Genomic DNA, 57,671 nt, shown 5'->3' with positions numbered 1-57,671 from the left:
CAGCTAGCCGAATTGGCTTTGGCGATTTTGGATCAAACGCCTCATGATTTGAGATTGCTGATTGAAGATTTGAGATTGGGGTTTGAGGGAAATTATCCAGAATTGGTGGGCCCTAACGAGTTAAGTAACGAACCCAAATCTAAAATCCAACATCCCAAATCCGACAGGAGTTCGTATCTTTTACTTTTAGCGCGAAGTTTGCGACAGCTAGGGCAGTGGGAAGCGGCGGTTCATTCTTTGGAGTTGGCTCAATCTCAAAGCGAGCCGAAGTACGACCCCCGACTTTACATCGATATTTTGACGGAATTGCAAGCGGTTTATTTCGAGCAGGGAGAGTATCTTAAAGCGTTTCGGATTAAAAAAACCCAGCGTTCGATCGAATATCAATACGGGTTTAGAGCTTTTATCGGAGCCAGCCAATTGCAGCAGCAGCGCCAAGCGGTCAATCCTTCAGGCCCCTCAGCTCAAAACCAAGCTGCCATCGCAGCGTCCATGACAGCTTACTCGCGCCAAACAGATATCAATAGCTTGCTAGAAAGAATTAGCAGGGACGACCATAAATTAACTATTATTCACGGGCCCAGCGGAGTCGGGAAAAGTTCTCTAGTCAATGCCGGCTTAGTACCAGCTTTGAAAAATATTACTCCGGGCGCGCGCGATACATTGCCCGTAGTAGTCAAAGTTTACACCGACTGGCTGGTGGAGTTAGAAAATGCTTTGAACAGCGCACTGTACGACAAACAAGCCGAAGAGGAAAGTAAATTAATCTCGAAAGGACTACACGGAATCCACAAAAAAAGTTGCTCGGTTATTCCTGCTCGCAGCTCGGAAGTCTCTTCTTTTATTATAGATCAGTTGCGCGAAAATGCCACAAATAATTTGTTAACTGTGCTGATTTTCGATCAATTTGAAGAGTTTTTCTTTGTTTCGACTTCAGTGGAACAAAGACAAGTTTTTTATAATTTTTTGGGCGTGTTTTTGAATTTGCCTTATGTCAAGATAATTCTGTGCTTGCGGGAAGATTACTTACACTACTTACTAGATTGCGATCGCTTCCCAAATCTTGACGCTATTAACAATAATATTCTCGACAAAAGTATCCGCTACCAACTGCGGAGTTTTTCTATCAAAGACGCGCGGGCTGTCATCGGACACTTAACAGAACGGGCGGAATTTTATTTAGAGCCGGCACTGATCGATGCCTTCGTAGAAGATTTAGCAGACGAACTTCAAGAAGTGCGACCGATCGAATTGCAGGTAGTAGGAGCGCAACTGCAAGAAGAAGGTATTACCAGTCTAGCACAATACCAGCAATTGGGGGACAATCCCAAAGCGGAATTAGTGAAACGATCGCTCGAAAGAGTCATCTCTGACTGTGGCCTGGTTAACGAAGACGCAGCTTGGAAAATCTTGTTTTCCCTGACAGATGAAAGAGGCGTTCGCCTGATAAAAACCAAACACGAACTCTCGTTAGTTACAGGTTCGCAGCCAGCAGATGCCCGCGAAACCGAATTATCGGCGATCGGCAAAAACAGAATTTCTCTACAGCGACAGTTCGCAAAAGACCCAGAAAGCCGACCAAAGAAAACCGACAACCTCGACTTGATTTTAGACATTTTAGTTGGTCACGGTTTGCTATTTCTGCTACGGGAAGCGCCCGAAGACCGCTATCAATTGGTACACGACTATTTAGTGCGGCCGATCCGCCAAAGATTCGGCTTAGAAGCCAGACTGCACAAAGCAGAAGCAGACAAAAAAATGAGTCAAGCACAGCTCTACCAAGCCAATACTTTTCTCAAACAACTGCTGGGATTAGCAGTGATCGGCGTCATGCTGCTAACCAGTTCCACCATCGCCGCCGTCAACTTTTGGTGGCGGGCTGTGGGTCAAAAACAGCTAGCTGTCGCTCAAACTCAGCGAGCCGAAATCAGTACCCTGACAGCAGCTTCGGAAGCACTGTATTTCTCAAACAACAAATTTGACGCCATGATGGAAAGTTTGAGAGCTGGCAAAAAATGGAGACAGCTCGAACATTCCCAACAAATGTATACTCTCAAAGACACCGAAATTCTGATTTCAGCCGCCCTCCAGCAGGCAGTTTATGGAGTCAAAGAACGCAACCGCTTAGAGGGACACGGCGATGTAGTTTGGGGTCTTAGTTTCAGTCCAGACGGCGAAACAATAGCTTCTTCCAGTGTAGATAAAACTGTCAAACTTTGGCGGCGCGATGGCAGTTTGCTGGCAACTTTCAAAGGCCACACTAACAGCGTCTCCTGTGTCGCGTTCAGTCCCGACAACAAAACCATAGCCTCGGCAAGTTTAGATAAAACTGTAAAAATTTGGCAAACTGACGGCAGTTTGCTGGCAACTTTCAAAGGGCATACTAATAGCGTTACCAGCGTTGCTTTTAGCCCTGACGGTCAAACGATCGCCAGTGGCTCTACAGATAAAACTATCAAACTTTGGAAAACCGACGGCACGCTGCTGAGAACGATCGAACAATTTGCTCCCGTAAATTGGCTAAGCTTCAGCCGCGACGGCAAAATAATTGCTGTGGCGAGCCATGACGGTACTGTGAAACTGTGGAGTTCTGACGGCAGGTTAATCGCTAATTTGTGGCACAGCGAAAACAGACAACCCTCGAAAATTTACACCGTCAGTTTCTCCCCCGATGGTGAAACGATCGCCAGTGCGGGTGAAGATAAAACGGTGAAAATCTGGAGCATCGCTGCACTAAAGCACCCAGCAACAGAAAATTCAACACAAGCAAAAAAAGGTGAACTGCTAGCAACTTTGCGGGGACACAGCAAGTGGGTATTTGGTGTCAGTTTCTCCCCCGACGGTCAAACACTTGCTTCTGGAAGTGCAGACGGGACTGTCAAACTCTGGAGTCTTGCTGGTGTTGGCGACAAACGCCCCACCGATGCTAGCAACATTAAACCAGAGAGTCGCTTACTGAGAACTTTTGAGGGACACGCCGATCGAGTTACTCAGGTGAGTTTTAGCCCGGAAGGCAAAACCTTGGCTTCGGCAAGTTTTGACAAAACTGTCAGGCTGTGGCGACTCGATGACGTGCCGCTCAAAACTCTCGACGGACACCAAAACCGGGTGCAGGGCGTTACTTTTAGCCCCGACGGCCAAAGGCTGGCCTCTGCTTCTACGGACAAAACTATCAAACTCTGGAGCCGCACGGGAGTTTTGCTAGAAACCTTGGAAGGACACACTCAGAGAGTCGCCAGCGTCAGTTTCAGCCCCGACGGCCAGCTACTTGCTTCTGGGAGTTACGACAAAACGGTGAAAGTTTGGAGTTTGACAGAAGATGGCATGAATAATATTCTCCCTTGTCCTTCGGCTCCGCTATTCCCGTGTTCGCCTTCTGTGCTGTTCACTCTCGACGGCCACGCCGACAGCGTGATGAGCGTGAGTTTTAGCCCCGACAGCGAGATTCTGGCTTCGGGGAGCAAGGATAAGACTGTAAAACTCTGGACTAAAAACGGCAGGCTGATTAAGACTTTGACGGGACACACAGGCTGGGTGACTGGGGTGACTTTCAGTCCCGACGGCTCGATGCTGGCTTCTGCAAGCGATGATGGTACTCTCAAACTCTGGAATCGAGACGGTCGTTTGCTAAGAACTTTTGAAGGAGCTCACAACAGTTTTGTGTTGGGGGTTGCTTTTAGCCCTGATGGCAAAATGCTGGCTTCGGCTGGTTACGACAATTCGGTGAAATTGTGGAAGGTAGACGGGACTTTGGTGGCGACGCTGCTGAAGGGTTCTAGCGACAGCGTGACTAGCGTGGGTTTTAGCCCGGATGGTTTGTTGGTTGCTTCGGGCAGTTACGATCATAAGGTGAAGCTTTGGAGTCGCAGCGGGACTTTGCTGAAAACTTTGACGGGTCACAAGGATAGCGTGATGAGCGTGAGTTTTAGCCCGGATGGGAAGGTTCTGGCTTCTGCGAGCAAGGATAATCGGGTGATTTTGTGGAATTTAGATCTTGACGATTTGCTGGTGAGGGGCTGTGACTGGGTGGGCGATTATCTGAGAACTAATCCTAATGTGAGCGATCGCGATCGGCATCTCTGTGACGGGGTTGCGGCAAAACCAAATCGATTTTAGATTTTAGATTTTAGATTGGGGGATTCAGTGGATTTTCGATTTTCGATGTTACTCACCCCCTTGAGGAGCTCGATCGCTAATTTCTCCCACTTCCCCCTCTCCCCCTCCCCCTTTCTCAAAAACTATTTTTTCCTTCCCCTTGGTCTCGGCTTCCTGTAAAGTAAATAATTGTAAAGAAATATGAGTTTTCTCTTATCCTCTGGTTAAGACCGCCAGCTAGCATTCACAATTAAGACCCGGATTATAAGTTCCTATGTCACAGCTTTTCCCGCGAAAATTTCTAGCCTCTGTTGCCGCATTTTGTCTGGCTTTGTCCGTGTGGGCGATCGCACCAGTAGCCCACGCTTTCAATAATCCCGATTTATTGCCGTCAACTCAGACGCCGATCATTGACTTAGCTAAAGCCCTTACGGATATTGAAGAACAAAGTTTGGCAAAAAATTTAAAAGCCTTTGAAGCCGAAACCGGCTGGAAACTGCGAGTGCTGACTCAGTACGATCGCACGCCCGGTTTGGCTGTCAAAAGCTATTGGGGGCTAGATGACAAGAGTGTGTTATTAGTTGCTGACCCCCGAGGGGGCAATTTGCTCAATTTTAATGTGGGCGACTCGCTGTATCCGCTGCTGCCGCGCACTTTTTGGGTGGAACTGCAAACCCGCTACGGTAATCAATTTTTTGTGCGGGACAATGGCGAAGATCGAGCGATTATTGAATCTTTGGAGTCTATAGAAGGCTGTTTGCGTCAGGGCGGATGCCGCGTGGTTCCCGGTTTGCCGAGGGAACAGTGGGTTCTGACGTTAATTACGTCGGTGGTTGGCGGGGTCATCTGCGGGTTTGCCGCTCAGCCTCGGAAGCCGGGACAGGTTGTGGCTTGGCAGTGGGCGCTGATTTTTTCGCCGCTGTGGGGCATTCTGTTTTTTGCTTTCGGACTGGGGCCGGTGGTGACTCGGACTTCTGACTGGTTGCCTGTGGTTCGGAATGTGTCCGGTTTTGCGATCGGAGCTTTGGTGGCATTCCTGACTCCGGTGTTGGGCAAATCTTCTTCGTCGTCGGAAACTTAGTCGTCAGTTGGCAGTTGTCAGATTTTACTCAACAGTCAACGAATGACTAAAAGCTGGTAAGCTGATACCTGACAACTCACAGGCGACAGCTATCCAACAAATGGAATGGCACGTAAGCGATGCCCAGAGTCTGGGATTAATCGATAACGAAATTGGCGACCACGGTTTTTCAGCGGCGGAGTACGAAATAGTCCGCCGCGTGATTTATGCGACTGCTGATTTTGAGTACAAGTCTTTAATTAGTTTTTCCGATCAGGCTTTGCAGGCTGGGGCGGCAGCTTTGGCTGCTCGGACTACGATCGTGGTAGATGTGCCGATGGTGCAGGTGGGCATTACGCCCCTAATTCAAAATACCTTTGCGAATCCGGTTTACTGTTCGATGGAGGCTTTGACGCGCCCCCAAAAGGAAAGGACGCGGGCGGCTTGGGGGATTGAAACTTTGGCAAGACGCTATCCTGAAGGGATTTTTGTGGTGGGCCAGGCTCAAACTTCTTTGTCGGCGATCGTAGATTTGATTGAATCTGAGGAAATTCGGCCGGCTTTGGTGATTGGGACGCCTTCTGGGTTTGTAGGGGTGGACGTGGCGAAGTCGCGGCTGCATGATTCAATGATTCCTCACATTCGGATTGAGGGCCGCAAGGGTTCTGCGGTGGTGGCTGTGGCTATTGTTAACGGGCTGGTGGATTTGGCTTGGCAAGCTTACGGCCAAGAGGGGAACAGTTGATCGATAAGTTAATTGTCATGAGTCATGGGATTTTAGATTTTAGATCCCGCTTTCAGCACCCTCTACTTTCACAATAGGTTTTTTCGGAATTTTGTGAACAAATTAAGTTACTTTTTATAACGCGGGATTCTGTGAACCATCATAGATAGTCCTGGACGCATGAGAGTCCAGAAACCGGGTTTGATGGACGAAAATACACGGGTTGCAGCCAGAGATTCGGTAAAAAACCCGGTTTCTTTGTCGGAGTTCGTAAGTTTTGATAGAGTAGAATTCTCTAGCAAATTTAGGAAATGAGTCGATTGCAAATTCGCGAAGATGACCTCAGAGGTAGAAAGATTGCTGACTTTCTGTGCGAACATCTCGAAAATATGAATGAGATTACACCACCTGAAAGCATTCATGCTCTTGATTTAGAAGCATTGCGATCGCCCGATATTACTTTCTGGACGGCTTGGGAGGGTGATGAATTACTCGGATGCGGAGCACTGAAAGAACTAGATTCAAGAAGTGGTGAAGTCAAATCAATGCGTACCGCCAAGACTCACCGCCGTAAAGGTATCGCCTCGAAGATTCTTGAACACATCATCAAAGAAGCCGAACGGCGTGCTTACGATTGCCTGAATTTGGAAACAGGGGCTTTGCCTGAGTTCGCCCCGGCACGAGCCTTGTATATACGGTATGGGTTCAAGTACCGAGGCCCCTTCGCTGAATACATTGATGACCCGAATAGCGTGTTTATGACAAAAAAGCTCGCTTGATCTGCTTCTCGAAATTGGTATATTTCTTGAAAATCTCGCAATGACGCTTAACTATTATTAGACATCTCCAAAAATTAAGTTTTTGCCCGGCTTTAACTTGCGATCGCTCTTAAATTTGTCGCTACTATTCATCTTAATAATCAGCGGACGATCGCCTTTTTACATCTCTGCTTTGATTAGTGCGATCGCGGTCTTTTTTTCTGCCTTTTTTAATTTGCTGGCTCACCTCGACAAACAAATCTCTGCGTAAATAAGGATAGTCGCTCACCCACACGTCACGGCTGGGAATATAAATATCTGAAACTTTGGCAATTCTGCCTAAATCTTCTTGATTTGACATAATTAACATTAAAGCAGCTTGGCCGGGGACAATTCCTTGGTGATCTTTTCGCAAGGGAGCTCTAAGTGTAGTAGTAAATCCGGTTTTGTCACCAACTTCTAAGTTGATGCGCGGTTCTAGGTTGTCAACTATTACGAGTTGTCCTTTTTGATTGACTGTTTCTTCTTGACTGGTGATTTCATCTGTAATATATATATCCAAAACTCGTCCTTGCCAAAAACCGCAGTATTGATATTTGCGGCATTCGGCATTTCGCAAACTTGCCCACAAAATTGGTCCCCACAGCCAGTACAAACCAGCTATCAATCCGATGATTAAAACTAGCGGCCCGACATCGGAACCGACGAAGTTGTAAACTACCAGGAGGAAAACTACGGTGACTGCAGAGATTAACATTCGCCTCAAAAAATCGGGCGGTTTTCCCCAGATATATTTGTATTGCGCTCCCGTGGCGACGGCGGGAATTAGTTCTTGAAATGTTTCACGGGTTAAGGGAATTAGCATAGGAAGTTCGGCAACGAGCAATGTACGGGATGCAACGGCTGTCTGTTCGGAAGCGGATTAGATTAAGGGATTTAACAGATTTAACGGATTGATGTTGAAGTCAAAAATCACAAGTTAGAAGTCAAAAGTTAGAAGTTAGATTAATTCCACCTTACTAATGACTAATGACTAATGATTAATGACTACAAGATTTTTTCCAGGCCGTAAACGAGCGATCGCAATTCAAGGACTTTGCGTATAGACAGCAAGACTCCTGGCATATAACAAGCGCGATCGCTCGTATCGTGTCGTAAAGTATAAACTTGACCGGCGCCGCCAAAAATTACCTCTTGGTGGGCAATTAAACCGGGTAAACGGATGCTGTGAATGCGAATCCCTTCATCCGCCACTGAACCTCGCGCTCCGGCTAATTTTTCGGTTTCCTCAACTTCTGGCGGATTGAAAGTTTTTCCCATTTCTGCTAGCATTTGGGCAGTTTGAATTGCCGTACCGCTGGGGGCGTCGGCTTTTTGATTGTGGTGCAGCTCGATAATCTCTACGTGTTCAAAATACTGAGATGCCGTGACGGCGGCTTGTTGGAGCAAAACCATGCCGATCGAGAAATTGGGTACGATCAAACAGCCGATGCTGGCTTTCTCAGCAAATTCAGCTAATTTTTGAATTTGCTCGCTGCTCAAGCCAGTAGTGCCGACTACCGGGCGAATGCCGTAAGCTATCGCCGATCGCACGTTTTCATAAACCGACTTCGGGTGCGTAAAATCTACCATCACCCCTAACTGCTTTTCCTGAGCTGCTAATACCAGCATTCCTTGCAAGTCGTCAGTGATGGGAACTTCTAACGGGCCGCATCCGGCTAATTCCCCGGCATCGGCGTTGAGGCACTCAGGAGAGCGGTCTACAGCCCCAAATAAGGTCATGTCACTAGCATGGGCGATCGCCTTAATTACTTCGCGGCCCATTTTGCCTGCGGCACCGTTAACAATCACCGGAATCGGAAGTTGATTCGCCATAATCTCAAAAATATCCTGAAAGTTCGATCGACTAAATTTTAACGCTTGTACGAATTTGGGGAAACAAGGAATGAAAGACAGGAGTTGTCGGCAAATCTTCAAAAACCCGGTTCCCATTCGAGAAATACTTTGCCAAATCGAGTAATTAGCTTAAAGAAACTCGGTTGTGGCACAAGTTCTGAAAAAATTACATTCAATCTCATATTAAGCTCAATTCTGTAAGAACAGACTTGTGCAAAGCTAATTTGCACCGACATATTTTTTCTGTGACTGCCAAATTCTCTCGAAATCTTCGATATGTCATGTCTGTCGCAACTGGTCTCAACCTGAGTTATCAAAACCGACGGGTCAGGATTTTGCCTGCAATGCTTGCGGGCGCGACTGTAACTCTGCTGAATATGGGAGTTCGGCAGTTGGGAGGCCTGCAGAGCTTGGAATTGGCGAGTTTTGACTCGTTAGTGCGCTTGCAGCCAGATTCCGGGCCCGATCCGCGACTGCTGGTAGTGGGAATTTCTGAGGCCGATATTCAAGCTTTGGGGAGATTTCCGATTTCCGACGGTGCGATCGCTCAAACCTTGGCAAAACTGCAAAAGTATCAGCCAAAAGTCATCGGTTTGGATTTGTACCGGGATTTGCCTCAAGCGCCGGGACACGAAGAATTGCTGGCCGCGCTGAAAGCACCGAATGTGGTGGCGATCTATAAATTGAACGATTCAGAAAGTCCGGGAGTGCCTGCGCCCCCGGGGATACCGCCCGATCGGCTCGGTTTTAACGACTTCGTGCTCGATCCTGATGGCGTTGTGCGTCGCAATTTGCTTTCAGTCTCCAACAAAGCACAGAAGAATACTGCTTTCTCTTTTTCTGTGCAAGTGGCTTTGTTGTATCTCAAAGACAGAGTGCAGCCGGAAAATAGCCGTGTTCATCCCCACCAAATCAACTGGGGAAAGGCAGAATTTCTGCCTTTAACTGCTAACAGCGGGGGCTATGCAAATCTCGACGCCAAAGGCTACCAAATTCTGCTCAAATACCGGTCTGGGAAAGAGGTGGCGCGACAAGTCAGTATCCGGCAGGTATTGAAGGGAGAAATTGACCCAAGCTGGGTTAAGGACAAGATTGTGTTGATCGGGACGACGGCACCGAGTAGCAGAGACGTGTTTCTGACGCCCTACAGCCCGGTTAAAAAGCAAAGTCCGAAAATGCCGGGGGTGCTGCTGCACGCGCAAATGCTCAGCCAAATATTGAGTGCGGTTTTGGATGGGCGATCGCTCTTTTGGGTGTGGCCGGAATGGGCGGAAATTTTGTGGAACGGTGCTTGGGCGATGGTTGGCGGAGTTTTGGCTTGGCGGATTCAGCATCCTGCAAGGGCGGGATTGGCTGGGGGTGCGGGATTGATGGGACTGTTGGGGATTAGTTATGGGATTTTTAGTGGGGGTGGGTGGGTACCGTTAGTGTCGCCGACTTTGGGTTTGGTGGTGACTGGTGTGGGTGTCAGTGCTTACAGGAAGCTTTACGATGCTTTTCACGATTCTCTAACGGGTTTGCCCAACCGGGATTTGTTCGTGGATTGCCTGGGGCGGGCGATCGCCAATACTAGGGGCCGCCGCAGCTATCTGTTTGCGGTGCTGTTTCTGGATTTAGACAGGTTTAAGGTGATTAATGATTCTTTGGGTCATTTGGTGGGGGATGAACTGCTGATGGCTGTGGTGCTGCGGTTGAGGGCGATTATTGGCTCTGGAGATACTGTGGCGCGGGTGGGGGGCGACGATTTTGCGATTTTGGTGAGGAATATTGATGTTGACAGTGCTGTGGATTTGGCCGATCGAATTCACCAAGCTTTAATTGTGCCTTTTGAGTTGAAGGGGCAGGAGGTGTTTGTGACTGCGAGCATCGGGATTGCCCTGGGGGGCGAACCCGCTGCTACTGTCAGCGAACAGCCGGAACACTTGCTGCGGGACGCCCACACGGCTATGTACCGGGCGAAGGCTTTGGGAACGGGAAGGTATCAGGTGTTTAATGCTTCGATGCACGATTTGGCGGTGGAGAGGTTGCAGTTGGAGACGGATTTGCGGATGGCCCTCAAGCGTCAGGAGTTTTTGCTGCATTACCAGCCGTTTGTATCTTTGGCAAGCGGGAGGATTATTGGGTTTGAGGCTTTGGTACGCTGGCAGCACCCGCTGCGGGGTTTGATTCCACCGATGAAGTTTATTCCGGTGGCTGAGGAAACGGGGGCAATTGTGCCGCTGGGTGAGTGGGTGTTGGAGGAGGCTTGCCGGCAGTTGGGGCTTTGGGAGGGAATGTTTGATTTTGATCAACCTTTGATTATGAGTGTAAATTTGTCGGGAAAGCAGTTTGCCCAGCCGGATTTGGTCGATCGTATTCAGGTGATTTTGGAAACAACGGGTTTGAGTGCCGAGAGTTTGAAGTTGGAGATTACTGAGAGTGTGGTGATGGATGATGTGGAGTCGGCAATCGCAGTTTTGAAGCAGATGAAAGCGTTAAATGTCAAGTTGGGAATTGATGATTTTGGCACTGGTTATTCGTCGTTGAGTTATTTGAGTCGGTTTCCTACGGATACTTTGAAGGTTGATAAGTCGTTTGTGGGGCGGATGGAGCTCGAAAGCGAGGGGGAGAATGTGGCGATCGTGCGGACGATTGTGGCGCTGGCTCACGCTTTGGGTATGGATGTGATTGCTGAGGGTGTGGAGACGGCGGCACAATTAGCTAGGTTGAGGGCGATCGGCTGTGAATACGGTCAGGGTTATTTTTTTGCTAAGCCCTTACCGAGCGAGGCTGCGACTGCTTTGATGGCTTCCGAGCCGCAGTGGTAGTTGTGGGTTATTCTTGTTCCTGGTTCATATACAATAATCCTCATATCGTAGTTTAGAAAAGCTTTATGCCAGAAGTTGCACGATTTTAGGGAATAATTATCAACATTTTCTTTGGAGATCATCCACCGCCTCATTTTCACGCAGTTTACGGTGAGTATAATGCTTTGATCGGCATTGAATTTTTAGAAATTATTGAAGGAGATTTACCGAATCGGGCTCAAAAGCTGGTAATAGAATGGGCTACCTTGTACCAGAAAGAAGTGCTGGATATGTGGAATAGTCAAGAGTTTAGTAAACTTCCGCCCTTAAAATAACTGTGATTGTTTTATGAAACCTGAGCGCATTGTTTCTGCTAAAGCTATTGACGATAACACCTTGATGGTCAAATTTGCCAATCTTGAAATCAAGAAATATAACATCTATAAGTTATTAGACAATCCGATGTTTGCGATGTTAAGCAATCCTGGATTTTTCAGAAATTTTAAAATTGAACCTGGTGGTTATGCACTGGTTTGGAATGAAGATATCGATATCAGTGAATATGAACTTTGGCAGAATGGAGTCAGTTGCACGGATGAGGAAATTGAGCAATACATTGAATCTATTCATAATTCGTTCGGAGGTAAGCACGATCGTGCCAGAATTATTTGATGTTGTCGAATTGTTAGTAACATTGCCTGAATCTAATTTGCACCAGGGTGTTAAAGGGGCAATTGTAGATTGTTATGAGGATGGAAATTACGAGGTAGAATTTAGCGATGGGTGTGGCGAAACGATAGCTTTGTGTACTCTGTCTACCGAGCAGTTTTTAGTTGTTTGGAAGTCGAAAGAAAGGCGTTGGTTGTCTGTATCTGAGCTATTAGCTGCGATGGGTGAACGTTTGTCTGATGAACGTCAGCAACAAATTTTAGAGTTTGCGCGTTCTGTGTCTCAGAAATAGTCTGTTTTTGGCGGGGTTTTGAGAGGAATCAGACCAACTCTGTACTTGGATTTCAAGGCTGCAGATCGACTGTTGTCCGCTTGTATGTCACAATAAACAAGCAATTATTATATTTTGAGTTATCCTGTGAGTCCTACTGCCGAAGTCAGCAATACCCTAAATGCGGGCGCTCTACCAACCGTTACCGCTACCCCAGCCCGCCGCGCTGTTTTTCCCTTTACTGCGATTGTTGGCCAGGAGGAGATGAAACTGGCGCTGCTGTTGAATGTCATCGATCCCAAAATTGGCGGGGTGATGATTATGGGCGATCGAGGTACTGGTAAATCTACCACAATCCGCGCCCTCACTGATTTGCTGCCAGAAATTGAGGTGGTGGCTGACGATCCTTTTAACAGTCATCCCAGCGATCCAGATTTGATGAGCGATGAGGTGCGCGATCGCACTATGTCTCAAACTGACATTAAAATCGCCCGCAAAAAAGTTCAAATGGTAGACTTGCCTCTGGGCGCTACCGAAGACCGAGTTTGCGGTACGATCGACATCGAGAAAGCTTTGTCAGAAGGAGTTAAAGCTTTTGAACCCGGGCTTTTAGCTAAAGCTAACCGCGGCATTCTGTACGTTGATGAAGTCAATTTGCTCGACGATCATTTAGTCGATGTTTTGCTCGACTCGGCCGCCAGCGGTTGGAATACTGTTGAAAGAGAAGGCATTTCGATCCGCCACCCGGCTAAGTTTATTCTAATCGGTTCTGGGAATCCAGAAGAAGGAGAATTGCGGCCGCAGTTGCTCGACAGATTCGGGATGCACGCAGAAATTCGGACTGTAAAAGACCCGAATTTAAGAGTGGAAATTGTCGAACAGCGATCGAGTTTTGACCAAAATCCGCCGGAGTTTCTCGCGAAATATCAGCACGAACAAGATGATATGCAGCAGAAGTTGGTGGAAGCTCAGGAAAGGTTGAAATCGGTAACTATCGATCGAGAGTTGCGGGTAAAAATCTCCCAAGTTTGCGCTGAATTGGACGTAGACGGGCTGCGGGGCGATTTGGTGACGAATCGGGCTGCGAAAGCTTTCACGGCTTTGGAATGCCGCACGGAGGTCACGGTGGACGATATTCGCCGGGTGATGACTCTGTGTTTGCGGCACCGATTGCGGAAAGACCCGCTAGAATCAATAGATTCGGGGTATAAAGTGACTAAAGTGTTCGATCGGGTATTCGGCCTAGAAACAACTGAGGGGTAATGGGTAATTGGTAATTGGAAATGGGTAATTGGTGGTGATGAAACCTTCCCAAATTTTCATACCTAATTCCCCATTTCCAATTACTAATTCTGGCAATGGAAAAACGAATTTTAGGATTAGATCCGGGCTTAGCAAATCTTGGCTACGGGGCAATTAGTTGTCAAATTGTCCCCGGCAAACAAGATAAAAACAGCGTTTCCCTGATTGATTGCGGCGTCATACAAACAACGCCAAAACAGGAAATGGGACAGCGGTTGAAAACAATTTACGACGATTTGCACGAGGTAATTGAACAGATTAAACCCGATCTAGCAATTGCCGAAAAACTGTTCTTTTACAAGATGGGAAATACCATACTTGTAGCCCAAGCGCGGGGCGTTTTGACGCTAGTATTGGCGCAGCGTGGAGTGCCGCTGTTCGAGTTTACGCCGGCTCAAATTAAGCAAGCTTTGACAGGGCGCGGTAATGCGGATAAATCTGAAGTGCAAGAGGCGGTGGCGCGGGAGTTGGAGTTGGGTTACATTCCGAAACCGGACGATGCGGCGGATGCTTTGGCGGTGGCTTTGACTGGTTGGTACGATGATGATATTTGTCCGAAAAAAATACAGTTGGAAACAGGAAAAATTTGAGGCAATATCAAATCATCGGCAAATTAAGAACAAATCCGGGCAAGACATCTTCTCCCGATAAACTTACAGGAAATTGTACAATCTCTACTTCGCGAGAAGGGCGATAAATTTCTACTTGTTCGTCTTGAGGATTAATTAGCCAACCCAAACGCAAACCGCTGTTTAGATACTCCTGCATTTTTTCCTGAAGCGGCCGCAGCGGGTCTGTGCGCGATCGCAATTCTATGACAAAATCAGGACAAATTGGCGGAAACTTCTCCCTTTGTTCATCCGTTAAAGCAGACCATCTTTCCAAGCTAACCCAAGCCGCATCAGGGGATCTGTCTCCATTATTAGGCAAGCGAAAAATTGTGGATGAACTAAACACTCTCCCTAGCTGCGTTTGACGGTTCCACAAGCCCAACTCTGTAATTAAATAGGCTTCTCGATTGCCGCTGACTCCGCCTACTGGTGACATAATAATAATTTCTCCTTTCGCAGTCCGTTCAAATTGCCAATCTCGATTCATCTGGCATAAACGGTAAAACTGTTCGTCTGTTAGTTCGACAGTATCTAAGTTTAAAGTAACGGTCGTCATTTTATGATCTTTCCTCTCTTCTCCTCTCTTCAGTCTTGCGTTGCGCGGACGAAAGTTTGTGCGGTAGGGGCAATCCGTTGCCCTGATTCCAATCGCCGATTCATCTATTTTAGCGCCATTTTATTGAGAATCTTTGTTTTAATGAAAAATTAATCCTTATACAATTCCTAATTTTTTAAGTGCTATTGTCCGGTTTTTCGAGGCTAAGTGAAAATCTGGTTTGAATTTTAAGGCTTTGTCGTAGGAGGCGATCGCATCTTCAATCCTGCCTAAATCACCCAGTGCAACGCCCCGATTGAACCAGGCTTCGTGATCATCTGGTTTTAATTTTAAGGCTTTGTCGTAGGAGGCGATCTCATCTTCAAGCCTGCCTAAATTACCCAGTGCATTGCCCCGATTGAACCAAGCTTCGTCTTTATCTGGTTTGATTTCTAAGGCTTTGTCGAAGGAGGCGATCGCTTCTTCAAGCCTGCCTAACTTACGCAGTGCATTGCCCCGATTGTTCCAGGCTTCGTGTAAATCGGGTTTGAATTTTAAGGCTTTGTCGTAGGAGGCGATCGCTTCTTCAATCCTGCCTAAATCAACCAGTGCAACGCCCCGATAGAACCAGGCTTCGTGATAATCTGGTTTGAATTTTAAGGCTTTGTCGTAGGAGGCGATCGCTTCTTCAATCCTGCCTAAATCAACCAGTGCAACGCCCCGATAGAACCAGGCTTCGTGATAATCTGGTTTTAATTTTAAGGCTTTGTCGTAGGAGGCGATCGCTTCTTCAAGCCTGCCTAAATCAACCAGTGCAACGCCCCGATTGTACCAGGCTTCGTGATAATCTGGTTTTAATTCTAAGGCTTTGTCGTAGGAGGCGATCGCTTCTTCAAGCCTGCCTAAATCAACCAGTGCAACGCCCCGAATGCACCAGGCTGTGTGATAATCTGGTTTTAATTTTAAGGCTTTGTCCCAGGAGGCGATCGCTTCTTCAAGCCTGCCTAAATCAACCAGTGCAACGCCCCGAATGTTCCAGGCTTCGTGATAATCTGGTTTGATTTCTAAGGCTTTGTCGTAGGAGGCGATCGCTTCTTCAATCCTGCCTAAATCATCCAGTGCAACGCCCCGATCGAACCAGGCTTCGTGATCATCTGGTTTTAATTTTAAGGCTTTGTCGTAGGAGGCGTTCGCCTCTTTAAATCTGCCTAAATTATCCAGTGCAACGCCCCGATTGAACCAGGCTGCGTGATAATCTGGTTTGAATTCTAAGGCTTTGTCGTAGGAGGCGATCGCATCTTCAACTCTGCCTAAATCATTCAGTGCATGGCCCCGATTGTACCAGGCAACGTGAAAATCTGGTTTGATTTCTAAGGCTTTGTCGTAGGAGGCGATCACCTCTTCAAATCTGCCTAAATTATGCAGTGCAAGGCCCCGATTGTTCCAGGCTTCGTGAAAATCTGGTTTGATTCCTAAGGCTTTGTCGTAGGAAGCGATCGCCTCTTCTAATCTTTCTAACTTACCCAGTGCAACGCCCCGATTGTACCAGGCTTCGTGTTTATTAGGTTTGAATTCTAAGGCTTGGTCGAAGGAGGTGATCGCGCCTTCAAAATCCCCATTCTGGCATTGCACTATACCCCGATCGCACCAAGCCTCAGCCTCTCGATCGCCAACCTCATACCCGTCAACCGAAGCTAGCGAAAACTCAACCAAAATCTCCCTACCAACATTCCCCGCGCACTCTCCCAATTCCCCACCCGCAACCCTACCCAACAACTCCAACCTGCGCGCCAATTCCTGAAGCGATACCACCGCATCCGCAGACGCTGTACTCCCCTGCGCGTCCTCCAACAATCGAGCCTCAAACCTCCGCAACCAAGCCGCCAAATCACCATCTTTAATGCGTTTTGCGAGTAAGAATTCCGCAACATCCCCTCTTCCCCAGCCCTCATTCACCCCTTCGAGAAGTTCCATGAACTTCGCCTCGTATTCCGCATCAGTCAAAGTTGGAGGAACCCCCCTCAGTCCCCCCTTAGTAAGGGGGGAAGCAAGATTTGTTTCCTCTTGTTCCCCCCCCTTACCAAGGGGGGGCCAGGGGGGGTTAAAATCCTGGGAAAAAGTGCGGAACACCCGCTGAATTAATTGTTTGAGGAATCGCCATATTTTATCCAACATTGGGGAGATTTTGAGGCGGTTGGTTTTTTTGATTGTAGCAACAATTGCCGGGATTCGTGGTCAGTCCGATAGTCCGCCAGAGGTTGAAAAGGCGATTCGGATTTGTCGTTAGTCCCATACTCCGCCAGGGGTTGAAACCCCTGTCTCATAGCGCAAGTCCTCTGAAAGAGGACTGAAGATGTGCACAATGTTAATTAAGGGTGACATTTTGAAAATTGTTAATTACCATTGAAATTCTTCTCATCAGTCCTCTGAAGAGGACTTCAGCTATGAGACGGGGATTTCAACCCTCGTCGGACTTCGCAACATCGCAATCTAACATTTTGAACATGATTAATTAGTCTTTAAATCCTTCTCATCAGTCCTCTTGAGAGGACTTCAGCTATGAGACGGGGGTTGACACCCTCGTCGGACTCCGCTATGAGACGGGGGTTGAAACCACATTGAACTATTGCACCAGTGATAAAATTCAAACAATTAATCCCAACCTCAAAAAAAATGCTATAATATCAACTTTAATTGCTAAACTTATCCCGCCAACAGAGAACCCAGGAAAATAATATGGTGATTATTACCTCACAACAAATTGCCCAATTTCGCTCGCAATTAGCCGAATATCCCGAAGCCCTAAAAGCCCTAGACGCCATCGAAGATTGCGAAGGTAACATCGAAGATGCAGCGATATCTCTAGCAATTCAAGCCGGACAAGAACCGAATATATCAGAAAATTGGTTAGACGGATTGGCAAAAAGATGCCGCGTTGCTATCTGCAAATCAGAGGTTAAAGAAGAGTTAACAAACGGAGAATTGAATGCTGCATTTAGAGATTTAGTCGCAGCAAAAATTTGCCCTGATATTTTGGTGACTTCGGTGATTATTTATGTATTTAAAACTGGGGTGAATGATTTTTGCGAGCCTCTCGAATATAAACTGTAAAACCATCGCTGCATTTAAAAATTAGGTGAAGCAAAGCTATCCCCAAGGGTAGGGAATCGCCCTCATTTCTCAAAACATGATACAACGAGGCGATCGCACTTTTTCTCTACCCCTTAGCACTACTGTACCCAGCGGGCCTCAAATCCGGCGACAAACCCAAAGATTTCCCCAGCAAACGAGCAAGTTGCACTAAAAAATTAGCAGTATCTTCGTCACCTTCGCGCGCCATTGAAGCCGATATCTGGATTAGCATTTGCACAAATCCCGCATCAATTAAATCGGAACGCGAACTCAAAACCTCTGGCTCTTGGCCGTTGGGACAGGTAAGCACTCGCTCGATTAAGTTCAAATAAGCCTCTTGGCGTTCTGGATTCATTTTGGCAGAAGCTCTACAGTAAATAATTTATTATTACGTTTAACTCAGTCCTGTCAATCAGGCGATCGAATAAGCGATCCCCGTTTTTACTCTAGAAACTCCATTCAGTCAGGAATAGACAGAAGCTTAAAGAAAATCTTAAGTTTCTCCATGCTAGTTTAGTGGAGGTAAGCTGCCCCGATGCGCCCCCTAAAATTCAAGCTAAGCTGCGCCAATAATAACCCTAAGATTCAAGGGAATTAAGAATATACAAAATGAAAATAGGAATATTTTTAGGAAATCTAGGAAACCCCGCCATCTACTATCCCAAACTTGCCACAATTACCGGCGGAGTCGCGGCGAGTATTTTTCTTTGCCAATTATTGCAATGGCAATCGCAAAATTCCAACTCCGGCGAATGGGTAAAAACCAACAGCAGCGAAATTGAAAAAGCCACCGGTTTGAATCACGAAGAACAAGAACTCGCGAGACGCCTGCTCAAAGTGCGATCGCTCCTGAAAGAAAAATTAACAAATCCCAACACGGACACCCTAGAACTCTGGGCGGACATTGACGCTTTCGAGGAAAAACTCAATAACTTTTGGACACCGAATCCGCCAGATATTATAACACCGATAAGCTGCGAAAACAACAATCACCCTGTAGAACTTTTCCGCGAAACATCACCCCCAAATCATGTAGTTAAAACCGACAAATATTTCGGGCAACCCCGCCAGCAAATAGCCGTTGCTGTCTCCCCGAATTACCGATTTAGCGGCCCTTGGAATTCCCAAGAACAACTGCACAACTTTCAGCGAGCTTTAGAAGCATATGCTCAAGAGCGCAACTTAGGATTTGGCAATCCTTCTGGATGGGCATTTAAAATTATTGACAGCATGACAAAAGGCTTAACCTCGACTTTTTGGGATGAATTTATCGCCGGAATTCCTTTAGGAGAAAGTCAGAAAGTTAAGCGAGATTGGGAAATCGAGCCGGAAATGCCTTATCCTGCCTTTGAAGAAGAGCGAATTCAGTATTACGTGCACAAAGGCGAACCGCTAGAAGCAGCAGTATCTAAAGCCCGTGCTGATTTGAGAAACCCGGTTTTGGGCAAAGATTTGTGGGAGGGATTTTTGCGAAAGTGCGATCGCATTGCTGATGATGCACTCAAAGCCAAAAACCAGGGCGTTGACACACCATATCTGCCCTCTTCCTTCAACGAAAAACCTCCAATCACCAAGGATAGCGTAATGCGGAAATTAGAGGCGATCGCACCTCAATTTGCCTTAAATCAATCCACATCTGAAATAGTTCCTGAACCGCCAAACATCGAACTAAAAGAGCCACCAACCGCCACCGAAATCCCCAGTATTTCCTCTTTGCAAAAAGCTTACAAAACTCCTCTCGGCCGAAGTATAGTTGAAAAACAAATCGCTGCAAACCCCGACTGGGGTTACGAAATACTTGACGGCGAAATAGTCGAATCTATCCCTTTTTAATGAGGCTGATATGAAACGAATTAGCGATATCAATCCGCTGGGAGAAGAGCGACCAAATCCTTCTGAGGAAGAGAGAGAAAAACTGCGGGGGGAAAGGTTGCAGCGAGAAAGAGATGAAGCATATCAAATGTTAGTTGAACTCTGCAATTTGGGCGAATATGACATGGCCGAGCAGTTGGCAAATCGACATTTTAATTGGGGTTATGAAATAGTTGATGGGATTGTGATGGAAAGGATAGATTAGGTTTGTTGTCACCAGACGATTGAAATCGCGTCTACTTTCATGGGCAGGCAAGAGGCCCACTCCCCAAGAAACTTGATATGTTGTGGAACAGGCATCTTGCCTGTTCCTAAGAATATGGGCCGACTCTCCAGCCTACCCCACAAGAAACTTGATATGTTGTGGAACAGGCATCTTGCCTGTTCCTAAGAATGGTGTAAGTGGACTACCGCAATGTCTATGTTAGAATTTTAACTAAAACTTTAATAACTATTAAAATATGAAGACAACTATTAATGACAAAAACCTAACGTTAGCAGAAGTACACCGTCTGTTCGGCTTTCAAAAACAGTACACTAACTCCTTTACCTCTGTGTTATCCCTTGAAGATATCACAGAACACGAACAGCAGGAACTTATACAAATCAGAGATGACTTCGATGACTACATTTCAACGGATCGAGTTTCTGAAGGATTGGTAAAAGCTCTGACTACCTTTCCCTTAATGCGATTGGCTGGCTTCTACCGCCACCCGATCAAAATTAGTTTAGAACAAGACATAGCCGAAATTAGCATTGAAGAGGAAGATACTATCATTAAAGGACGGTTTGATATCTTAGCTGTCAACAGGATAAAACCCATCAGAAGCGATACATATTTTTGGGTTTTGGTGATTGAAAGTAAAAATTCTGGAATTAACGCATTGATGGGTTTATCCCAATTGCTAACCTATGCTTATCAAAATTTAAAATATCAGGATACAATCTGGGGCTTGACAACAAACGGAATGCACTATCAGTTCGTCAATATTGTGGGGGGCAATAACCCAACCTATCAGTTAATGCCTTTGCTAAACCTGATGGAGTCCGACTCTTCAATTTTGTTGCTGCAAGTTTTAAAAGCCCTTTGCAAACTATAAAAAAAGAGGCAGAGAAAATTCCCCGCCTCCAATCTGCAATGACTGTTAACCTAAAAGTTAGATTAGCCAGCCAATACTTTTTAGTAGCCTCTGGTGTTAGGCTTGTGCACGATGAAGCTCAGCACTTGGCACTGCTTCACGTTGTCAAAACCCATGACGCGGATGTAGCAGCTAGGATTATCTTGACGGCAAGCTTGAACTTCTGTCATGATTTCTTGGACGCTGCGAGCACCAAACAAAGGCAGCTTCCACAGAGTCCAGTAGCGCATTTCAGCGGCAGAGGTTTCGTTGAATTCTACGCCGGGAATGTAGCCTTGATCCAGGATGTACTGGAGTTGCTTGGCAATTTGCGCGTCTGTCAGCGGGGGCAAATAGGACAGAGTTTCGTAACGACGCTCTTTAGGTAAAGTCTTCATTTTTTGTATCTCTAAGGTGTGTGTTCGATCGCACTTGTCGATCGATTAACTCGACAAATTATCCAGATTCGGTTCAGAATCTATTGATGTTTCAGGATTACTGCTAGGAACAGACCAATTAAGTTGCGTAGTTCGCTCTAAATGCTGGCGTCTGTGTTCCATATTCGCCTGTTGAATGCCAGTACAAACCATTTCTGGCAAAAATTCCGTCACATCGTGAGCCAGATACTCTCGCACAGTCATGATCCGAAATCCTAAATCTTGATTTTCCCTCAGCAACTCTTGAATGTATGCTTCTCCATCTTGGATTTTTGCCTTCGTGGAAAAGTCGTTCAACCAGATTGCCAAAGGAGGATTGGTTTCGCTCAACTGAGCGACCACCATCCGCACGGATTGATAGGTTAGGTAACTTGCCAGCACCTTAGCGGTGTCTTTCGCAACTTGTTTGAGATCCATTTTGACCCCAGCCCCCTCAAATTTTAGATTTTGGATTTTAGATTTTGGATGCAAACTTACTTGTAAATCTTCTTCAAAGATAAAGACTTCCTAGCAAGTTTGCGACCTAAAACCTAAAATCTCCAACCAAAAATCCTTAAAGGGTATCCATTGCCTCGAACTCAAACTTGATTTCTTTCCAGAGTTCGCAAGCAACAGCCAGTTCAGGAGACCATTTGCAAGCTTCGCGGATCACGTCGCCGCCTTCGCGCATCAAGTTGCGGCCTTCGTTACGAGCTTGGACGCAAGCTTCCAAAGCAACGCGGTTAGCAGTTGCACCAGGTGCATTACCCCAAGGGTGACCCAAGGTGCCGCCGCCGAACTGCAAGCAGGAGTCGTCGCCGAAGATTTCCACCAAAGCCGGCATGTGCCAGATGTGGATACCACCAGAAGCAACCGGCATGACACCGGGCATGGAGGCCCAATCTTGGGTGAAGTAAATACCGCGGCTGCGGTCTTCTTCGATGTGGTCTTCGCGCATCAAGTCTACGAAGCCCATCGTGATGCCTTTTTCGCCTTCTAGTTTACCCACAACTGTACCGGAGTGCAGGTGGTCGCCGCCGGACATCCGCAAGCACTTGGCAAGCACGCGGAAGTGGATACCGTGGTTTTTCTGACGGTCGATAACTGCGTGCATGGCGCGGTGGATGTGCAGCAAAATACCATTGCGGCGGCACCATTTAGCCAAGGTAGTGTTAGCAGTGAAACCACCTGTCAGGTAGTCGTGCATGATGATGGGGGTTTTGATTTCCTTAGCGAACTCAGCCCGCTCCATCATTTCTTCGCAGGTAGGGGCAGTTACGTTGAGGTAGTGACCCTTGACTTCGCCGGTTTCTGCTTGAGCTTTTTCAATAGCTTCTTGAACGAACAGGAAGCGATCGCGCCAGCGCATGAACGGTTGCGAGTTGATGTTTTCGTCGTCTTTGGTGAAGTCCAAACCGCCGCGCAGAACTTCGTAAACGGCACGGCCGTAGTTCTTAGCAGACAGACCCAATTTGGGTTTAATTGTACAGCCCAGCAAAGGACGACCGTACTTGTTCAATTTGTCCCGCTCAACGGTAATACCGTGAGGAGGGCCTTGGAAGGTTTTCAAGTAAGCAATGGGAATCCGCAAGTCTTCCAACCGCAGAGCGCGCAGAGCTTTGAAACCGAACACGTTACCGACCAAAGAGGTCAGCAAGTTGGTGACGGAACCTTCTTCAAACAAATCCAAAGGATAAGCAATGAAGCAGATGTACTGGTTGTCTTCACCGGGAACTGGCTCGATGTCGTAGCAGCGACCTTTGTAGCGGTCGAGGTCGGTCAGGAGGTCAGTCCACACAGTTGTCCATGTACCTGTGGAAGATTCAGCAGCTACAGCAGCGCCTGCTTCTTCAGGGGGTACTCCCGGCTGCGGTGTTACCCGGAAAGCCGCCAAAACATCTGTATCCTTTGGGGTGTAGTCCGGCGTGTAATACGTTAGTTTATAGTCTTGAACTCCGGCTTTATACCCAGCCTTTGATTGAGTTTGGGTTTGCGCGTAAGCCATATCTCGCTTCCTAGTATTCGCTTAATTTTTTTGCCCGATCGCAGGCTGTTAAAAATATATCAATAAAATGGCGATCTCAAATTTTAATATTCTTTTAATCATCATAAGTATTATTTATTTTCCTTTACATTAGGCAAATATTTGTAACATATCTTATGAAAAGCGAGCGGCGAAGGATGCAGGAGGAAAGGCTGGGGATCGCAGAGCGGCGAGGAATTTCGCTCGATCGAAAGATATGGTGCAGCGAGCCGAACAGCGGATCAATACGGTTTATGTAAAGAATTTAATACTTAAAAATCAGAATTGGTAAGGGGTAATCGGTTCGGGCTAAGTAGTTAGAAATACCTAAAGTTGTGGATTGCTGTTGAGATCGATCTCAACAGCAATCCAGTATGCAATCTAAAATCCAAAATCCAAAATCTAAAATCTAAAATCCCGTGACTTCCAGACCGTCAACTCAAAAATCGACAGCATACCACATAATATGGACAGGACTTGTGCAGCAAGAGCAAGCTCGTTTCTCAAACCAAATCCGTCGTTACAGCCATTTAACCTCGCTGAAAACCGGGTTTCTGCGTTAGCTGCGCGTAAGTCTACTATGGATACTTAGCCCCATTTTTACTCTGGTTGTGCCTCACCCCCCTTCAAAAGCCGTTCACTGCATCAATCCAGATTGCCCAAGGCCCTACCCTCAGACTTGGGGCAACAATTTTTGTCATAGTTGCGGGGCTCCGCTGCGACTAAAAAATCGCTACGTGCCTGTAGAAAGCCTCGGTTCCGGGGGTTTTGCAGCAATTTTCACAGTCTGGGACACAGAAACTCAAACCGAGCGCGTCCTGAAAGTGTTGCTCGAAACTTCCGCGAAAGCGCTGAAACTGTTCGAGCAAGAAGCTTGGGTTTTGGCACGTTTGCGGCACCCGGGCGTCCCGAGAGTCGAGCCTGACGGTTATTTTCATGTCCAAACGCAAAATTTTGCAGGCGGGGATGAAAACCCTGCGGCGAAGCGGCTGCCTTGTTTGGTAATGGAAAAGATTCACGGCAAAACTTTAGAAGAGGTTCTCGACGAGCACCCTCAGGGATGTCCGCAGGAATGGGTGTTTAGTTGGCTGAGTCAAGCTGTGGAAATTTTAGAGGAGTTGCACAGGTGTCAGATTATTCACCGCGACATTAAACCCTCAAATTTGATGCTGCGAGACCCGGAATCGCCCCAAGTTTTGCTAAGCAAGGGTTTAGGCGGACTGCAATTGGTGACGATCGACTTTGGGGGAGTTAAACAGATGGGCGGTGTCGAACCGGTGGGGAAAGATTCTCCGAGTTCGACGCGGTTGATTTCGCCCGGGTACAGTCCACCGGAACAAATTGTGGGCGGCGGTGTGGTGCCGGCGACGGATTTTTATGCGCTGGGGCGGACTTGTATTCATTTGCTGACGGGGAAGTATCCGGCGGAAATTGAAGATCCGATGACGGGAGAGTTGCGGTGGCGCCACATTGTATCTGTGAGTCCGCCTTTGGCTAATTTGTTGGACGATATGGTGCGATCGAATGTGCGGGAACGTCCGGCTTCTGCTGGGGATGTTCGGGCGCGTTTGCAGGAGATTTATGCTAGGAGTAAGGGCAAAATCGCGATCGCCCCAATGGGTCAAGCTATTGTAGAATTCTGTCGGCAAGTAGTGGTGACGGGGGCGCAAAAAACGGGAAGTTTGATGGTTGTGCTGTTCGGGGCGATCGCCCAAATCGTGGTAGCTTCTCTGGATACTGGCTGGGAAATGGTGCTGGGTGGCGTTGGTGGAAGTGCGGGGGCGATCGGCGGTTTGGTTTTGGGCTATGCTTCGCCTATAGGCCAGGAAATTGCCAGTTTTCTGAATCAAGGTTTGCAGCAATTAATTCCTAACATCACTTTCGCTGTCGGGCCGGAAGTGCTGCTGTTTGGGTTTGCGGGGTTCGGAACTGCGATCGGTTTGACGGATGCGGGGAGTTTTCGCCAGCAAAAACAGTATTGGCTGTCTGGATTGATGGGAACTCAGGGCTATTTGTTGGCAGGTTTGTGCTGGATGGAAGCAACAGCTTCTAGTGGTGTGCAGGGGGTTATTTTGGGAGCTTTTGCGATCGCCTCTTTGACTGTGGGAATGGGTTTGCGGAGCCATCAATTAGTTCACGCTTTGGTAGTGGCTGTTTTCTCTACGGGAATATTTCTGTTGCTGAATGCTTGGAACATTTTTCCGGGTAGTTTCTTTGGGATTTTGTCACTGTCTAACGTTACCTTCGGCTGGCTGCAAGTTTGGGGTTCAATTGTGTTCTTTGGTTTGTTGGGAAGTGCGATCGGGCTTTGTTTGGGAGTAAGTCATTATTTAGTTGTGCCTTTGTTGCGGTGGTTGGGTTGGAAGTAGGAATTAATTAATTAAACATTAAACATTTCACCTCAAATTCAGAGTCCCCTAAATCTCCCTTAAAAAGACCGACTTTGAGTAATCTTGTCCCCCTCTTGTTAAGAGGGGCTAGGGCGATTCTCCGGCGTTAAAAACTCTTGTGGGGTGGGCCCCAAAGCCGAATCAAAAATCTACTATAGCAATCCTAAATGAATCGTAAAAAGATGTAGGGGTAGTGCCTTTCTTTGCCTACCCCGGCTTCATGGGGCAACCACGGGGGGTTTGCCCCTACAATAATTACACAAATGATTTAGGATTGCTATATTTAGATGCTAGACAGCTTATAATCATGAAGAACATTAAATAATAGCCTCAGAGTGCCATGTCCAAAATATTACTAGAATCCTTTCGGACAGCCTATGCAAATATGGAGTTATCGCCGCTGATTACTCCGAAAGAAGTGGAGAACTTCCGAGTAGAATACGGGACAGAAGTGCTTGAAGAATTAGAGCAATTAGTCGAAGATGACCCTTCCGGTAGCGGTAAAATTATTTTTACAGGACATCGCGGCTGCGGTAAGTCTACACTGTTGGCTGAGTTTTGCCGCCAGATGGACGATCGCTATTTTACAGTCTTTTTCTCGATTTCCGACTTGATCGAAATGTCGGATGTTAATCATATTAATATTTTGTTTGCGATCGCAGTTCAGTTGATGGATGCAGCCGAAAAACAGCAAATTCCCATCAAACAATCAATTAAAGAATCATTTTATAACTGGTTTGCCACTAAAACTAAAACAAAAATTGACGAATTGGGCGCCAGCGGATCGGTGGGTTTTAACTTGTTTAAGATGATTCAAGGCAAGTTAAAAGCTGATGCGACGATTCGCGAGGAAATCAAACAAGAGTTTATTCGCAAAGTTTCGGATTTGGTTGCAACAATTAACGAGATTGCTGCGGTAGTTCGAGAAGGCGCGAAAAAAGACATAATCGTGGTAATCGATGACTTGGATAAGTTGGATTTAGGTGTAGTTCGCCAAGTTTATCAAGAACATATTAAAGCGCTTTTTTTGCCAAATTTTAGGATAATTTTAACAACTCCTATTTCCGCGTTGCGAGATGTCTCTTTGGCCGCTACCGTGGAAACGGAAACTAACAATCAAGTCGTGTTTATGCCAGTAACTAAGCTGTTTAAACGCGGGGAAAGCCGGAATGCTGATGCTGTTGCAATGGCGGAACCGGCGGCGAGATTGAAAGAGGTTTTAGCTAAACGCTTGGGAAGCGAATTGATCGAACCGGAAACACTCGATCGCGTTGTCGCATACAGCGGTGGAGTATTGCGAGAATTGATTAGAATTGCTAATGAATGCTGCCGCATTTGTTTGCGGTTGGTGCGACGGAATCCAGAAGCTGCGATTAAAATTAATGCTGAGGTGTTTGAGGAAGCGATTAATAAATTGCGGATCGATTTTGATACCCGTTTAGGAACAACTGATTATGAGATGTTGATAGCAACTTATAGAGATTTTAAACCTGCCGACCCGAAAGCACAAGGGTTTTTGGACTTGCTGCATGGGTTATATGTTTTGGAATATCGCAATGCTGTTTTGTGGTACGACATTCACCCGATCGTGCTAGAATTGTTAAAGCAGCGAGATGATTTTCCGCTTGAATAATTTCTTTTCTACTCAACAATTAAACTCGGCGGTTGAAACCGCTAGCAACGCGATCGCACAAACTTTCGTCCCAGCAAAGGGAGACTAAGGTAATGTCTGAGTCCAAAGTCGATCCCCCCTAACCCCCCTTCTTAAGGGGGGGACAAGAGTATTCTCAAAGTCCCCCTTATTAAGGGGGGGACAAGAGTATTCTCAAAGTCCCCCTTATTAAGGGGGGGACAAGAGTGTTCTCAAAGTCCCCCTTATTAAGGGGGATTTAGGGGGATCGAGACTTCGATACAAATGACAATTAATTATGTCGAATCTCAACAGTCAAAACCAAGATAATTATGAAGATTTACTCGTGTCAATTGAAGCGGGTAAAGATATTCTCAACTTGCTAATCGCAGTTTGCGATGATAGCGACTGTCGCGATCGCCTGATTGCGGATTATGAAGCAGAACTCGAACCGGATATCCGCCGCTATCGCGTAGAATTGGCGAGGGGTGAACCGAGTTTGCGATCGGCGATCGCCAATTTAGTCGAACAAGAAGCATATTTGCAGCAGCGGGGAAAAGCCGTGATCACCGTGACGGGTGTGGAGAAACTGCGGTTTTTTAAACAACTTGGCGAAAGTCCATCGGAACAAGAACTGTTTTTTGGCTATTTGCAATGGACGCGGGAAGCCTTGCGGGAGTATCCGTTTTCGATTGTCTTGTGGGTGACGCGACAAATTGAAATTCTGATTAGTAATGAGTCTCCTGATTTTTGGAGTTGGCGGAAAGGTGTGTTTCGCTTTGATACTAAAAAAACTGTGGCTGTTCCCAAAACTGAATTTGAACCGTTTCGATCCCTAGTTGAAGAGGACGATCGCGAACCGCCGAGTTTGATTCCGCTGGAAGATTTGCAGGATTTAATCGCGCGAACCGAACAGAAAAAAGGACTCCAAGACCCCAGTTTGGCAAGTCTTTATGCGAGTATGGGGAAGATTTATTACAGAAGGATTAAGTCGGGAGAGTGCGAAAACTTTCAGCAAGAGTATGAATTGGCGATCGAGTATTTTAAAAAGGCGATCGCCCTTCAACAAGAGTTAGATGTGCAAGCATCATTATCAAGTAGTTTAAGTTACCTCGCCGGACTTTATTATTTCCAAGGAAGGTACTCGGAAGCAGAACCGCTGTACTCGCAAGTATTAGAAATATTCAGGGGAGCGCTCCCTGAAGACCATCCCAGTTTAGCCACTAGCCTCAACAATTTAGCTGAACTTTATCGTTCCCAAGGAAGGTACTTGGAAGCGGAACCGCTGTATTTGCAAGTATTAGAAATAGACAGGCGCTCGCTCCCTGAAAACCATCCCAGTTTAGCCACTCACCTCAATAATTTAGCCGGACTTTATTATTTACAAGGAAGGTACTCGGAAGCGGAACCGCTGTATTTACAAGCATTAGAAATAGACAGGCGCTCGCTCCCCGAAGACCATCCGGGTTTAGCCACTCAACTCAACAATTTAGCCGGACTTTATCGTTACCAAGGAAGGTACTCGGAAGCGGAAACGCTGTATTTACAAGCATTAGAAATAGACAGGCGCTCGCTCCCTGAAGACCATCCCAGTTTAGCCAGTGACCTCAACAATTTAGCCGGACTTTATCGTTCGCAAGGTCGGTACTCGGAAGCTGAACCGCTGTATTTGCAAGCATTAGAAATACACAGGCGCTCGCTGTCTGAAGACCATCCGAGCTTAGCCCACGATCTCAACAATTTAGCTGAACTTTATCGTTCGCAAGGTCGGTACTCAGAAGCTGAACCGCTGTATTTGCAAGCATTAGAAATACACAGGCGCTCGCTCCCTGAAGACCATCCCAGTTTAGCCACTCACCTCAACAATTTAGCCACACTTTATCGTTCGCAAGGTCGGTACTCGGAAGCTGAACCGCTGTATTTGCAAGCATTAGAAATACACAGACGCTCGCTCCCAGAAGATCATCCCAGTTTAGCCACTCACCTCAACAATTTAGCTGGACTTTATGAATCCCAAGGCCGCTACTCGGAAGCGGAACCGCTGTATTTGCAAGCATTAGAAATTTTTCGCAATAACTTGCCAGAAAACCACCCCGACATTCAGGTTGTGTGGGAAAATTATGTTGGGCTGTGGCGGGAAGCAATCAGTAAAGGACATGGGACATTTGAGCAATTGCAAAAACATCCTTTCGGGGAACAGTTATTAGCAGAAATTCAGGAATAAATAAAAATATCGCTCTTAGTTACAAATATTGTTAAAATGTACAATATACAGCATAAATTGTAGATTATTTAGTCGGTCGCTCGCAGCTTATACATAGTGCTGAGGCGCATCATTGCAGGCGTGCATTGAGTTTTTGCTGGTGCGTGAGGCGCTGAATCAAGTTGCTCGATTTGTGACAATTCTTAATCGCTGCGCCTCACCCAGCCTACAATATGGATTGTATATAATTTGTTATATTTGATATTATAAGTAATAGCAGGAGATAATATTATATTTTTGCACTAAAATGTCAGTCACTACTCATCAATTAATTCAGTGGAAACAACAAGGGCGGTCAATTGTTGCCCTGACAGCTTATGATTATGCGATCGCCCAACTCATCGATCAAGCCGGCGTAGATATCATCCTAGTCGGCGATTCCCTCGCCATGACAGTCTTAGGCTACGAGACAACCCTACCCATAACCCTCGATGAAATGCTGCACCACGCTAAAGCAGTGCGCCGTGGAGTTAAACAAGCATTAATTGTTGTCGATTTGCCGTTTTTGACTTACCAAGAAAGTCCCCAGCAAGCCATGCACTCGGCGGGGAGAGCTTTGAAAGAAACTGGCGCTCAAGCTGTAAAATTAGAAGGTGGATATCCAGCAATGGCTGCCACAGTTTCGCAGCTAACATCCGCCGGAATTCCGGTGATGGGACACGTCGGTTTAACTCCGCAGTCGGTACACCAACTCGGCTACAAAAAACAAGGAAAAACGGCCGAAGCAGCCGATCGCATCCTAGCAGAGTCGATCGCGCTTCAAGAAGCAGGTGCCTTTGCGATCGTCTTAGAACACATTCCCGCAGACTTAGCCGCTCAAATTACCCAAAAACTAACTATTCCCACCATTGGTATCGGCGCCGGGCCGCACTGCGACGGTCAAGTTTTAGTTACTTCCGATTTGTTGGGACTTTCCGAAAAACAGCCACCTTTTGCCAAAGCTTACGCCAATTTGCGAGAAACAATTACCCAAGCTGTCACAGATTATTCCCTCGAAGTTAGAGAAGGCAAATTTCCCGAATAGGTTCTTAGTGAGGGCTTGAGCCCTTAAAAAGGAGGACTAAAATCCTCACTACAAACCTAATTTACACTTTCGGCTGGCCCTCTTCCTCTTTATCCTTCTCAACAGCTTCATCGTCAGATTGACCAACCCCTTCCTTAAAACTCCGCAGCGTTTTGCCCAAAGCATTTCCTAACTCAGGAATCTTCTTGGGGCCGAAAATTAGAATAGCCACCACCGCAACAATGCCCATTTCAGGCAATCCCAGACCAAACATACAAAATCTCCTGTAAAACTTGCTCGATCGTAAGTCAATCTACTGATATTGTTAAAGTATCTACCTTTTTTCCTGCATCTTGCAACAGTAGAATCAAGTTTTATTAAGCTATCCCCCGATAAATAAGAATGTTAGAAATATCCCAGCCTTCTCTGCGCGACCAACAGCACCATCTCATCCGCGATTTAGCAGACCGGATGGAAGCAGTATGGCACCGCTATCTCGACCTCGAACCCTACCACCTGCCCGCTGAGTTGGGATACGTAGAAGGCCGCTTGGAAGGAGAAAAACTGATCATTGAAAACCGCTGCTATCAAACGCCCCAGTTCCGCAAAATACACCTCGAACTCGCTAAAGTCGGGCCGGTACTTGACATTCTGCACTGCGTGATGTTTCCGAGGCCGAATTACGCTTTGCCCATGTTCGGTACGGATATCGTAGCAGGCAAAGGTCAAGTTAGCGCCGCGATCGCAGACCTTTCTCCCCTCAATCCCGATCGAACTTTGTCGGAAACCTACCGAACCCAACTGAAAATTTTGCCGATAAAGCAATTTTCTTCTCCCCGCCAAATTCCCGAATGGGGGGATATTTTCTCAGAATTTTGTCTGTTTGTGCGGCCAGAGTCGATCGAAGAAGACAGTCGGTTTTTGGATATTGTTGAATCCTACGTTGAAATTCACTGCAAACAGGCAGTGGCTTCCGAACCAGTCTCTGCCGCCGAAGCATCGGAAATTCTCGACGCTCAAATTTACTACTGCACCCAGCAGCAGCAAAACGACAAAACCCGTCGCGTACTTGAAAAAGCTTTCGGCCAAGATTGGGCCGAACATTACATGACCGAGGTGCTTTTTGATATCCCTAAATAGCTGAAATTGGTTTACAATACTTCACAGTAGGTGAAAAAAACTTAATCAGGAAATCACCTACTTTATAAGTCATGGGAAAGGAATCACCGGTCAAGGATAAATCATTTTTAAAACCCCCAGGACCAGGAATCATCGGTTTAGCGATCGCCGCCACTGTCGTTACCACAGGAGTCGGTTTTTGGCAAGTATCTCAACTTAGAAAAGCCGAAGAGTTAAAGGCGGCTGCTGCTGCGGCGGCTGCAACTTCCGTCGCCACCCGCAACAGTGTTACCGCTTTGGGTAGGTTGACTCCGCAGGGGGAAGTTATCAAATTGTCCGCCCCTTCTGCGTCGGAGGGAGCAAGAATAGAACAGTTGCAGGTGGAAGAGGGCGATCGAGTCACTCAAGGACAAATCATAGCAGTTCTTGATACGCGCGATCGGCTCCAAGCAATCCTCCAACAAGCCGACAAAGAAGTCAAAGTCAAACAAGCAGAATTAGCGAAAATTCAAGCAGGCGCAAAAACAGGCGTTGTCGGCGCTCAAAAAGCAGAAGTTGCCAAGTTTGAAGCACAAGTGCAAAGAGAAACCGAAGGCGAAGTAGCGAATGTCGCCCGCTTAGAAGCTCAACTGCGAAGAGAAACCGAAGCCGAACAAGCAAACGTCGCCAAATTCGAGGCACAACTCCAAAGAGAAACCGAAGCCGAACAAGCTAATCTTGCCAAATTTGAGGCACAACTCCAAAGAGAAACAGAGGTGCAGCAATCCAAATTGGCTAGGCTAGAAGCTCAATTGCGCGGCGAAATTGCCTCTCAAAACGCTACAGTCGATCGGCTAAAAGCCGAATTGACAAACGCCGAAGCCGAGGAAAAACGCAACAAAGAACTCTCCGAAACAGGCGCAATTTCTGCTTCCGCCTACGACACCAAACGCTTAGCAGTAGAGACGGCTCGCCAGAGAGTCAGAGAAGCTCAAGCTGTATTAGAAAAAACAGTGCAAACACTGCAAGAGCAAATAGTCGAAACTCAAGCAACAATCAAACAAACAGTAGAAACAGGCAAGCAGGAAATCAATCAATCCCGAGCCAATCTCAGACGCAAGTTAGAAACAGGCAGGCAGGAAATTAACCAAGCTAGAGCCACCTTAAATCAAAAGATAGAAACTGGTAGAGAACAAATCAATCAAGCCGAAGCAATGCTCAAACAAAAAGCAGAAACCGGCCAAGAACAAATCAATCAATCCAAAGCAAATCTCGACCAGATTGCCGAAGTCCGTCCCGAAGACGTGCAAGCTGCCCAAGCCGCAATTGAAAGTGCGATCGCCACAAAACAAAAAGCTCAAGTAGACTTAAACTTAAGCTACGTCAAAGCACCCGTATCCGGCTACATCCTCAAAGTTCACAGCCGACAAGGAGAAGGTGTCAACACTCAAGACGGCATCGTAGAACTAGGCGGCACCGATCAAATGTACGCCGTAGCAGAAGTTTACGAAACCGACATTGCCAAAGTGCGAAACGGCCAGCGCGCAACAGTCACCAGCCCGGTTTTTGCAGGCACTTTGGAAGGAACAGTCACTCGCATCGGCAAACAAATCGGTAAAAAAGATGTCCTCAATACGGACCCCGCAGCCGACACCGACGCGAGAGTTATCGAAGTAAGAATTCGCCTCGATCCGGAATCGAGCAAGAAAGTTGCAACCCTAACAAACTTGCAGGTTGAAGTTAAAATAAATATCTAAATTTTACGTTAACAAGACTTACGCATGGGGAATCAAGAAACCGGGTTTTTTACAGAGATTAAGGGTGTGAATCAAATATAAGGGTAAAAAATCCGGTTTTTCAACACCCCTGCTTAAGTCCTAAAATTATTCAATCCAAAATCCAAAATCTAAAATCTAAAATCTAAAATCTAAAATCTAAAATTGATTGACTGTTATGGCAAAAATACCGCTAGCTTGGGCACAATTAACGCGCGAAAAAATGCGTTTAGTAATCGCGATAGCCGGCATAGGATTTGCCGACTTGCTGATGTTTATCCAGTTCGGATTTAGAGACGCGCTATTTGAAAGTTCCACCACCTTTCACTCCCAATTAAAAGGGGATATTTTTATCACCAGCACGCAATCTACGGCTTTAATAGCCATGAAAAGCTTTCCCCAACGGCGTTTGTATCAAGCTTTGAGTTTTAATGGCGTTACAGGAATTAGCCCGGTATATTTAGGCTTTGGGTTGTGGAAAAATCCCGCACCAGACAAAAACAATACCCGCCAACTGATGGTAATCGGTTTTGACCCCGCTCATCCCATCTTTGAGATGCCGGAAGTCAAAAATAATTTGGACAAAATCAAAATTTCAGATGTCGTTTTATTCGATCGAGCTTCCCGCCCGGAGTTTGGGCCAGTAGCAGAATATTTCAACCAGGGAAAGCCTGTGGAAACTGAAATAGATAACCGTCGCGTTACTGTAGAGGGGTTATTTACTTTAGGAGCATCTTTCGGTGCTGATGGCAATATTATTACCAGCGATGTGAACTTTATGCGGATTTTTCATAGTAGAAGAAGTAAAGGTTTAATTGATGTCGGAATTGTTCACTTGCAGCCGGGAACTGATGTCAAGGCAGTTATTGAAAAAATGAGGGCAACTTTACCGCAAGACGTGACAATTGCTTCTAAAGAAGAGTTTATAGCTTTTGAGAGAAAATATTGGGAGGAAAGCACGGCGATCGGATTTATTTTTACTCTCGGCGCGGCTATGGGATTTATCGTCGGGATCGTGATTGTCTATCAAATTCTCTATACTGATGTTAATGACCATTTGCCAGAATACGCTACGTTAAAGGCGATGGGATATAAAGACGGTTACTTTTTGAGTGTGGTTTTTCAAGAGGCTTTAATTTTGGCAATCCTTGGCTATTTGCCAGGACTTGGGATTTCTGTGGTGTTGTACAATTTAGCTAGAACTGCTACGACTTTGCCGCTGTACATGACTTTGACAAAAGTTATAACTGTTTTTGCAATGACAACGATCATGTGTTCTGTGTCGGGGGCGATCGCAGTTAGGAAGTTGCAGGCGGCTGACCCAGCGGATATTTTTTAAAGAAGGAAGAAGGAAGAAGAAAGAAGGAAGAAGAAAGAAAGAAGGAAGCAGGAAATACAAATTACCAATTACGAATTAATAGCTACAAATAACTATGAATACTTTACCAGTTGTCTCAATTAAAAATCTCAATCATTCCTTCGGCGAAGGACAACTTCGCAAACAGACATTATTTGACATCAACCTCGAAATTTATCCGGGCGAAATCGTGCTGATGACTGGGCCTTCTGGGTCGGGTAAAACAACATTGTTGACCTTGATTGGAGCTTTGCGATCGATCCAAGAAGGTAGTCTGAAAATTCTTGACCAAGAATTGCGGGGAACCGCGAAAAATAAATTAGTTAAAGTCCGCCGCGACATCGGCTATATTTTCCAAGGTCACAATTTGCTCAAATGCTTGACAGCTAGGCAAAACGTGCAAATGTCTTTAGAACTGCACAGCCATCTTTCTCGCCAAGAAACTAATGATAAAATAGAAGGAATGCTGGAAGCTGTGGGGTTGGGAGACAGAATAGATTATTACCCCGACAGTCTTTCTGGCGGACAGAAACAAAGAGTTGCGATCGCCCGGGCGTTAGTCAGCCAGCCGAAATTAGTATTAGCAGACGAACCCACAGCAGCACTAGACAGTAAATCAGGTCGAGATGTGGTAGAAATTATGCGAGGTTTGGCAAAAGAACAGCACTGCACTATTTTGCTTGTCACCCACGACAACCGCATTTTAGACATAGCCGATCGCATTATTCACATGGAAGACGGCTACCTCGCACAAGACACATCAACCAGGGTGGCAACCAGCGTTCTTTCGGGAAAATAATATTAACCCACCTACACTTATTTCCGAGAAACGGGACGCTTTCCTCCTACCTTAGCAGGACTTTTTGTCCCACCTTTGGCTGGACTTTTAGAACTACTTTTGCTACTTTTTTGACCCTTAGCTCCTACCAATTGGCCCTCAGTGGCATTTGCAGGTCTGCCGGCAGGCGTTCTCGTAGTCCTAAAGGTAACATTCACCCCTTCATTCGACTGTTCCAGCACCAACATCGGCGTCGGCTTGGCTTTTTGATCCCACTCAATATGAACGATGCGACCTTGAATTGTGGGCTGCCAACTGTCGTGGTCGTCTGAAGGACTCAGATAAGTTTCCAAACAGTCAATAATTTGATTAATTGTCGCTGATGTTGCCTGAGTCGGCAGTTTCATCAACTTAATTTGAATCCGAAACAGCACGCGTTTTTCTATTTTTATTGCCGGATCGCCAGTTTCGTATTCGATATCAAACATCGAATCCACTTGCCTGCCGCTGCCCGCATTCCCATTTTTATCTCCCACTGCCCCCTGAGTCGGACGCAGGGCAATACTAATTTTTTCTTTAACTTTTACCTTGATTTGGTTGACAATGGCAAAGTGAAATACTTCTTCCGCCATCCGCATTCTCAGGTAGTCTAAATTAAAGTCTCGCGAGTGGATAAGGTCGGGATTCTTTTCCATCTTTAACATGGTTTCCAGAGCCATTTTGTATTTTTTCTGGAGTTCTCGATTTCTAAACTCCTCAAATTTGAGCTTTTTGCTCAAATCGTCGAGTTTTAGCTTGGTAAACACTGCTAAACCGATAAGCAATAATAACAGTAATCCCGACGCTCCCATGAAGAGTTGGTCTGAGGACGGATCTCCGGGTTTAGCCTGTTTAGGTTTGGGAGAGGCTACTGCCAACCTTGGTTCTACAAGGATTATTTGGGTTGACATGGGCTTTTAAAGGGTAAAATTTGACGCTAGATTTATACAAAACTCCAGAGTAGAGCTGGTAGTGCAACTGGATCAACCAACATTGACATCATTCCACCATCATCTTGGTACAACTGGATTTCTGCAACTGGAGCACGCACCCTCTAATTAATACTTTATCTTTAACTGCAAGCAGGTTTCCGAAATATCGGAAAATCGCGCGCTGGCACTGGCAAATAGAAATGGTGAATTGTCTGTAATATATTATACCAATATATCTAAAAAAAATGTTTGTTCGGCGGTCTCCGTTTCTAGAAAAATAAAAAGAAATACACATAAATTAATAGTAACTCTGGGAGCCAGCAGCGGAAAACATCAAGGAGAACAGCCGACGATCGCCCGGACGATCGAGGGGCGGACGTTGGGAGAGTGCTAATTCCTACTGTTGGCTGACTCCCGCCGTGCAAGCCCACCGGGCGGCTTGCTGTGAGAGTCGGGCTATGGTGCGATCGAACAACGTCTCCTTAGCTAAGATTACAGCTAATACCACCAATATTCGATCGTGACCTACGAACCCCTGCACCACAAATATCGCCCTCAGACATTTGCCGAATTAGTCGGTCAAGAGGCGATCGCCCAAACCCTCACCAGCGCCATCCTACAAGAGCGCATAGCACCAGCATATCTATTCACCGGCCCCAGAGGCACCGGTAAAACCTCTAGTGCCAGAATTTTCGCCAAATCCCTTAACTGTATTTCTACGGTTGCCCCCACCCCCACACCCTGTGGCAAATGCAACGTTTGCCAAGAAATTGCCCGAGGTTCCACACTAGATGTCATCGAAATTGACGCCGCCAGCAACACCGGAGTAGATAACATTCGGGATTTGATCGAACGAGCTCAATTTGCTCCCGTACAGTGCCGCTATAAAGTATATGTAATAGACGAGTGTTTGACCGGTGATTCTCAGGTAAAAACTAGCGAAGGTCTGATGCGGATCGACAATCGCAACATCAAAGGAAAACAAGTTCTCAGCTATAACGAAACTTCAGAAGTTTGGGAATTTAAAAAAGTTTTGAGGTGGTTAGACCGAGGGGAGAAACAAACACTGGTGATTAAAACCGCCAACCGAGAAATCAGATGTACGGGCAATCATCCAATCAGGACAGAACAGGGATGGATACGAGCAAAAGACGTAAAAGAAGGAGTGAAGATACTATCCCCTGTGAATGTGGGTGCGGCACCCTCATTCACAAAATTGGAACAGATGGACGCTTGCGGAGATTTGCCAGAGGACATCAATTTTACGGGAATACCTACGGACAAAAATCCTACGACTTTGCCTCTATTCTCGAACAGGCTCAAGCCCTCCGACCTCTCTGTGCGTGTGGCTGTGGAGAACAACTCGAAATACCAGACTTTTTACAAAAAAAAGGCAAAGGGATTAAGAGTATTCAGTCTCATTGGCAGCGACATCCGTATAAAAAAGGACATGGACTTTGGGATGCAAGAACGGAAAAGTTCTTGGCAAATGCCGAAGTTTTGCAACCAGAAACACTCGGACTCATCTACGGAACATTGCTTGGAGACGGTTTTATCACCTACCCAAATAAATATAGCCGATTTCCAAGATTGGGCTGGACACACGGAGAAAAGCAGCGGGAATGGTTGGAATACAAAGCTTCTTGCCTTTCGACACTGCGACCAAAGTTACGAGTTACACCTAACCGAGGATACGGAAATACATCAGTCTGTTGCAACACAGTCTGCCATCCCCAACTTAGAGATGTCTTTGACGCTGTTAAACCCAACGGAAACGGAAAATACGTCACAATGGATTGGCTCGATCGCGTCACTCCAGAAGGGCTTGCTTGGTGGTACATGGATGATGGCTCGCTCAGCATTTCCCCAGAAGGAAGCCCAAGTATCCAACTTCATACAGAAGGATATTCTAGGGCAGAAAATCAACTCCTTGCCAATTGGCTTACAGGTTTGGGATACCCAACAACAACTAAATTTTACAGAAGGTCTAACACCTGTAAAACCTACGACTACATACACATGGGTGCTGAAACCAGTAGAAAATGGGTATCAGACTTTAAAAAGTATTCAATCCCTTCAATGGATTACAAGTTTGGAGACAGTCGAATCTGTAAAAGTCGCTGGAGTCGAGAAAGTTTATGATATTGAAGTAGAAGACAACCACAATTTTGTCGCTAACGGTCTTCTGGTTCATAATTGCCATATGCTAAGCACCCAGGCATTCAACTCTCTACTCAAAACCCTAGAAGAACCGCCCGATCGCGTTGTATTCGTTCTCGCCACAACCGACCCACAAAGAGTATTACCAACTATTATTTCTCGTTGCCAAAAGTTCGACTTCCGCCGCATCCCCCTCGATGCAATGATTGCTCATTTGCACAAAATTGCCAAATTAGAAAACATCAATATTGCCAGCGATGCAGTACAAATGGTTGCTCAAATCGCCCAAGGAGGTCTGCGAGATGCCGAAAGTTTGCTCGACCAACTAAGCTTATTTCAGGGTGAAGTAACAGTCGAAAAAGTTTGGGATTTAGTCGGTGCAGTCCCCGAAAATGACTTAATGGATTTGCTGCAAGCTATTGATACAGATAACGCTACAGCACTAATAGACATGACCCGCCACCTCATGGATCGCGGCCGGGAACCGCTAATCGTGCTGCAAAGTCTCGCGAGCTTTTACCGAGATTTGCTAATAGCCTCATCTGCACCGAAACGGTCTGATTTAGTAGCTTTAACCTCTGCCACTTGGGAAAAACTTTGCAATTTTGCCCGCAATTGGGATGCGGAGTTGATTTTGGCAGGTCAGAAACATTTGCAAACCCACGAAGTGCAAATTAAAAACACTACTCAGCCGCGTTTGTGGCTGGAAGTAACGCTGTTGGGATTGCTGCCCTCAGCAATTAGAAGTCAGCAGCAACCAACAGCCGAACCAGCTAAAAATATTGCTCCATCACAAATTCACCCCCCCCAACCCAGGGCGGGCACGGGGGCACCGCCCCTACAATCGGGGGGGAGTCAGATATCTAATATTGAACAATCTTCAGTTTCCAATTCGCAAAATCATCCACCTCAGTCGCAGCCTGTGGCTAATCGAACAGAAAGCCCACCTCCTGCAGCGATTCCCGCACCTGTACCAACTGCTGAAACGAATCAAACAAATTATTCACAGACTAATTCAGCCGATGAAATCGATTTAAATCGAGTGTGGGAACAGGTACTTGAGCGCGTGCGGCCGCATGGAACTCAATCGCTGCTTCGCCAACATGGACAGCTAGTAATTTTTAGCAATAATACTGCTCATGTTAAGATTAGTTCGCAGCCGTTGCTCAATATGGTTAAAGACAAAGTAGCTAATATTGAAGAAGCTTTTTTGCAAATTTTTAACCGTCGAGTAACAGTAAAAGTGGGCTTGACAAATCCCGCTGAAACTAATAGTTCCCGCGCCAAGGATTTGCCTAGTTCTAACGGACGTGTTGGCGAAAATCCCAGGAATTCTCATCCTGTGAGTGATGCGGGCCAACAGGTGCAGAAGTCGGCGGATTCTGAGATTACAGATGATTTTTTGGGAAATGGTGGAGAAGAACAAAAACACCCGCCAGGGCCTGAAAATACCGCCGTTAATGTGCCGGCAATTTCCGAATCGCGATCGCCCACAAACGGCTCTACAGACTCTCAAAATGATTTTAACGCTCAGGCTATAGCGGTGCGTGATGACGCTCAATATGTCGCGAATACGGCTAGGCAATTGGGTGATATGTTTGACGGGGAAGTAGTCGATTTGTCGGATGACTTGGAGATTTGGGAGTCGGAAACTTTTAGATTGGAATCTGAACCGGATTTTCCCGAGTTATCTTCTGAGTTAGGTGAGGATGATTTTATAGATTGGTAAGTATAGCAATCCTTGCAGGAGTCGTAAATTTTTTACCCCACCCCAACCCTCCCCGAACCCGCGGGGAGGGAGTAAGAAATCACCAATGATGCGAGGATTGCTATAGATCACTAAAAAAAACCGAGAAACCCGGTTTTCGTAGTAGGGGCGCTGCTAAGAGTGGCCGCCCTTCCAGGTTTCTTAATACCCTAAAAGTTTTAGGTTTAATTAGAGTCACCTAGTGATTGTGAATATCTACTTTTAAGCTGACTCTGGCTTGGGCAGCGAAGACGGAAGTACCAACAACTCAGCCGTCGATCGCTTCTCGACCATTTCCTTAGTAATGGTACACCGGGCGACATCCTTGCGCGACGGCAACTCGTACATCACATCCAACATCAATTCTTCGACAATTCCCCGCAGCGCCCGCGCTCCAGTTTTGCGGCGGTATGCTTCCTGGGCGATCGCCCGAATCGCCTCTGGCTTAAAGTCCAACTGCACATTATCCATCTTCAGCAGCTTTTGATACTGCTTAACCAAAGCATTTCGGGGCTCCGTCAAAATCGCCATCAGCGTTTCCTCATCCAGCGGTTCCAACACCGCCGCCACCGGCACCCGCCCGATAAACTCAGGAATCATCCCAAACTTCACCAAATCCTCCGGTTCCAGTTGCTTGAGTACATCAGCAGCCCGCTTTTCCTTCGGCTGAGCTTCTCCGGGCTGAATAAAACCCATTGACTTCTTGCCAGTTCTCTGCTCTATCACTTTTTCCAGACCGACAAAAGCACCGCCGCAGATAAACATGATATTGCTAGTATCAATTTGGATGCAGTCTTGGTAGGGATGCTTGCGCCCGCCTTGGGGAGGTACGTTCGCGATCGTCCCCTCAAGCATTTTCAGCAGCGCCTGCTGCACGCCTTCACCCGACACATCCCGCGTAATCGAAGGATTTTCGCTCTTGCGGGCTATTTTGTCAATTTCATCAATATAAATAATTCCGCGCTGCGCCTCTTCCACATCCATATCTGCCACTTGCAGCAGCCGCAGCAAAATATTTTCCACATCTTCCCCGACATAGCCTGCTTCCGTCAGCGTCGTCGCGTCAGCCACCGCAAACGGTACGTCCAGCATATCTGCCAACGTCTGAGCCAGCAGAGTTTTTCCGCAGCCCGTCGGCCCGATTAACAAAATATTCGATTTTTGCAGTTCTACTTCTTCCGGCGGGTGCTTGCCGCTATTTTTTGCATGGATAAAGCTGAGGCGCTTGTAGTGGTTGTAAACAGCCACCGAGAGCACCTTTTTCGCCTCATCTTGCCCGATCGCGTTTTCGTCGAGGTAATTTTTAATTTCCCTCGGCTTCGGAATTTGGCTCATCAACATACTTTTGCCCGAGGTAGCGCGGCGCTTTTGCGTCGTTTCCTGCTTCGGGGCCACCGCCGTTGCAGGCACTGCACTCGAATCAAACAACTCCTCATCTAAAATTTCATTGCACAAGTCTACGCATTCGTCGCAGATATACACCCCGGGCCCTGCGATCAACTTGCGTACTTGCTCTTGAGACTTGCCACAAAACGAACATTTTAGATGGGAGTCGTACTTAGACATAACAGCCTCTTAATTCAGTGCAGTGACATTCTCTCCCGCCGCCGGAAGGTTTTCTTTAGCGATAACTCGATCGACCAAACCGTAATTTTTGGCTTCCTCGGCTGACATAAAAAAGTCGCGCTCTGTATCAGCCTCTAATTTGTCGATCGGTTGACCCGTGTGGTGCGCTAGCAGTTGATTCAGCTTACGCTTATGATAAAGGATTTCTTTGGCTTGAATCTCAATATCAACTGCTTGACCTTGAGCGCCTCCAAGCGGCTGGTGGATCATAATCCGGGAACTCGGAAGAGACATCCGCTTACCGTGGGCTCCTGCTGTCAGCAGAAATGCGCCCATACTGGCTGCCAAACCGTAACAAATCGTCACCACATCCGGGCGGATTTGCTGCATTGTGTCATAAATTGCCATGCCGGCCGTCACCGAGCCGCCGGGGGAATTAATGTACATTTGGACATCTTTTTCTGGGTCTTCGGCATCTAGATACAATAGCTGAGCCACTATCGAGTCAGCAACTTCGTCGGTTACGGGAGTTCCTAAAAACACAATTCGCTCCCGCAGCAAGCGCGAGTAAATGTCAAATGCCCGCTCGCCCATCCCCGACTGTTCTAGTACCATCGGCACTACATTGCTGGGGCTGGAACTGACATCAAAATCGTTATAGCTTGTAATTAGGTAATTGGAAGATTGAGATACAACCATAAGACACCAGTCAAGGATTCTAGACAATTTGCTGCTGCTGATGAAAGCTTTAAATTAAGCCGCCAGCTTTTAACTATTATGCCTCTTCTGAACGGAGATCGGGGGGATGGGGAGTTTTGAGTTTTGAAAGTGCTTTCTGCGCTGGGCGCAACGCTGGAGTGACTCGCAAGGCTCGCGGGGTGAATGAGTTAAAATACTTACTGGTAAATCATCGCTGCTTCTAGTGGACACCGCGAGCTTTTAGTAAGGATCGGGCGCACCCGGAGCTTGTAGTTAAGGATCGGGTGCGCCGTTAAAATCACGGTTCATTTCATGCCCCCAATTAGGACATTTGAACGCATTAAGTTCTATTCTTCGCCTACGACTTCCACTTCAACGCTCGTGGCTGCTTCTGCTGAATCTTCAGCGTCTGATTCTTCTGATTCTGCAGCAGCAGGAGTCAGAGAGCCTTCAGGTAGGAGTTCGATTGTCCCTTTTTCTTCCAACCATTTCAGGGTTTTTTGTTTTAGCAAGTCTTCTGCTACAAATTCCTGCAACCTTTGGGGGTCAAAATCTCCTTTGGGAAACTGCTTTCTGATTTTGGCTACTTCGGCTGCTACTTCTGCTGGTTCAACAGATAAGGATTCCAGCTTGGCTATTTCTGCCAGAGCTAAATTCTGCTTGAGGCGCTCGATTGCTTCCGGGCGCGAGCGTTCCCGCATCGGGCCCATATTTTCTTCCGTAAACAGTTGGTTGATATCTATGCCGTAATTTTTCAATTGAACGGCTTGTTGATTCAACAAATAATCGATTTCGCGATCGACCATTGTTTCGGGAATTTCCACTTCTATTAGCTGCACGAGGGCTGCTGATATAGCTTTTTCCTTATTAGCGGATGTCTTGTTTTCTTGGTCTGCTTTAAACCTAGTTTCGAGCGATTCGCGCAGTTCTGCTAAAGTTTCAAACTCGCTGACTTCTTGGGCGAAGTCGTCGTCCAACTCCGGCAATTCTTTTTCCTTAAGTTCTTTGAGAGTAATCGTAAAGACTGCCGGTTTTCCTGCTAGTTCTTCACTGCTATACTCATCTGGGAACTGCACAGAAACTTCTCTAGTTTCTCCTGGATTCATCCCGATCATGCCTTGGATAAAGCCCGGTACAAACTGATTTTCCGATAATTCTACTTGAAAGTCTTCTGCTTGACCGCCGGGAATTTCTGCGGGAGTTTCGCCTTCAGGTGCTTCGGCAAATCTACCGGAGAAATCAACCAAAGCCATGTCTCCCAACTGAGCCGGCCGGCCTTCTACGGGGATTAAAGCAGCTTTGTCCGATCGATATTTTGCCAATACCTCATCTACCTGAGCCTCATCATACTTAGCTTCTTCTGCTTGAAGCTGCAAACCTGTGTACTGACCCATTTTCACTTCTGGTTGTACATCAACCTTTGCCGAAAAAATCAGAGGCTGTTCTGGATCGAACTTAGCTAGTAATTCTTCAAACTCGGTGCGAAGTTCAAAACTGCCAATTGCGGCAATTTTTTCTTGTTCGAGAGCTTTTTGGAGGGAATCATTAATTAAATTTTCCAAAGCCGTCGCCTTCAAGCGAGTCTGGCCTAGGCGCTGTAGCAAAACTTGGCGGGGAACTTTGCCTTTGCGGAACCCAGGAATATTGACCTCGCGAGCAAATTGTTTAATTACTTGCTCGTAAGCTTGTTTTGACTTGTCTGACGGTACTTCGATTTCCAGACCAATTTGGCTAGCTGGAAGTTTTTCCTGGGTTACTTTCATCGGCTTTTTTGATATTTAACAATAGTGTATTGACACTCCCTGACCTAAAGGACAGGGATTCTTAATTCAGCGACTGACCTTAAAATGTTGCGTCCTTTCGGCAATCCTCAAACTTTTTAACCGTAGAAATCCTACCAATTAACGAGCCTGATTCGCAGTCATCCCAGAGGGTCTATCTCCAAAAGCGTACTAGGATATTTACCTAGAGTTCGGGTATGCCCTACCCTACTTAACAAGACTAAATAGTTTGTTTCTCTGGTTAAAGGAACTGTGTTAAGCCCCTAGCTGTTTATAGAGTTTTCGCCGCTCTTTGTCCCCCGGTTTACGCCTAAAAGTGTGTCGTTAACTGTTTTTATGCACTATGGCGCAGGAGTTTAACCTTGACTACTGTAGTATACTAGAAAGTTCCTGACTTTTAGGAAGGGATTTAAGAAATTAAAGCCTTCCTAGAAGGACAGGGTTTTAGACCCAATTTCCTTGATAAAATACATACAAATCTGACTTTGCCTGCATTTTAATTTTGTACGCTTTAACTCGTAACGGCACAGCTACAACACCTTTACCGGATGAGACTGTAAGTCATTGCCGGCTACTTTTTTGGCTCTTGCCAAATAGTTTTGGTTTGAGGATACTAGCTTTTGCTGCTAGGAATGTGGAGGTTAAGTCCACTAATTGCCGATGCACCATAGCACATATCGCCCTGTGATGTCAATCTTGCCGGCCTCTGCGGCCAGTCAAAGTCAATGGATGCGCCTGCGAAAATGCAGATATATCGCAAAACTTAACCGGATGCGGATTGGGCGTGGGCGATTGGCAAAAGATGCTAAACTGGCATTGGGTGCGATCGCACGGATCGATCGGGAAGTTCGATCGCCCTTTTCGCTTAACTGCACCATTGCTATCCTCTCATGCTCCTGATGTCGCATAACATTAATTAAGTTTGATATTGAGAATTGCAGTTATTTAAATTTTTGATTTCGATCGTTTAGACTTTATTTTGTGGAGGAAACTAATTTGTCTCAATCCTATCGAGTTGCCATTTTAGGAGCTACGGGCGCAGTCGGTGCCGAGTTGCTAGAACTATTGCACAGCCGGAGTTTTCCGATTTCTAACTTGAAGCTGCTGGCTTCGGAACGTTCAGCAGGCACAACTTTGCCTTTTGGCGGTGAGATGCTGCCGGTCGAAGCAGTGTCGGCGCGATCTTTTGATAATGTAGATCTGGTGCTCGCCTCTGCCGGCGGCTCTACTTCTAAGTTATGGGCTCCGCAAGCGGTAGCAGCCGGGGCAGTGGTAATTGACAATTCTAGCGCCTTCCGCATGGATGCGACGGTACCGCTAGTGGTTCCCGAAGTCAATCCCCAAGCGGCGGCAGCTCACCGAGGTATAATTGCTAATCCCAACTGCACGACTATTTTGATGGCAGTTGCCGTTTGGCCACTTCACAAAGTTAGACCCATACAGCGCATCGTTGTAGCGACTTACCAGTCGGCCAGCGGGGCGGGGGCGAGGGCAATGGAGGAAATGAAAGCTCAAGCAAGAGCAATTTTGCAGGGGGAAACGCCCCAAACAGATATATTTCCCTACCCGTTAGCATTTAATTTGTTTCCGCACAACACCCCGATTAACGATTTGGGGTATTGTGAAGAAGAGATGAAAATGGTAAACGAAACTCGGAAGATATTTGGTACGGACGAGATTAAAATTACTGCAACTTGTGTGCGGGTTCCCGTACTGCGTGCTCATTCGGAAGCGATTAATCTAGAGTTTGCAGAGCCTTTTAGCGCGATCGAGGCCAGGGAAATCTTAAAGCAGGCAAGCGGGGTTAAGCTGGTAGAAGACTGGCAAGCTAATTATTTCCCGATGCCTGCAGAAGCTAGCGGTAAGGATGAGGTGTTAGTTGGCAGGATTCGTCAAGATATTTCTCACCCCTGCGGGTTGGAAATGTGGCTCTCTGGCGATCAAATCCGCAAAGGAGCGGCTTTAAATGCGGTGCAGATAGCTGAGTTGCTGGTAGAAAAAAATTTGTTGCGAACCCAAGTGGCGGCGGCTTCTAATTAGCGGAAATTCGGGCAATTGGGAAATTGAAATTGGGGATTTTAGATAAACCTTTCATCTGAAATCAAAAATTTAAAATCAAAAATCAACAGTCTAAAATCGGAGAAAGTGTGGTAAAGTTTGGACGGGTTCTGACTGCAATGATTACGCCGTTTAAGGAAGACGGCAGCGTTAACTATGCGGTAGCAGAACAATTGGCAGTTCATTTAGCCGATCGCGGTACAGATAGCTTGGTAGTGTGCGGCACTACAGGCGAGTCTCCCACTATGACCTGGGATGAAGAATACGAATTATTTCAGGTGGTACAAAAGGCGGTGGTCGGTAAGGCGTTGGTAATCGCAGGAGCCGGATCGAATTCTACTTCAGAAGCAGTCGCAGCTACCCAAAAAGCAGCTAAACTCGGGTTAGACGGCTGTTTGCAGGTGGTTCCTTATTACAACAAACCCCCGCAAGAAGGTTTATATAATCATTTCCGGGCGATCGCGCAATCTGCTCCAGAATTGCCTATAATGTTATATAACATCCCCGGTCGCACAGGTCAGAATATGTTGCCGGAGACGGTGGCTCGATTGGCAGAAATCCCCAACATTGTGGCCGTAAAAGAAGCAAGTGGCAACTTGGATCAAGCAAGTCAAATTCGGTGCTTGACATCCCCTGAATTTGCCATCTATTCTGGAGATGATTCCCTAACTTTGCCAATGTTGGCGGTAGGAGGATCTGGTGTAGTTAGCGTAGCCAGCCATCTGGTAGGAGAGCAACTGCAACAGATGATCGAAGCTTTCGAGGCCGGTCAAGTTCAAGTCGCTACCCAGATTCACTTGCAACTTTTTGACCTGTTTAAAGCTCTTTTTCTCACCACAAATCCCATTCCCGTCAAGACAGCTCTCAAACTTCAAGGCTGGGATGTAGGCTCCACCCGTCCGCCCCTGTGCGATCCGCCCGTTGAGGTAACTCAAAAGTTAAAGGACGTACTGAATCAGCTAGCCGCAGTATCAGCTAGCAAGACGAGCGAGAACGAGTTTTCAGACAACTGAATATTGGTTGTTATCAGTCATTAGTTCTTAGTCATCAGTCATTAGTAATTAAGTGTTAGTAAGTAGCTAACAGTCAAGGATTAAAGACTGAAGATAGAAGAATGAAGGCCTAAGACAACTGACTGTACGGGATAGTAAAACCCGCCAGGGAGTTTTCCATAAATATTTGGAAAAATATCGCCCTACCAACGAACAGCAGACGAAAGACGACAGACGACAGACCACAGACCACAGACCAATAACAAAAATAACTAACAAAGGATACGCATGATCAACAAAAATACAACTGCATCTGCTCTAAAAGTTATTCCCCTCGGCGGGCTGCACGAAATCGGTAAAAACACTTGTGTGTTCGAGTACGGCGACGAAATAATTCTTTTAGATGCCGGTTTAGCGTTCCCGACAGATGGAATGCACGGGGTAAATATTGTCCTCCCAGACATGACTTACCTGCGGGAAAACAGCCACAAAATTAAAGGTATGATCGTGACTCATGGTCACGAAGACCACATAGGCGGCATCCCTTATCACCTCAAACAATTTGAAATTCCGGTCATCTACGGCCCCCGTTTGGCGATGGCTTTGCTAGCGGGAAAAATCGAAGAAGCCGGAGTGTCTCACCGCACTGAATTGAGAACGGTTCGACCGAGGGATACTGTCAGAATTGGCAAGAATTTCTTAGTCGAATACATTCGCAACACTCACTCGATGGCCGACAGTTTTACTGTGGCAATTCACACTCCCGTTGGAATTGTGATCCACACGGGAGACTTTAAAATTGACCACACTCCTGTAGACGGCGAGCATTTTGATTTGCAAAAGCTGGCCGAGTACGGCGAGAAAGGCGTGCTGTGCTTGATCAGCGATTCTACTAACTCGGAAGTTCCCGGTTTTACCGCTTCGGAAAGTTCTGTGGCGCCCAATTTAGACAGAATTATCGCTCAAGCACCGGGACGAGTGATGCTGACGACTTTTGCTTCGTCGGTACACCGATTGCAAATTGTTTTGGACTTGGCTAAGAAAAACAATCGGTATGTCGGAGTGGTTGGCCGGTCGATGCTTAACGTCATCGCTCACTGCCGCAATCTCGGCTACATCAAATGCGAAGATAGTATTTTCAAACCGCTCAAAGAAATCCGCAATTTGGCTGAAGACAAGGTACTGATTTTAACTACAGGTTCCCAAGGCGAACCGATGGCGGCGATGACTCGCATTGCTAACGGCGAACATCACGAACTGAAAATCAGAAAGGGCGATACAGTCATTTTCTCAGCTAATCCGATTCCGGGAAATACGATCGCAGTGGTAAATACGATCGATAAACTGATGATGCTGGGAGCACACGTGGTTTACGGCCGCGACAAAGGCATTCACGTTTCGGGTCACGGTTGTCAAGAAGACCAAAAGTTAATGATTAACATGACTCGTCCCAAGTTCTTCTTGCCAGTGCACGGGGAACACCGGATGCTGATCCAGCACTCCAAGACGGCTCAAAGCATGGGCATTCCCGCTAGCAATATGGTGATTATTGACAACGGCGATGTCGTAGAGTTGACCGAAAATTCAATCCGAGTCGCTGGTCAAGTGCCTTCAGGAATTGAATTAGTAGATTCTTCTCGATCAGGCGTTGTCAAAGCGAGCGTCCTCAAGGAACGTCAGCAGTTGGCCGGAGATGGCGTTGTAACTGTAGCGGCGGCTTTGAATTGGGAAGGCAAATTAGTTGCTAAGCCGGAAGTACACTTGAAAGGTGTGGTGACATCAGCCGATCGCGCGGAGGTGATCAAATTAATCACTCAAACCATTGAAACAGTTTTGAGCGATCGCTGGTCAGAATTTGTCAAACCCGCCACTGCTGACTCGCAAGTTGACATTGACTGGGTAGGAGTGCAAACCCAAATAGAAAAAGCAATTCAGCGGGTAATGCGCCGCGAACTCCAAAGCAATCCAATGCTGGTATTCCTGATGCAAATTCCTGAAGAAGCAGTGCGATCGGAAAAAGCAGCAGTATCTCCAGGTTCCTTGGAAGCACCTAAGCTATTATCATCGCCTTCATCGCCCTCCCCATCATCGCCATCATCCCCATCCTTGCCATCTCCTGCCAATCAGGTGACGGGCCGGCGCCGTCCCCGGACTGCTGCAAGGGCAGCTTCTTAGGGCGATAATTCTCGGACGCACTGCGAACACAGAAAGGAGTTTTAGGTTTTGTAGTTGCGCTTGGGTACCCAAGCGCAATTACAAACCTAGATTTGATTTCATAAGTACCTCCACCTCAAAAAATGTCAGTATAGATTGACGTAACTCCTGATATGAATTCCGGTTGTATTGGAATGATTAAACCGCAGAGGGCGCAGAGGATACAGAGAAAGGGAAGAGAGAGATGAATCATTCCGAGGCCAACGGATTTGATATGAGATCTATCTTGCTAAGACATTTAAACTTGTCAATATTGAAGAGTTGCGACTCGATGTATTTCAGGAAGCAGTCTTAGAGAAAGCCCTCAAGCGCTACAAGTTTTTGGAATGCCCGCAGAAAAAAGCTGGTAGATTTTGGTGTTTTTGGGATTATTTTTAATGCTGTGTTTGGGCACGGTTTACTCTGCGAGTCTCTTTCCCAAACCTTTTAAGCGGAATGGAAACATGATGACAGCTACTTACCAAATCCGGGATTTGTAGGATTTTCTCGGTTAGGGAAGGAGTAGTTTTGAAACCGTAAATAAACGCAAGTGAACGCAGATAGATTTAAATAACTCTCTGCGTTCACTTGCGTTTATTTTAAAATTAATCAGCCACCAGCAACAGCAGGAACAATGCTGACTTCATCGCCATCTTGGAGGGCTGTTTTTGAGCCATCCAAAAAGCGGATGTCTTCGCTGTTGACGTAGAAGTTGAGAAATCTGCGGGGTTCTCCCTTTTCGTCGCACAGGCTTTTTTTGATGCCGGGACAATTTGTTTCCAGCGATTCAATGAGTTCGGAAATGTTATCGCCGGCGCATTCGATTGTGGCTTGATTGTTGGTAAATTTTTGCAGGGGAGTGGGAATTAAAACTTTGACGGTCATTTTTTTAGTCCTTAGTCAGTAGTCATTTATTAGTTATTAGTCCTCAGTCATTAGTCCTCAGTAATCAGTCAGTAGTCATCAGTCAACAGCTTAACAAGCAATGACTAATGACTGCCGACTACTGGCTAATAGCTGTTAAACCGAAACTTGTTGCCATTCTAAGCGTTCGAGCGTGCGGGCGCGTTCTAGGGCGCGCTCGAACGCTTCTAGTTTCGGTTCGAGGGTGATGGGTTCGCCGATGTAGCCTTGAACTGCTTCTTGCGTTTTCAAACCGTTGCCGGTGATGTAAGCGACAGTGGTTTCATCGGGATTGATTTTACCTGCTTCTACGAGTTTCTTCAAGACTGCGATTGTCGTGCCACCTGCAGTTTCTGTGAATATCCCTTCAGTTTCTGCTAGCAGTTTCATGCCTTCGATGATTTCGGTGTCGCTGACGGATTCAATGTTACCGTTGGTTTTGCGGGCGATTTCCAAGGCGTACATACCGTCGGCTGGATTGCCGATCGCGATCGACTTAGCAATTGTATTCGGTTTCACCGGTTTCACGAAATCACGGTTTTCGCGGAATGCTTGGGCGATGGGCGAACAGCCGTCAGCTTGGGCACCGCTGAACCGAACTTTCTTTTCGTCAACTAAACCGACTTCGATGAATTCTTGAAAACCTTTGTAAATTTTTGTGAACAGGGAGCCGGAGGCGAGGGGAGCGACGATGTGATCGGGCAATTGCCAGCCTAGCTGTTCGGCAACTTCGTAACCGAGGGTTTTTGAGCCTTCGGAATAGTAGGGACGCAAGTTGATATTGACAAATCCCCAGCCATGTGTATTGGCAACTTCGCAACAGAGCCGGTTAACTTGGTCGTAGTTGCCGTGAACTGCCATGACAGTTGGATTGTAAATCAGAGTGCCGAGGACTTTGCCTGCTTCTAAGTCGGAGGGGATGAAGACTACGCAGTCGAGTCCGGCGTGGGCGGCGATCGCAGCCGTAGAGTTAGCTAAATTGCCGGTGCTGGCACAGGATACAGTTGTGAAACCCAATTCTCTGGCTCTGCTGAGGGCGACTGACACCACTCTGTCTTTGAAGCTGAGAGTGGGCATATTGACGGCATCGTTTTTAATATAAAGATTTTTTAGACCGAGGCGGCGCGCCAAGCGGTGGGATTTTAATAGAGGAGTCATCCCAGTGCCGACATCAATGACGTTATCTGTAGCGACTGGTAAAAATGCGCGGTAGCGCCAGATCGAGTTGGGGCCGGCTTGGATGGTTTGGCGAGTGACGGTGCGGCGGATGGCATCGTAGTCGTACTTGACTTCAAGCGGGCCAAAACAGCAATCGCAGACGTGCTTGGCTTGGAGTGCGTACTCTTCACCGCATTCTTTACATTTAAGGGCTGTGAAGGTTGCTGCTGTGGATTGGGTTCTGGTCGCCTGGGTCATAGCTCAACTCTCTAGTTTTGCGATGTTTTCTTAGTCTTGTGCAAGATTAGCACGGTCAATTTACCCCGTCAACCATACCCGATTTTTTTAGTCGGGATTGATTTTTCAGTTACTTTTGAGTTAAAAAGTGGTGTATTTAACTTTGATAGTTGGGCGGGCAGAACGCCCACCCCACAAGGATTTGACTTGTTTTCAGGATCGGGCTCTTAATCCAGATTGTCAGGCCCGCACGCGAGCCCGATCGAGCTCAAGGATGATTTGCCGACGAAATTGTTACAAAACTTAATAAATCTTTTTTGGGTCACAGTTGGGCAGTCGTGCGATCGAACACAACTACAAAACCTCGAATTTTTGATTAACTGAGATGTTGCACCATTCTCAAGAACAGGCTTTCCGGCCTGTTCCACAAGAGATGAGTTTTCTTGTGGAACAGGCCGGAAAGCCTGTTCATAAAAAGCTTATTGAGAATGGTGCAACATTTCAGATTAACCAACTTAGCCTATCCGCCGCTGACGGGGGGGATGAGTACAACTTCGTCGCCGTCTTGGAGGATGGTGTCGGGGGAGACGAATTCCAGGTTGAGGCCGAAGCGGGTGCGATCGCGCCATTGTTCTAATTGAGGATATTGGGCGATCGAGCTTTCGAGCACTTGAGACACTGGGGTTTCGGGAGGAAGTTCTAATGTAAGTTCCGAAACGCCGTAGGCTTCACCGAAGGCGGCGAACAGTTTAACTGTGACGGTAATTGAAGAGTCAGACACGGTAGTTTAGTGCGATCGACGGTTTGGCAATTATCAACTACACCATACAATTAATTAGGAATTAGGCGCGCCGAGGCTTAGAATTGAAAGCGGCAACCTCTAGTTAAGTTTTACCCCATCGGGTAAAGATGATAGTTGATTGCAGCAAAAATTCTTAACAAGATTGTATGCCGATCGCTCTCACCAACCCGGCGTTAGAAGCAGTTGGCGTCCAGTTAGATGCAGCTAGCTAAGGTCTAGTTTGCTGCTGTTGAGGCTAATGCGATAATAATTTTTGAGGCTGCGGTATAGATACTTTACGGTAATTGTGGGAGAGTACAAAAAGCTCGCACTACATTTAGCAGGCAACAACGCAGACAAGGCCTTGTCAACCCGCTTCTCCTGACAAAAAATCAGGTTGTCAATTGCGGGCTGGAACGATCAAACCTTTTCCCTGCTTAGCAAGCTAGCCGTTCTATCTAAGAAGAATACTGAAGTTAACGCGATAGAAATATATGGCCAATAACGATTTTAAAGTGCTTCAAATTATTGAAGCTAAAGGCTGGTATGCCTTTGGGAGCACGAAGCAAAGCCAGCACGTTGAGAGATGGGTAAGACCTGTCGTGTGTTGGGTTTTAATAGAAGATAAAAAAAAGCGACGGGTTGTGACAGCTACCGCTAGCTATCAGATCCAGATTGACGACAAAGAAGTCGAGTTTTTTGCCCACGAAAGCGAAATTCAAGATCTGGAGAGTCTCCCGAAGTCTGTCTCGGTATCGGAATTTCTGAAAACAGAAGATTGAGAGAAGGGCAGAAGGAGATAATTTAACAAGTTATTAATTATTCCTTAGTGATTCCTTAAACTTGCTGTCGGATTCTATTGGAATTAGAGGCAGAAGCTCTAGATTGGGGACAGGGGGAGACGAGGACAGGGGGAGAATTTATACTTTTGCCTTGCCTTCTACATCTTGTCCCCAATGCCTTAAGTAGCCCAAAAAATAAAGAGGCCGGAAGATTGCTGGCAATGCCAACGCGCTTCCGACCTTGCTGAATAACAGGGTATGCATATGTTTTTAAAGTATGGCAGGCAGGCTTTTGAGATATCAAGAGGACTATTGCAATCACCCACTTTTGCTTTTAGGCTGTGTTTGCAAGGTTCATATCATTTTAGACTGAAAATTTGAAAAGTGAGAGGGGGAGAGGGTTACAGGTTAAGGATTCTAGCTATTTATCTGTAGCGGGTGCTACAAAAAATGGTGGCATTTGCGGACGATCGCACCTTCTCCCTAAATGGTGGACACTCAAAGCAGAAAGTTCGATCGCCCGCTGCAACTGCTGCGACTTTAAACCCCACTAGCAACAGGTTCAGGCTTCTGCTGTGGCATCCGCCGCCCCAGCAGGGCCATCCGCACGCCGCCGGCAGGCCCTAAAGTCACCCCTCGGCGTTTGGCCTGTACGGGCTTTTTCTCGGCCAATACTAGGTCGAAATCCCGCAAAATGGTGGCCAGCACGAGTTTCATCTCCAACTGCGCCAGCGCCAAGCCGATACAGCGGCGGCTGCCGCCTCCAAAAGGCAAATACTCATAAGGCGAGAATTGCCTCTCCAAAAACCGTTCCGGTTTAAATTGCAGCGGTTCTGGATACAAATCCTCCCGTCTGTGGGTCAAATAAATCGAGCCGATGACAACCGTCCCCGGTTCGAGTGGATGTCCCATCAGTTCCACGGGCCTGAGAACTTCTCGCGAAAACGTCAGCATTGCCACGGGGTAAATTCGCAGGGTCTCCTGACAAACTGCACTCAGGTAAGGTAAGCGGAAAATCTCCATCGGGTCGGGATTTTCTCCCAAACTGTCCAATTCTTGCAGTAACTTCTGGCGCACCGAGGGCAAACTGTGAATCCAGTAAAATGCCCAAGCTAGGGCCGTTGCTGTGGTTTCGTGGCCTGCCACCAGCAGCGTCATCAACTCGTCGCGCAATTCTTCATTCGTCATTGGTTGGCCGTTTTCGTCGCGCGCGGCCATCATTAAGCTGAGAATGTCGGTGCGGTTGGCGTCTGGTTGCTGTCTGCGTTCTTCAATTTCCGCGTCGATCAGTGCGTCAACTTTCCGCTGCCGCTGTTTCATGCGTCCCCAAGGACTCCAAGAGCCCCAATCTTGCTGCATCCAGCCGAAAAACAGCATACTCGATCGCAGGGGAGAGTTGGTCATATCGAGGACTGAGGCAAGTAGGGGCCTAAGCTCTTCCAATCGCGGCCCGTCATCGAGCCCGAAGACAGCTTGCAAGATTATCCGCATGGTGACTTCCTGCATGGCGCTGCGGGTAACAAAAGGTCGATCGACCGACCATTTGCTGGCAACATCTTGAGCAATATCGCAAATTAGTTGGCCGTAATTCCGCATCCGTTCCCCGTGAAAGGGTGGCATCAATAATTGGCGCTCGCGTTTGTGCCTTTCTCCTGAGAGGAGAAACATGGATTGTTCTCCCACGAGCGCTTTGAGAATACTATTCAGGCGGCCTGGAGCGTGAAACGCGTTGCTGTTGAGCATCTCCTGGACAGCTTGCGGGTGGTGGATCATCACCAATGGTTGCCCGTTGTTCACTTGAGCTGTGAAAATGTCGCCGTATTGTTTGGCACATTTATCCAGGAATGTCAGGGGATCGCCGATCCATTGAATTAGCTGCACAAGGGGTGGAGCTTTGGGGCCGTTAGGTAGCGTCATAGGAATTACCTGGGTTTGGGTCACAGGACTTAGCAGCATCAAGAAATCTCAAACGGTTTGAAGGTTTGTTCAATCCCTCCCAACGCTTTTTTTTAAGGGGAGAATTGCGTAAGTCCCATCTCCAATAATTTTAATAGCTTATTCTCGAACGGTGCTCAAAATATCCTCTCCAAGCTCTGTAAAACGAACAGTTTTGATTTGCCAAGGAGCATAACTGGTTAAAGTTTGGCGCACGCCCCCGAACAAACCTAACATTTGACAACTGGACAGATTTTGCAATTTCTGCCGCGAATTTCCGGAGGCTCGCAGATCCACGGTAGCTATTCCGAGGTCGCGATCGATCTTGAGGCGATAACCAGCCAAACCAAGACTATCGAAAATCTGCTGCTTTAACACTTCATTAACGGCCGATGACATTAACTGGTTGTCTGGGCCTGTAACTGTTTCCGGCTTCAGAGTTTGACACAGATTGTCTACCTTATAAACCGTAACGGTGCCAGTATTCTCTGAGACTGCCACGCTGCCTAAAACTGAGGCAGCAGAGTTAGAGGACTGCGTTAATTGACTCGATCGAGCCTCAATTTGATTTCCCATTAGCTGTAAGTGTGGGAACTGACGCCCGCTTGCTGGGAATTGCCTCTGGTTTTCGGCCGAGTTAGCTGCATCATAGCTAGAACAACTGCTAGCGCCAGTCAGAATTAATCCAGTCGCTAAATACCCGAACTGTTTGCAGATACGGTTCATAGTTTTTAATACTCAACTAAACGTTAGTGTACCGAGGATGAACTTTGGTGGTAGAAAGCACTTACTCCCTGATTACACTCACTTAGAAGTATTTCTAGGTATCCCTAATCCGGAGATGAAAACAAGTTAAGAGTTCTGGTTAATACGTTCAATTTAGTGTTCGATCAGGCACATAGGGTAATACCCCTCATATGTGCAACCCAGGCGTCTCCGTATCTCAGCAGATCAAGCTAGCGACCTAGAGCGTAAGTGATACCAAATACCGTGTCAGTGGTCTGATGTACCGTTGCAATTCGAGCCATCCCAATGTCTGAGACCAAGATCCTCTTTCCGGTTTGCGACAGCCTGAGTTGGATTAGTAGTAATGACAACATAATTCAGACTGGCGGGCGCATTTTAAGCTCGCCTTCGGAGCGCTTTTTTAACAGCGCCGAAATCGCCGTTAGAGGGAATGTGCAAGTCGCGAACAATATCAAAACTTACGAATCAAGAGCAAAGAAACCGGGTTTTTTAACCAGGCATAAGAGCTGCAACGAAGTGTTTTCGTAAAAAAAACTGCTTTCGGGTCAAGTCGTGAATCACATAATTCCCCAGTCAGCGGATCTGTAACGAACAGGCGTGTCAAGGGTGTTATCGCAGCGTTCGCTGATTTTGTGCCAAATCTCATAAAACACAGTGAAAAAATCATGAAACAGCAATTATTGACAAAAGTTTTGGTGGCAACAGCGATCGCCCTCACCGGCCTGACGGTTGCTTCTCAACCGAGTTACGCTCGGCGAGCACAGGGGGAAAGTGGATTTTGGTGCAGTACCTCGACCGGTGCGCCGGTGACGGTGTACCAAAACGCTCAAGGTGCCGTAGAGCCTTGGATTGAGTGGACTTCCGATTATTTCTCCGGTTCTGGGTACGATCCGGTAACTCGGTGTCAATTAGTGAGTCAACGCCTCGAAACCTATCGCCGCCAACGAATGCTTAAGTACATTACTGCGGGCCAAATGAACGGCCAGAACGTCATCTGCACAGCGAATCAAGTCAATGGGCGGTGTCAAAATTTGATTTATACCCTCAGACCCGGCCAAGACCCGATCGGCTCTTTGTATAATTTGTTGGCTTGGCGCCAAGGATATGTCGGGATGGCCTCTTTTGATGAGGCCAGTAAAATTCCTTACATTGATGTCAGCGAAAAGCTAGGAGAAAACACTGTCGATGGGGCGCAACTGCCCCCTTTTCCTCACCGTTCCGACAGCCTTAAAGATTGGCAAATTTTCCTCCATCCCATCACCAATTCCCAGGATTGAGGTCGAAAAGTTGGCGCGTCAAACAGCGGTAAGTAGGTCGGCGAGAAAAAACAAAACTATGTTAAGATACATAAATAAAACTCTAGCTCTAGTGGGGTAACTAATATATGGGCGCTCGATTA

At 46.8% G+C, this 57,671-nt stretch carries 47 protein-coding genes (1 of these 47 running past the window's edge); 28 read left to right on the top strand and 19 right to left on the bottom strand.

Annotation, left to right across the window (positions count from 1 at the left end):
* The 4 genes from QUB14_RS09980 to QUB14_RS09965 form a co-directional block, all read left to right on the top strand.
* Window positions 1-4,116, top strand: partial view of a WD40 domain-containing protein gene (locus QUB14_RS09980; RefSeq protein ID WP_333216671.1) — the 3' portion only. Its footprint begins 1,359 nt before the window's first position; the window shows 4,116 of its 5,475 coding nt (coding positions 1,360-5,475); its start codon lies beyond the left edge, outside the window; the stop codon is at window positions 4,114-4,116.
* Window positions 4,117-4,369: 253 nt separating this feature from the next.
* Window positions 4,370-5,176 (top strand): TPM domain-containing protein, encoded by an 807-nt coding sequence (locus QUB14_RS09975; RefSeq protein WP_333216669.1) that lies wholly within the window; start codon window positions 4,370-4,372, stop codon window positions 5,174-5,176.
* Window positions 5,177-5,276: 100 nt separating this feature from the next.
* Entirely contained in the window at window positions 5,277-5,900 is a 624-nt protein-coding gene (locus QUB14_RS09970; protein WP_333216667.1) for a precorrin-8X methylmutase, read from the top strand.
* 290 nt (window positions 5,901-6,190) lie between these two features.
* Window positions 6,191-6,658, top strand: coding sequence for a GNAT family N-acetyltransferase (locus QUB14_RS09965; RefSeq protein ID WP_333216665.1), 468 nt, complete (start codon window positions 6,191-6,193; stop codon window positions 6,656-6,658).
* Window positions 6,659-6,791: 133 nt separating this feature from the next.
* Here the strand turns inward: QUB14_RS09965 and QUB14_RS09960 are convergent, their stop codons facing one another.
* Entirely contained in the window at window positions 6,792-7,502 is a 711-nt protein-coding gene (locus tag QUB14_RS09960) for a phosphate ABC transporter permease (protein WP_333216663.1), read from the bottom strand.
* Window positions 7,503-7,684: 182 nt separating this feature from the next.
* Complete coding sequence (gene dapB, locus QUB14_RS09955) at window positions 7,685-8,512, bottom strand: 4-hydroxy-tetrahydrodipicolinate reductase (protein ID WP_333216661.1); 828 nt, start codon at window positions 8,510-8,512, stop codon at window positions 7,685-7,687.
* A gap of 302 nt (window positions 8,513-8,814) precedes the next feature.
* On the opposite strand from dapB, the gene QUB14_RS09950 reads away from it, so the two are divergent.
* The 6 genes from QUB14_RS09950 (at window position 8,815) to ruvC (ending at window position 14,151) form a co-directional block, all read left to right on the top strand.
* Window positions 8,815-11,340: an EAL domain-containing protein gene (locus QUB14_RS09950; RefSeq protein WP_333216659.1), complete on the top strand. Its 2,526-nt coding sequence runs from the start codon at window positions 8,815-8,817 to the stop codon at window positions 11,338-11,340.
* 92 nt (window positions 11,341-11,432) lie between these two features.
* Complete coding sequence (locus QUB14_RS09945) at window positions 11,433-11,654, top strand: DUF4160 domain-containing protein (protein WP_333216718.1); 222 nt, start codon at window positions 11,433-11,435, stop codon at window positions 11,652-11,654.
* Window positions 11,655-11,667: 13 nt separating this feature from the next.
* Complete coding sequence (locus tag QUB14_RS09940; protein WP_333216657.1) at window positions 11,668-11,991, top strand: DUF2442 domain-containing protein; 324 nt, start codon at window positions 11,668-11,670, stop codon at window positions 11,989-11,991.
* Complete coding sequence (locus tag QUB14_RS09935) at window positions 11,975-12,280, top strand: DUF4926 domain-containing protein (protein WP_333216655.1); 306 nt, start codon at window positions 11,975-11,977, stop codon at window positions 12,278-12,280. The genes QUB14_RS09940 and QUB14_RS09935 overlap by 17 nt, the downstream gene beginning before the upstream one ends.
* Window positions 12,281-12,406: 126 nt before the next feature.
* Entirely contained in the window at window positions 12,407-13,522 is a 1,116-nt protein-coding gene (gene bchI, locus QUB14_RS09930; RefSeq protein WP_333216654.1) for a magnesium chelatase ATPase subunit I, read from the top strand.
* A 95-nt stretch (window positions 13,523-13,617) separates the two neighbouring features.
* Window positions 13,618-14,151, top strand: coding sequence for a crossover junction endodeoxyribonuclease RuvC (ruvC, locus tag QUB14_RS09925; protein WP_333216652.1), 534 nt, complete (start codon window positions 13,618-13,620; stop codon window positions 14,149-14,151).
* 7 nt (window positions 14,152-14,158) lie between these two features.
* Here ruvC and QUB14_RS09920 read toward each other — a convergent pair whose 3' ends face one another.
* Window positions 14,159-14,728 (bottom strand): Uma2 family endonuclease, encoded by a 570-nt coding sequence (locus tag QUB14_RS09920; protein WP_333216650.1) that lies wholly within the window; start codon window positions 14,726-14,728, stop codon window positions 14,159-14,161.
* 156 nt (window positions 14,729-14,884) lie between these two features.
* On the bottom strand, window positions 14,885-16,882 hold the full coding sequence (locus tag QUB14_RS09915; protein WP_333297172.1) for a tetratricopeptide repeat protein: 1,998 nt from the start codon (window positions 16,880-16,882) through the stop codon (window positions 14,885-14,887).
* A gap of 561 nt (window positions 16,883-17,443) precedes the next feature.
* Between QUB14_RS09915 and QUB14_RS09910 the strand changes: the two genes are divergently transcribed.
* Window positions 17,444-17,818, top strand: coding sequence for a hypothetical protein (locus tag QUB14_RS09910; protein WP_333216646.1), 375 nt, complete (start codon window positions 17,444-17,446; stop codon window positions 17,816-17,818).
* Between the two features lie 106 nt (window positions 17,819-17,924).
* Here QUB14_RS09910 and QUB14_RS09905 read toward each other — a convergent pair whose 3' ends face one another.
* The gene (locus QUB14_RS09905; RefSeq protein ID WP_333096050.1) at window positions 17,925-18,194 is read right to left on the bottom strand and encodes a hypothetical protein; all 270 of its coding nucleotides are present in this window, start codon (window positions 18,192-18,194) and stop codon (window positions 17,925-17,927) included.
* A 254-nt stretch (window positions 18,195-18,448) separates the two neighbouring features.
* On the opposite strand from QUB14_RS09905, the gene QUB14_RS09900 reads away from it, so the two are divergent.
* From QUB14_RS09900 to QUB14_RS09890, 3 genes are all read left to right on the top strand, one after another.
* Window positions 18,449-19,672 (top strand): hypothetical protein, encoded by a 1,224-nt coding sequence (locus tag QUB14_RS09900; protein WP_333216644.1) that lies wholly within the window; start codon window positions 18,449-18,451, stop codon window positions 19,670-19,672.
* Window positions 19,673-19,682: 10 nt separating this feature from the next.
* Window positions 19,683-19,916 (top strand): hypothetical protein, encoded by a 234-nt coding sequence (locus QUB14_RS09895; RefSeq protein ID WP_333216642.1) that lies wholly within the window; start codon window positions 19,683-19,685, stop codon window positions 19,914-19,916.
* A 256-nt stretch (window positions 19,917-20,172) separates the two neighbouring features.
* On the top strand, window positions 20,173-20,811 hold the full coding sequence (locus tag QUB14_RS09890) for a restriction endonuclease subunit R (protein WP_333216640.1): 639 nt from the start codon (window positions 20,173-20,175) through the stop codon (window positions 20,809-20,811).
* Window positions 20,812-20,891: 80 nt separating this feature from the next.
* Here the strand turns inward: QUB14_RS09890 and QUB14_RS09885 are convergent, their stop codons facing one another.
* The 3 genes from QUB14_RS09885 to QUB14_RS09875 form a co-directional block, all read right to left on the bottom strand.
* Window positions 20,892-21,227: a ribulose bisphosphate carboxylase small subunit gene (locus QUB14_RS09885; RefSeq protein WP_006632945.1), complete on the bottom strand. Its 336-nt coding sequence runs from the start codon at window positions 21,225-21,227 to the stop codon at window positions 20,892-20,894.
* A 45-nt stretch (window positions 21,228-21,272) separates the two neighbouring features.
* Window positions 21,273-21,683 carry a RuBisCO chaperone RbcX gene (gene rcbX, locus QUB14_RS09880; protein ID WP_190660566.1) on the bottom strand — a complete coding sequence of 137 codons (411 nt, stop codon included), beginning with the start codon at window positions 21,681-21,683 and terminating at the stop codon, window positions 21,273-21,275.
* 136 nt (window positions 21,684-21,819) lie between these two features.
* Complete coding sequence (locus QUB14_RS09875; protein WP_190660564.1) at window positions 21,820-23,250, bottom strand: form I ribulose bisphosphate carboxylase large subunit; 1,431 nt, start codon at window positions 23,248-23,250, stop codon at window positions 21,820-21,822.
* A 629-nt stretch (window positions 23,251-23,879) separates the two neighbouring features.
* Here QUB14_RS09875 and QUB14_RS09870 point away from each other — a divergent pair.
* From QUB14_RS09870 to panB, 4 genes are all read left to right on the top strand, one after another.
* The gene (locus QUB14_RS09870) at window positions 23,880-25,637 is read left to right on the top strand and encodes a serine/threonine-protein kinase (RefSeq protein WP_333216637.1); all 1,758 of its coding nucleotides are present in this window, start codon (window positions 23,880-23,882) and stop codon (window positions 25,635-25,637) included.
* Between the two features lie 361 nt (window positions 25,638-25,998).
* Window positions 25,999-27,291, top strand: a complete 1,293-nt coding sequence (locus QUB14_RS09865) for an ATP-binding protein (RefSeq protein WP_333216635.1) — start codon at window positions 25,999-26,001, stop codon at window positions 27,289-27,291.
* Window positions 27,292-27,586: 295 nt separating this feature from the next.
* Window positions 27,587-29,512, top strand: a complete 1,926-nt coding sequence (locus tag QUB14_RS09860; RefSeq protein ID WP_333216633.1) for a tetratricopeptide repeat protein — start codon at window positions 27,587-27,589, stop codon at window positions 29,510-29,512.
* Window positions 29,513-29,798: 286 nt separating this feature from the next.
* Entirely contained in the window at window positions 29,799-30,575 is a 777-nt protein-coding gene (gene panB, locus QUB14_RS09855; RefSeq protein WP_333216631.1) for a 3-methyl-2-oxobutanoate hydroxymethyltransferase, read from the top strand.
* Between the two features lie 61 nt (window positions 30,576-30,636).
* Here panB and tatA read toward each other — a convergent pair whose 3' ends face one another.
* Window positions 30,637-30,828, bottom strand: a complete 192-nt coding sequence (gene tatA / locus QUB14_RS09850; protein WP_333136942.1) for a twin-arginine translocase TatA/TatE family subunit — start codon at window positions 30,826-30,828, stop codon at window positions 30,637-30,639.
* 128 nt (window positions 30,829-30,956) lie between these two features.
* Between tatA and QUB14_RS09845 the strand changes: the two genes are divergently transcribed.
* The 4 genes from QUB14_RS09845 (at window position 30,957) to QUB14_RS09830 (ending at window position 35,583) form a co-directional block, all read left to right on the top strand.
* On the top strand, window positions 30,957-31,694 hold the full coding sequence (locus QUB14_RS09845) for a phycocyanobilin:ferredoxin oxidoreductase (RefSeq protein ID WP_333216629.1): 738 nt from the start codon (window positions 30,957-30,959) through the stop codon (window positions 31,692-31,694).
* Window positions 31,695-31,765: 71 nt separating this feature from the next.
* Window positions 31,766-33,409, top strand: a complete 1,644-nt coding sequence (locus QUB14_RS09840) for an HlyD family efflux transporter periplasmic adaptor subunit (protein ID WP_333216627.1) — start codon at window positions 31,766-31,768, stop codon at window positions 33,407-33,409.
* 196 nt (window positions 33,410-33,605) lie between these two features.
* Window positions 33,606-34,766 carry an ABC transporter permease DevC gene (gene devC / locus QUB14_RS09835; RefSeq protein ID WP_333216625.1) on the top strand — a complete coding sequence of 387 codons (1,161 nt, stop codon included), beginning with the start codon at window positions 33,606-33,608 and terminating at the stop codon, window positions 34,764-34,766.
* 94 nt (window positions 34,767-34,860) lie between these two features.
* Entirely contained in the window at window positions 34,861-35,583 is a 723-nt protein-coding gene (locus QUB14_RS09830) for a DevA family ABC transporter ATP-binding protein (protein WP_333216623.1), read from the top strand.
* 17 nt (window positions 35,584-35,600) lie between these two features.
* Here the strand turns inward: QUB14_RS09830 and QUB14_RS09825 are convergent, their stop codons facing one another.
* Window positions 35,601-36,512: a hypothetical protein gene (locus QUB14_RS09825; protein ID WP_190660546.1), complete on the bottom strand. Its 912-nt coding sequence runs from the start codon at window positions 36,510-36,512 to the stop codon at window positions 35,601-35,603.
* Window positions 36,513-37,053: 541 nt separating this feature from the next.
* On the opposite strand from QUB14_RS09825, the gene dnaX reads away from it, so the two are divergent.
* Window positions 37,054-40,422, top strand: coding sequence for a DNA polymerase III subunit gamma/tau (dnaX, locus tag QUB14_RS09820; protein WP_333216621.1), 3,369 nt, complete (start codon window positions 37,054-37,056; stop codon window positions 40,420-40,422).
* A 240-nt stretch (window positions 40,423-40,662) separates the two neighbouring features.
* On the opposite strand, the gene clpX is transcribed toward dnaX, so the two are convergent.
* The 4 genes from clpX to QUB14_RS09800 form a co-directional block, all read right to left on the bottom strand.
* A complete protein-coding gene (gene clpX / locus QUB14_RS09815; protein WP_333216619.1) occupies window positions 40,663-42,006 on the bottom strand; it encodes an ATP-dependent protease ATP-binding subunit ClpX in 1,344 nt (447 codons plus the stop codon).
* Window positions 42,007-42,015: 9 nt separating this feature from the next.
* On the bottom strand, window positions 42,016-42,705 hold the full coding sequence (gene clpP, locus QUB14_RS09810) for an ATP-dependent Clp endopeptidase proteolytic subunit ClpP (RefSeq protein ID WP_333075055.1): 690 nt from the start codon (window positions 42,703-42,705) through the stop codon (window positions 42,016-42,018).
* 347 nt (window positions 42,706-43,052) lie between these two features.
* On the bottom strand, window positions 43,053-44,468 hold the full coding sequence (gene tig / locus QUB14_RS09805) for a trigger factor (protein ID WP_333216617.1): 1,416 nt from the start codon (window positions 44,466-44,468) through the stop codon (window positions 43,053-43,055).
* Between the two features lie 740 nt (window positions 44,469-45,208).
* A complete protein-coding gene (locus QUB14_RS09800) occupies window positions 45,209-45,364 on the bottom strand; it encodes a hypothetical protein (protein WP_190660536.1) in 156 nt (51 codons plus the stop codon).
* A 118-nt stretch (window positions 45,365-45,482) separates the two neighbouring features.
* Here QUB14_RS09800 and QUB14_RS09795 point away from each other — a divergent pair, with 118 nt between their 5' ends.
* The 3 genes from QUB14_RS09795 (at window position 45,483) to QUB14_RS09785 (ending at window position 49,711) form a co-directional block, all read left to right on the top strand.
* Window positions 45,483-46,526 (top strand): aspartate-semialdehyde dehydrogenase, encoded by a 1,044-nt coding sequence (locus tag QUB14_RS09795; RefSeq protein ID WP_039887120.1) that lies wholly within the window; start codon window positions 45,483-45,485, stop codon window positions 46,524-46,526.
* A gap of 107 nt (window positions 46,527-46,633) precedes the next feature.
* Window positions 46,634-47,557: a 4-hydroxy-tetrahydrodipicolinate synthase gene (gene dapA, locus QUB14_RS09790; RefSeq protein ID WP_190660532.1), complete on the top strand. Its 924-nt coding sequence runs from the start codon at window positions 46,634-46,636 to the stop codon at window positions 47,555-47,557.
* 267 nt (window positions 47,558-47,824) lie between these two features.
* Complete coding sequence (locus QUB14_RS09785) at window positions 47,825-49,711, top strand: ribonuclease J (protein ID WP_333216612.1); 1,887 nt, start codon at window positions 47,825-47,827, stop codon at window positions 49,709-49,711.
* Window positions 49,712-50,338: 627 nt separating this feature from the next.
* Here QUB14_RS09785 and QUB14_RS09780 read toward each other — a convergent pair.
* The 3 genes from QUB14_RS09780 to QUB14_RS09770 form a co-directional block, all read right to left on the bottom strand.
* Window positions 50,339-50,614: a MoaD/ThiS family protein gene (locus QUB14_RS09780; protein WP_006632924.1), complete on the bottom strand. Its 276-nt coding sequence runs from the start codon at window positions 50,612-50,614 to the stop codon at window positions 50,339-50,341.
* Window positions 50,615-50,749: 135 nt separating this feature from the next.
* Window positions 50,750-52,048 carry a threonine synthase gene (thrC, locus tag QUB14_RS09775; protein WP_333216610.1) on the bottom strand — a complete coding sequence of 433 codons (1,299 nt, stop codon included), beginning with the start codon at window positions 52,046-52,048 and terminating at the stop codon, window positions 50,750-50,752.
* A 499-nt stretch (window positions 52,049-52,547) separates the two neighbouring features.
* On the bottom strand, window positions 52,548-52,808 hold the full coding sequence (locus tag QUB14_RS09770; protein WP_190734652.1) for a MoaD/ThiS family protein: 261 nt from the start codon (window positions 52,806-52,808) through the stop codon (window positions 52,548-52,550).
* 494 nt (window positions 52,809-53,302) lie between these two features.
* On the opposite strand from QUB14_RS09770, the gene QUB14_RS09765 reads away from it, so the two are divergent.
* Window positions 53,303-53,590 carry a hypothetical protein gene (locus tag QUB14_RS09765; RefSeq protein ID WP_006632921.1) on the top strand — a complete coding sequence of 96 codons (288 nt, stop codon included), beginning with the start codon at window positions 53,303-53,305 and terminating at the stop codon, window positions 53,588-53,590.
* Between the two features lie 540 nt (window positions 53,591-54,130).
* Here QUB14_RS09765 and QUB14_RS09760 read toward each other — a convergent pair.
* Window positions 54,131-55,507: a cytochrome P450 gene (locus tag QUB14_RS09760; RefSeq protein ID WP_333216717.1), complete on the bottom strand. Its 1,377-nt coding sequence runs from the start codon at window positions 55,505-55,507 to the stop codon at window positions 54,131-54,133.
* Window positions 55,508-55,645: 138 nt separating this feature from the next.
* A complete protein-coding gene (locus QUB14_RS09755; RefSeq protein WP_333216608.1) occupies window positions 55,646-56,251 on the bottom strand; it encodes a hypothetical protein in 606 nt (201 codons plus the stop codon).
* A gap of 686 nt (window positions 56,252-56,937) precedes the next feature.
* Here QUB14_RS09755 and QUB14_RS09750 point away from each other — a divergent pair.
* Window positions 56,938-57,549: a COP23 domain-containing protein gene (locus QUB14_RS09750; protein WP_333216606.1), complete on the top strand. Its 612-nt coding sequence runs from the start codon at window positions 56,938-56,940 to the stop codon at window positions 57,547-57,549.
* Window positions 57,550-57,671: the final 122 nt, after the last annotated feature.

Source organism: Microcoleus sp. B3-D2 (assembly GCF_036705345.1).
Taxonomy (GTDB): Bacteria; Cyanobacteriota; Cyanobacteriia; order Cyanobacteriales; family Microcoleaceae; genus Microcoleus.
This window is presented reverse-complemented; position numbering and strand designations above follow the sequence as displayed.

Bases quoted from the DNA above. Each gene is read 5' to 3' on its own strand.
- tig (WP_333216617.1), bottom strand. From the start codon at position 44,468: ATGAAAGTAACCCAGGAAAAACTTCCAGCTAGCCAAATTGGTCTGGAA.
- QUB14_RS09960 (WP_333216663.1), bottom strand. From the start codon at position 7,502: ATGCTAATTCCCTTAACCCGTGAAACATTTCAAGAACTAATTCCCGCC.
- QUB14_RS09785 (WP_333216612.1), top strand. From the start codon at position 47,825: ATGATCAACAAAAATACAACTGCATCTGCTCTAAAAGTTATTCCCCTC.
- devC (WP_333216625.1), top strand. From the start codon at position 33,606: ATGGCAAAAATACCGCTAGCTTGGGCACAATTAACGCGCGAAAAAATG.
- QUB14_RS09900 (WP_333216644.1), top strand. From the start codon at position 18,449: ATGAAAATAGGAATATTTTTAGGAAATCTAGGAAACCCCGCCATCTAC.
- dapB (WP_333216661.1), bottom strand. From the start codon at position 8,512: ATGGCGAATCAACTTCCGATTCCGGTGATTGTTAACGGTGCCGCAGGC.
- QUB14_RS09920 (WP_333216650.1), bottom strand. From the start codon at position 14,728: ATGACGACCGTTACTTTAAACTTAGATACTGTCGAACTAACAGACGAA.
- QUB14_RS09825 (WP_190660546.1), bottom strand. From the start codon at position 36,512: ATGTCAACCCAAATAATCCTTGTAGAACCAAGGTTGGCAGTAGCCTCT.
- QUB14_RS09940 (WP_333216657.1), top strand. From the start codon at position 11,668: ATGAAACCTGAGCGCATTGTTTCTGCTAAAGCTATTGACGATAACACC.
- clpP (WP_333075055.1), bottom strand. From the start codon at position 42,705: ATGGTTGTATCTCAATCTTCCAATTACCTAATTACAAGCTATAACGAT.
- QUB14_RS09765 (WP_006632921.1), top strand. From the start codon at position 53,303: ATGGCCAATAACGATTTTAAAGTGCTTCAAATTATTGAAGCTAAAGGC.
- QUB14_RS09860 (WP_333216633.1), top strand. From the start codon at position 27,587: ATGTCGAATCTCAACAGTCAAAACCAAGATAATTATGAAGATTTACTC.
- QUB14_RS09750 (WP_333216606.1), top strand. From the start codon at position 56,938: ATGAAACAGCAATTATTGACAAAAGTTTTGGTGGCAACAGCGATCGCC.
- QUB14_RS09970 (WP_333216667.1), top strand. From the start codon at position 5,277: ATGGAATGGCACGTAAGCGATGCCCAGAGTCTGGGATTAATCGATAAC.
- QUB14_RS09950 (WP_333216659.1), top strand. From the start codon at position 8,815: ATGTCTGTCGCAACTGGTCTCAACCTGAGTTATCAAAACCGACGGGTC.
- QUB14_RS09830 (WP_333216623.1), top strand. From the start codon at position 34,861: ATGAATACTTTACCAGTTGTCTCAATTAAAAATCTCAATCATTCCTTC.
- QUB14_RS09875 (WP_190660564.1), bottom strand. From the start codon at position 23,250: ATGGCTTACGCGCAAACCCAAACTCAATCAAAGGCTGGGTATAAAGCC.
- clpX (WP_333216619.1), bottom strand. From the start codon at position 42,006: ATGTCTAAGTACGACTCCCATCTAAAATGTTCGTTTTGTGGCAAGTCT.
- QUB14_RS09800 (WP_190660536.1), bottom strand. From the start codon at position 45,364: ATGGTGCAGTTAAGCGAAAAGGGCGATCGAACTTCCCGATCGATCCGT.
- QUB14_RS09895 (WP_333216642.1), top strand. From the start codon at position 19,683: ATGAAACGAATTAGCGATATCAATCCGCTGGGAGAAGAGCGACCAAAT.
- QUB14_RS09965 (WP_333216665.1), top strand. From the start codon at position 6,191: ATGAGTCGATTGCAAATTCGCGAAGATGACCTCAGAGGTAGAAAGATT.
- QUB14_RS09905 (WP_333096050.1), bottom strand. From the start codon at position 18,194: ATGAATCCAGAACGCCAAGAGGCTTATTTGAACTTAATCGAGCGAGTG.
- QUB14_RS09890 (WP_333216640.1), top strand. From the start codon at position 20,173: ATGAAGACAACTATTAATGACAAAAACCTAACGTTAGCAGAAGTACAC.
- QUB14_RS09755 (WP_333216608.1), bottom strand. From the start codon at position 56,251: ATGAACCGTATCTGCAAACAGTTCGGGTATTTAGCGACTGGATTAATT.
- QUB14_RS09975 (WP_333216669.1), top strand. From the start codon at position 4,370: ATGTCACAGCTTTTCCCGCGAAAATTTCTAGCCTCTGTTGCCGCATTT.
- tatA (WP_333136942.1), bottom strand. From the start codon at position 30,828: ATGTTTGGTCTGGGATTGCCTGAAATGGGCATTGTTGCGGTGGTGGCT.
- QUB14_RS09780 (WP_006632924.1), bottom strand. From the start codon at position 50,614: ATGACCGTCAAAGTTTTAATTCCCACTCCCCTGCAAAAATTTACCAAC.
- QUB14_RS09910 (WP_333216646.1), top strand. From the start codon at position 17,444: ATGGTGATTATTACCTCACAACAAATTGCCCAATTTCGCTCGCAATTA.
- ruvC (WP_333216652.1), top strand. From the start codon at position 13,618: ATGGAAAAACGAATTTTAGGATTAGATCCGGGCTTAGCAAATCTTGGC.
- QUB14_RS09840 (WP_333216627.1), top strand. From the start codon at position 31,766: ATGGGAAAGGAATCACCGGTCAAGGATAAATCATTTTTAAAACCCCCA.
- rcbX (WP_190660566.1), bottom strand. From the start codon at position 21,683: ATGGATCTCAAACAAGTTGCGAAAGACACCGCTAAGGTGCTGGCAAGT.
- QUB14_RS09760 (WP_333216717.1), bottom strand. From the start codon at position 55,507: ATGACGCTACCTAACGGCCCCAAAGCTCCACCCCTTGTGCAGCTAATT.
- QUB14_RS09885 (WP_006632945.1), bottom strand. From the start codon at position 21,227: ATGAAGACTTTACCTAAAGAGCGTCGTTACGAAACTCTGTCCTATTTG.
- QUB14_RS09865 (WP_333216635.1), top strand. From the start codon at position 25,999: ATGTCCAAAATATTACTAGAATCCTTTCGGACAGCCTATGCAAATATG.
- thrC (WP_333216610.1), bottom strand. From the start codon at position 52,048: ATGACCCAGGCGACCAGAACCCAATCCACAGCAGCAACCTTCACAGCC.
- QUB14_RS09915 (WP_333297172.1), bottom strand. From the start codon at position 16,882: ATGTTGGATAAAATATGGCGATTCCTCAAACAATTAATTCAGCGGGTG.
- QUB14_RS09845 (WP_333216629.1), top strand. From the start codon at position 30,957: ATGTTAGAAATATCCCAGCCTTCTCTGCGCGACCAACAGCACCATCTC.
- panB (WP_333216631.1), top strand. From the start codon at position 29,799: ATGTCAGTCACTACTCATCAATTAATTCAGTGGAAACAACAAGGGCGG.